Genomic DNA, 56,928 nt, shown 5'->3' on the forward strand with positions numbered 1-56,928 from the left:
ATCGCCGAGGAGGTGCGCGAGTACCTCGCCGAGCTCGGATTCCGCACCCTCGACGAGGCGATCGGCCACTCCGAGTGCCTCGACAAGTCGCGGGCGTTCGCCCATAACAAGCGCGTCGCCAAGCTCGACCTGGAACCGATCTTCGCCCAGGCGGAGTCCCCGTTCATGCACCAGGACCTGCGGAACACCAAGTCGCAGGACCACAAGCTCGAGGGTGTCGTGGACCGCAGGCTCATCGAGGACTGCCGCAGTGTGATCGACGACGCCTCGTCGGGGTCGTACACGGGCAGTTACCCGATCAGCAACGTCAACCGCTCGGTGGGCACCATGCTCAGCCACGAGATCTCCAAGGCCCATGGTGGTGCCGGCCTCCCGGACGGGTCGATCGACCTGAGCTTCACCGGATCCGCCGGCAACTCTCTCGGGGCGTTCCTCGCCTCGGGTGTGACGGTGCGCGTGTTCGGTGACGCCAACGACTACGTGGGCAAGGGCCTGTCGGGGGGCCGCATCGTGGTTCGACCCGCAGAGGACGCCGCGCCCGACTTCGTGGCCGAGAACAACATCATCGCCGGCAACGTGATCTGCTACGGAGCCACCGCCGGCGAGGTCTTCCTCCGCGGCATCGTGGGTGAGCGCTTCTGCGTGCGCAACTCGGGCGTCACCGCGGTCGTGGAGGGCGTGGGCGACCACGCCTGCGAGTACATGACGGGCGGACGCGTCGTCGTACTGGGGGAGACGGGCCGGAACGTCGCGGCAGGTATGTCCGGAGGCGTCGCGTACTTCTACGACCCGCAGGGCGTCCTGCCGGAGAACCTCAACGTCGAACTCGTCGACACCGATGAGCTGACGAGCGAGGACGTGGAGTTCCTCCACGGCATCGTGGAGCGCCACGTGGAGGAGACCGATTCGGCCCGGGGCCGGGAGATCCTCGGCGGCTGGGCCCAGAACGTGAACCATTTCGCCAAGGTCATGCCGCGCGACTACAAGCGTGTGCTGCTGGCCATCGAGCAGGCGGAGAAGGACGGACGCAACGTGGACGAGGCGATCATGGAGGCCGCAAATGGCTGACCCGAAGGGCTTTCTCAAGCACACCGAGCGGGAGCTGCCCGAGCGCCGCCCCGTCGATCTGCGAATCATGGACTGGAAGGAAGTCTACGAGTCGACGACCCTCCCGGAAGACGACCTGAAGACCCAGGCCAGCCGCTGCATGAGCTGCGGTATCCCGTTCTGTCACCAGGGGTGTCCGCTGGGCAACATCATCCCGGAGTGGAACGACCTCGTGCACCGCGGGAAGTGGGACGCCGCGGTCGACCGGTTGCACGCGACCAACAACTTCCCGGAGTTCACCGGCCGTCTCTGCCCCGCACCCTGTGAGGGCTCGTGCGTCCTGGGCATCAACCAGCCGCCGGTGACGATCAAGCAGATCGAGGTCGAGATCGCCGAGGCGGCGTGGGCCGACGGCGGCATGGAGCCGGTCATCCCGTCATTCCGCACGGGCCAGACCGTCGCGGTCGTGGGTTCGGGACCGGCGGGCCTGGCGGCCGCTCAGCAGCTCACGCGCGCCGGTCACTCGGTCACGGTGTTCGAGCGGGACGACCGCATCGGTGGGCTCATGCGATACGGGATCCCCGAGTTCAAGATGGAGAAGGCGATCCTCGACCGCCGCCTGGCACAGATGGAGGCGGAGGGAACGGTCTTCCGTCCCGGTGTCAACGTCGGCAAGGACATCACGGCGTCGCAGCTGCGCGAGCAGTTCGACGCGGTGGTGCTGAGCGGTGGCGCCACCATGAGGCGGGATCTGCCCGTGCCGGGCCGGGAGCTGGACGGCATCCATCAGGCCATGGACTACCTGCCCCTGGCCAACAAGGCAGCGGTCGGCGACCCGGTGGTGGATGCCGACGGGCTGCCCGCGATTCACGCGCGTGACAAGCACGTCATCATCATCGGTGGCGGCGACACCGGAGCGGACTGCCTCGGTACGGCGACCCGTCAGGGCGCCAAGTCGGTCAAGAGCTTCGAGATCATGCCCCGCCCGCCGGCCACCCGCGCGGCCTCGACGCCGTGGCCGGTGTACCCGCTGATGTTCCGCACGGCCTCGGCGCACGAGGAGAACGGTGAGCGCGTCTACGGAGTGTCCACCGCGGAGTTCGTCGGTGAGAACGGACATGTGACCGCACTCAAGGGCTCCGAGGTGAGGATGGTGGACGGGCGCTTCGAGCCCGTTCCCGGTACGGACTTCGAGTACCCGGCGGACCTGGTCCTGCTGGCGATGGGGTTCACCGGTGCGCAGAAGGCCGGGCTGTGTTCGGACCTCGGGGTGGACTTCACCGACCGCGGCAACGTCGATCGTGACGGCACCTACGCCACCAACGTCGACGGCGTGTTCGTCGCCGGTGACATGGGCCGCGGTCAGTCGCTGATCGTGTGGGCGATCGCGGAGGGCCGTGCCGCGGCCGCATCGGTGGACCGTTTCCTGATGGGCGAGACGGCGCTGCCCGCGCCGGTTCGCCCGACGGACGTCGCGCAGCGCTGAGATCCGACGTGGCGCCTGACCTTAATGGAACATAAGATCAGGGTTACTCTGACATCAGGCCGTCCGGCCTCCGTCACGGAAGGCATCCATGGTCCGCCGCCGCCCCGCCAGCATGTTCGTCGCGCTCTGCGCAACGTTCGTCCTGGTCGGGGCGCCGGTCGCGTCGGCGCAGTTCCCGGACCCCGGTGTCCGCGCGGAGGTGACGGATCTGCCCGTACTCAGCGAGTTGCCACCACTGCCGTCGAAGGGCGAGTCCCCGCACGTGGACGAGCAGGAGGACACCGGCTCCTCGGGCATGTCGGGAGTGCAGATCACCGCCCTGGCGCTCGCCGCCGCGGTACTCGTGGCCGGCGGGGCCGGCTTGGCTCTGGTGACGCGGCGCGGGCGCGGGGTGCTTCCGGACGAGCCGCCGCGGAGGACGGGTCACTCCGTCTGATGAGGCGCCCGATAGGCTCGAACCCATGAGCCGCCACATCGCAGGACGAGGACGGGCCGGGCGGGCGACGACCCCGCCGGCCCGCCCGCCGGTCGACGACGTCGAATGCGACCTGGGGACCAAGCTCACACTGGGCCAGTTCCTCAAGTTGGCGTCGCTGATCGATTCGGGCGCCGAGGCCAAGGACGCGGTCGCCTCCGGTGCCGTGAGCGTCAACGGCGAGGTCGACGCGCGGCGGGGACGTGGGCTGGTCGACGGTGACGTGGTGGAGTTCGGGGGCCGTTCGGCCCGCGTGGTCGCGGGTGATCGACGGGGAGAGGCCTGATGGCTGACGAGACGCAGGGCAGGGTCCAGGCTCCGGTGGTGCTGCACGACGATGACCCCGGCGCCAGACGGTACGCCGCCTGGCTCGCCGAGGAGTTCGACACCGGCTCCACCCATCACGACGACGCCGACCCGGCCGAACTCGTCGTCGCCGGGACGGTCGTTCTCATCACCGGTATGCGGTCCGGCGGTGGGCTGGGCGGTTCGGCGTTCATCCGGGACAACTGGGAGGCGCTCGTCGAGGCCGGACGTCGGGTCGCGGTGGTCATGGTGGGCCCGACCCCGGTCACCGATGACGCCAGGATCGAACTCATGTCGAGCGAGTTCTCGGGGGACCAACTGCGCGACCTCAAGCTCTTCCAGCTGCGCGGCGTGATAACCCCGGACCAGCTGGGATTCCGTCAGCGGCTGGGAATCAAGACCGCTCTCGCGGCGCTGCGGCGCAAGCCCGAGCGAACGCCGGAGGAGGACGCCATGCTCGAGCTGGGTGGGCTGGACCTGACCGACCGGGCCTCGCTGGGGCCCCTGCTGCGCTGGATCCGCCGCGAGGCCTGACCGTTCGGACGGGCAGAAGACCCCGTGTCACGTGCCGCCGGGGTGTGACCACCGATACGATCACCTGCGGACGACCTCGCCGCGGGGCGGGTCGCTGACCCGGAGGATCTCGATGCGCACGACCACCCTTGCCGCGGCCGCCTCGGCGCTCGCCGCCGCCGCCTTGCTGACCGGAGCCGGAACGGCGGCGGCAGACGAGCCGGACGAGCCCGCGGAGATGGGAACGATTCGCAGCCTGCTCCTCGCTCCGAACGTGGGGGAGGCGCTCGGCAGCATCGGCTACGGGTCGCTCGGGACCGCCTCGCTGATGGACCTGCTCGGCCAGCTGATCAACACCGGATCGGTGGTCCTGTCCGTCGATCTGCCCAACTCGACGGGCTCGTATGCGCCCGGTTCGCTGGGCAGCTACGGGCCCGAGGCATCGATCGGTGACGTGCTCACCATCCCGGTCGCCAGCCTCGGGGGAGCCTCCTGACCACGTCCGGGATCATCCCACCCGGCCCGCACCGAACCGTTCCGCGCCGCCCTCGCGCCCACGTCGGAGGCGCGACGGCGTCGGCGAGGAGTCAGCGCAGCACGATCCCGTCGGAATCGGCGTAGAGGGTGTCGCCGGGGACGAACTCGACCCCGCCGAAGCTCACGGTGACGTCGCGCTCGCCCGCGCCGGTCTTGGTGGACTTGCGGGGGTTGGTCCCCAGGGCCTTACAGCCGAAGTCCATGCCGCCCACGACCGCCGAGTCGCGGATGGCGCCGTTGACCACGACGCCCGCCCACCCGTTGGAACGACCGAGTTCGGCGATCAGGTCGCCCACCAGGGCGGTGTGGAGGCTGCCGCCGCCGTCGATCACCAGGACACGGCCCTCGCCGGGCTCCCCGAGCACGCTCTTGAGCAGCGCGTTGTCCTGGAAGCACCGGACGGTGGAGACGGGACCGAAGAACTCGGTCCGTCCGCCGAGGTCGCGGAACTGGGTGTCGCAGCTTCGGACGTCCTCGCCGATCTCGTCGACGAGGTCCGCGGTGGGGACGAATCCGGCGGGGGTGTCGGTCATGCGGGGCCTCCTGGGACGTGGACTGTTCATGGCAACGCTATCCGGGCGCGCTCCCGCGGGGGAGCCCGCCCGTGGGGGACAATAACCGGTGAAGGGTGCGCCGCCATCGTCCGAGAACCCGGAAGGAGCCCTCCGTGGCCCAGTACGAACTCCTGATCCACGCCCGACGCGCGGTGGTCGACGGTCGGATCCAGCAGGCGGCGGTCACGGTGGACGGTGGTGTGATCTCGTCGGTGCGGACGGGGTCCGACGCGCGGGACATCGGCCTGGCGGGCGATCACACGATCGCGCTCGGTGACGATGTGGTCCTCATGCCCGGGCTCGTCGACCCCCACGTCAGTACCGAGGACGTCGCGGTGGGGACGCGCTCGGCGGCCCAGGGCGGGATCACCACGGTGGTGGACTACGGCACCGACGGGGACCCGGTCGCCGTCCAGCCGGAGGACGTGGACCGGTGGCGGGAGAAGGTCACGGGCGAGTCCACGGTCGACGTGGGGCTCTGGGGCGCGGCGGTGCCGGGGAATCTCGGCAGGCTCGGGGCCCTCCTGGACCGTGGCGTGTTCGGGGTGTCCGCCGTGGCCACAGGAAAGGGCGTCGACGGCGCACCGACACTGGACTCCGCGCAACTCGTGGCGGCCGCCGAGGAGGTCGCCGCGGCCGGCGGCGTGTTCGCCGTGGACGCCGGGATGGACGACCTGCCCGGTCTATTGAAGGTCTGCCGACGTACGGGCGGTCGGCTGCACGTGCGGGCGGTGTCCGACCATGAGGAACTGCCACTGCTACGCGAGGCCCGGGCGGACGGGGTGGCGGTGACCGCCTCGACCAGCCCGCACATGCTGGCCCTGGTCTCCGAGGTCACCCACGGCGGCCCCGCGGTCGCGCGACTCGACCCGCCGATCCGGGACGCCGCCAACCGCGAACTGTTGTGGGATGCGCTGCGTGACGGCACGATCGACGCCGTGGCCTCGGCCCGGTTGGGACTGTCGGTGGTGTGGACCGAGGCCCGCCGCCGCGGGTTCGATCTCTCCGACGTGGCGAACTGGATGGCCGTGCGCACGGCCGGGGTCGTGGGCCTGAGCGACCGCGGTGAGATCCGGGTCGGTCTGCGCGCGGACTTCGCCGCGGTCGGGGACGACGAGGCCTTCGTCGTCCTGCCGGGGACTCGCGAGCTGGGTTCGGCGGACTCGGTGTACGCCCAACGCGCCCTGGCGGGCGTGGTGCGGTGGACGATGCGGGGCGGAACGGTGATCGACCCCCGGGCGCTTGCCCTCGGGACGGTCCTGACCCGCACGACCGCGTGAACCCCACGACGATCGGTCTCGACCTCCCGTTCCCGGAGGGCGTCACCTCGGCGCTGCTCATCACCGAGTACGTCATCAAGATTCTCGCGCTGGGGATGGTGCCGGAGAACCGGCAACCCTCGTCCTCGCAGGCGTGGCTGTTGGCGATCCTCTTCATCCCGGTGGTGGGGGTGCCGCTGTTCCTGCTGCTGGGCAACCCCTACATCACCGGTAGGCGCCACATCATCCAGGCCGAGGCGAACCTGTTGTACGCGAACGCGCTCGAGCAGCGGCCCACGGTGCCCGACGGTGTGCAGGTGGGCCCCGGGGTGCGGACGATCCTGGAGATGAACCGCACCCTCACGGCGATCCCCGCCATGTCCGGCGACTTCGTCGCACTGCACTCGGACTACAGACGATCGCTGGCGGCGATGACACAGGCGGTGCGGACCGCTCGGGACCACGTGCACATCGAGTTCTACGCGCAGTCGTGGGACTCCGAGACCGATGAGTTCTTCATCGCCGCGGTGGAGGCCGCCGAGCGGGGGGTCGCGGTCCGGGTGCTGGTCGACCACCTCGGTTCCCTGCGCTACCGGGGATTCAAGAAGCTGCGCAAGCGGCTGCGGCGTACCCCGGTCGAGTTCCACCTGATGCTGCCGGTCAACCCGTTCCGGGGCCGTTTCCGCCGCCCTGACCTGCGTAACCACCGGAAGATGCTCATCGTGGACGGGCTCCACGGCTTCATCGGGTCGCAGAACCTCATCGAGCGCCACTACGGCAGTTCCCGCAACGCCCGGCTCGGCCGTGAGTGGGTGGACCTCATGATGGAGGTCCGCGGGGAGATCGTCCAGGCGATGGACAGCGTGTTCGCGGTGGACTGGTACTCCGAGTCCGGCGAGGTGATCGGCACGTTGGAGGACGTCGCGCAGGGGGCGCCGCTGGCCCCCGGGCGCAAGGGTGGGGACCCGACGGCGGGGGACCCGGTCAGCGCGTTCCAGTTGGTCCCGTCCGGCCCGGGGTACCGGACTCAACCCGGACTGCGGATGTTCACCCAGCTCATCGGACAGGCACGCGAGCGGGTCCGGATCGTCAGCCCGTACTTCGTCCCGGACGACGCCCTCCTGCACGCCATCACGTCGGCGTCGTTCCGCGGGGTGGGGGTGGAGCTGTTCGTCCCCGAGAACGCCGACCAGTTCCTCGTCCATCACGCCCAGCGGTCGTACTACCGCGCGTTGCTCGAGGCTGGTGTGGTGATCCACCGCTTCCGCTCCCCGGCGGTCCTGCACACCAAGACGGTGTTGATCGACGACTACGCCGGGGTCGTGGGATCGAGCAACATGGATCAGCGCTCGTTCAACCTCAACTTCGAGATCAGTCTGCTGGTCCTGGGTGGCGAGGCGGTCGCGGAGCTGGGCGACGTGGTGGACGCCTACCTGCAGGACTGCACGACCCTGGGGCTCGAGGCGTGGATGAGCCGGCCATGGCCGGGGCGGTACGTCGACAACGTCGCGCGCCTCACCTCGGCTCTGCAGTAGGGCGGGCTCTGCAGTAGATCGCACGCTACAGTCGGGCGATACCGCAGTAGTACGCTCATCGGAGCGCGGGTCGCACAGGCCCGCCCATGCGACGAGAGGCTGTACCCGATGCCCCAGACCCGTTCCGGAGTCCGGACCAGGCGCCTCGGCGCCGCTGTCACCGCCACCGTGTTGGCTGCCGTCGCGGCTCCTGCGCCGGGGTACGCCCAGGAGGAATCCGGGTCGGGTTCGACGTTGCCCGCGGAGACGGGCAACAGCAGTGTCGACCAGCTGATCGGCCAGCTGCCCGAGGAGATCGTCATCGGCGGCGGGGCACTCGGGTCCGAGGGACTGCGCGACACCGGCAGCGCGCCGGTGGCCGACGCCGGTCTGTCACTGGGCCAGGCGGTCGGGTCGGTGGCGCCGCTCGAGGCGCTGGGATCGGCGGGCGGGTCCGCCGCGGCGTCGGTGGCGTCCTCCGGGAGCCTGCCGGGGTCCGTCTACGCCAATGCGACCGGATCGATCGGGTCGGGCACCATCGGGCTGGGGTCGATCAAGATCCCCGAGTACATTTTCCCGGTTCTGAGCGTGCAACTCGCGGGTGGATTCTTCACCGCGCTGGGGGAGCGGCAGGAGGCCGGCGAGCTCTACCCGCACGAGTTGGACTTCTGGCACGGGATCGTCGAGGGCTCAGCCGAGGGCGGTGCCCTGCTCACCGACGCCGCGGACGCCGCGGGCACCGAGCTGCCCGGCGGGCTGGCGGGGAGCATCGAGGCGGTCCAGATCGCCGCGCTGGCGGACCCCCACGAGGAGAACGAACGTCGTCGCGCCGAGGCGGAGGCGGAGGAGGGGGCCGCTGAGGCCGCCGGGGACTCCGAGCCCGACACCGCCGGTGCCGCCGACGGCGAATCGGGCGCGACGGGCGAGGGAGACGACGACGAGACCGGCGACTCCCCGGCCGGCGCGAACGGTCCCGCCCGCGAGGGGCAGAGCGGAACCGACGGCGTGGGCGCCACCCTCGGCGCCGCGGCCACTCCGGTTGCCGCCACGCCTGCGGGTCAGGCCCCCGCCGCGGCGGCGCCGTCGGACCCCGCCGCGCTGGCCGTCACCGGCGTGGAGACCACCACGCTGGTGGGCGTGGCCGCCGTGACGGTTCTGCTGGGCGGGCTGCTGCTGGCCTTCGCCCGCCGGCGCGCGTAGGGCCCGGGCCTCGTCGTCGTCCCTCCGGACGCCCCTGGGCGATCACCCCTGCGCGGTCATCTCCCGGCACCGGTCCCACAGCGCGCCGGCGACGTCGCGGTCGTGGGACGCCTTGGTGGAGTGCACGGTGGTGGGGTACCCGGTGAGTTCCCCGGGGCCGTCGGGGCCGATGTACGCGCCGCCCGGAACGGACCCCACGGTCGCCGCGTAGAGCTGCGGTAGGGCACCTCGCTCGGCCGGCTGCACCAGGAACGGGATCTTCTCGACGCCCTTCATGAGCAGATCCTGCACGCGGCTGCCGCTGCGGTACTGCAGATTGGTCGCCGAGTACCCCGGGTGCGCGGCCACCGCCTTGAGCGACGACCCCGCGGCGTCCAGGCGACGCTGCTGCTCGTAGGCGAGCATCACGCACGCCAGCTTGGACGCGGCGTAGACCGGCATCGGCGAGTAGCGGCGGCGGGTCCAGTCCAGATCGTCCGGGTCCACCGAGCCGAAGCGGTGCATCATCGAGCCCAACCACACCACCCTGTCGGTGAGCGCCGGCGCGACGTGCTCGGTGAGGGCGAAGTGGCCGAGCACGTTGACGCCGAACTGCATCTCGTGGCCCTGCGCCGTGCTCGACCGCGGGATGTTCATCAGTCCCGCGTTGTTGATGAGCACGTCGGGTGCACGACCCGCGAGGAGCTCACCCGCCGCGTGTACGGAGTCGAGGTCGGCCAGATCCAGCTCCACGACCTCGGCGCGCTCCGGGTGCGCGAGTGTCGCGCGGGCGGTCTCGGCGCGGCCGGTGTCACGGCAGGCCATGATCACGCGTGCGCCCGCGTCGGTCAGCGCGCGGGTGGACTGCAGGCCCAGCCCGGAGTTGGCTCCGGTGACCACGAAGGTCCGGCCGGTCTGGTCGGGGATGTCGGCTGTGGTCCATCGGCTCATGCGGGCCAGCGTACGGCCGCGTACCGACATCGCCCACCGGCTCATGCGGACCGGCTCACTCCCAGGTGGCGGTGTCCGGGTCGACGCCGTGCGCCCGGGCGTTGGCCTCGACGGCGGCGACCAGCCACTGCGTCAGACCCGGCTCGTGCGCGTCGTAGGTCGCGGCGAACCGTTGGTCCTCGACGTACATCCGCGCCAGGCAGACCTGCATCGAGTGCGTGCAGTCGTAGAACCGGGCGATCGAGGACCGGTGCCGCTCGGCCAGCGCGGCTGCCTCGGGCGAGGCCGGGTCGACGTCGGCGCGCTTGGCGGCGGCGAGGTCGGCGTTCAGCGCGTCACCCTCGGCCTTGACCCGCCTCCATTCCTCCTTGGACATGCGCGCCGTGCGTTCCTGCGACTGCGCCCACTGCGGGGAGTCGCCCCAGCGCTGCTCGGCCTCCTCCCGGTACTCCTCCTTCCAGTCCGTGCCGAAGATCTCGGCCCGGTCCTCCGGGGTCAGTGGTGCGTTCATATCGATCGCCTCCTTCATGCGGTCGACTGCGGAGACCATCTCCTGCAGGTGCGAGATGCGTCCGACCAGCAGCTCCCGCTGGCGGGTCAGGTGAGCCAGCGCGTCGGCCTCCTGGTCGTCGAGCAGGCCCCCGATCTGCGCCAGTGGGAAGCCCAGCTCGCGGTAGACCAGGATCCGGTGGATGCGGGCGACGTCGTCGTCGTCATATACCCGGTAGTCCGACCACGTCCTGCCGCTCGCCGGCGCCAGCCCGATCCGGTCCCAGTGGTGCAGGGTCCGGACGCTCACGCCGACGAGCGCGGCGACCGCACCTACGGTGAGCCCGTCTCTCGTCGTCATCCCTCCAGCATCTCTCACATCCACGAGCGTGGTGCCTGACGCGACGTCAGGGTCAAGCCCGGGATCCGGCGACCGGCGGGCGGGGAACCGCGGCAGGCGGTACCGCTCGTCCTTACCCGCCGGTAACATCTGGGCCATGACCCGACCCGCGCCCCGTGTGTACGACCGTCTCCGCGACCTCGTCGCGATCCCCGAGTTCCGGGCCGACCCCTCGAGCCGCCCGTCGGCGGTGATCAACGAGGTCTTCACCGGCGAACCGCTGGCGGAGATCCCCGTGGGCACCGCCGACGACGTGACCGCCGCCGTCGACCGGGCCCGGGCCGCGCAGGTCGCGTGGGCCGAACGCGACATCTCCGACCGCGTCGCCGTGATCACCCGGTTCGCCAGGCAGGTCATGCGCAATCGCGGCGAGCTCATGGACATCGTGCAGGCCGAGACCGGAAAGAGCCGCGCCTCCGCGCAGGAGGAGGTGCTGGACTGCCTCATCACCGCGCGCCACTACGCCCGGACCGCACCCGGCCTGCTCGCCCCCAAGCGGGTCCAGGGCATGCTGCCGGGTCTGACCAAGGCCGTGGTGCGCCGCCAGCCCAAGGGCGTCGTGGGCGTGATCGCCCCGTGGAACTACCCGCTCAACCTCGCCGCCACCGACGCGCTCGCCGCCCTGCTCGCGGGCAACGCCGTGGTGATCAAGCCCGCGTCCATCACCCCGTTCTGCGCCCTCGCCGCCGCAGACATGCTCTACCAGGCGGGCCTGCCGCGCGACCTGTTCCAGGTGGTGCCCGGTTCGGGTGGGACCGTCGGCGGCGCGATCGTCGAGAACGTGGACTACCTCATGTTCACCGGATCCACCGCCACCGGCCGCACGCTGGGCCGCCAGTGCGGCGAACGCCTGATCGGATTCTCCGCGGAACTCGGCGGGAAGAACGCCATGATCGTCACCGCCGGCGCCGACCTCGACGAGGTGGCCGAGGTCGCCACCCGCGCGTTCTTCTCCAACTCCGGTCAGCTGTGCATCTCCGTGGAGCGGGTCTACGTGGAGCGGTCCGTGGCGCCGGAGCTCATCGAGAAGCTCTCCGCACGCGTGCAGGCCATGAGCGTCGGACCCGGCTACGACTTCGAGGCCGAGATGGGCAGCCTCATCTCCCGCGACCAGTTGGACACCGTCTCCGCGCACGTCGACGACGCCGTCGCCAAGGGCGCCCGGGTCCTCGCCGGCGGACGCGCCCGGCCCGACCTCGGACCACTGTTCTACGAGCCCACGCTGCTCACCGACGTGCCCTCCGACGCGACCTGCTACGACGAGGAGACCTTCGGCCCCGTCGTGTCGATCTACCCCGTCGACTCGGTCGAGGAGGCGATCGCCGAGGCGAACGACACCGAGTACGGGCTCAACTCGTCGGTGTTCGCCGGATCCGACGCCGAGGGCGAGCAGATCGCCGCGCGTCTGCGGACCGGCACCGTCAACGTCGGCGAGGGCTACGTCGCCGGCTGGGGCTCGGTGGCGGGTCCGATGGGCGGCATGGGCGCCTCCGGGGTGGGGCGGCGCCACGGTGACGAGGGACTGCTCAAGTACACCGAATCGCAGACGATCGCCACGCAGCGGGTCATGCACATGGGCGGGCCGTCGTTCCTGCCCCGCAAGCGGTGGCAGCAGTTGCTCGCGCCCGCCACCGACGCGATGCGCTTCCTGCCGGGGCGGTAGGCGGGCGGCGGGCGCCCGCGCGGGCGGCCGCTGCGGGCGGTGTCCGGCCGCCTCGGCCCGCCTCGTGATGCTGCCGCTCGACCTCGTGATACAGCCGCGTCCGGGCATGGCGTCTCGCGCGCCCCGGGGGGCAGGCCAGACGCCATGCCCGGACGCGGCTGTGGCTGACGTGTACAGGCGCGGGAGCAAGACGCCGGGCGGGGGAGCGGCTGCACCGCTGTGGCGGGCCCGCCCGTCAGTTACCGCGGCGCAACAGCACGAACGCGCCGCCGATGAGCAGGATCGCCAGACCGCCGACGACCCAGATCGCCGGGTTGACGCCGGTGTCCTCGCCCGAGGTCTCGTCGGCGACGTCCGCCTCGTCGCCGGCCCCGGCATCGGACCCGTCCGCCGGGGAGGCGTCTCCACCGGCCGTGGGCTCCGCGCCGGACTCTGCGCCTGCCTCCGCGCCGTCGGCCCCGCCCGCCACGGTGAAGACCGTCGATCCGCTGACCACGTGCCCGTCGGACGAGGTCACCCGGTATCCGACGGTGTAGGCGCCGGGCTCGAGATCGTCGAGTTCGACCGTGACGGTCTCGCCCGCGACGGAGGGGTCGCCGACCACCCGGTTGCTCCGGTCGTCCCCGGCGGTCACGGCGACCGAGGCGAAGTTCTGGTTGATCTCCTCGTTGAAGGTCAGGACGATCTCGCCGGGTGGGGCGTCGAGCTCCGAACCGTCCTGCGGGACGACGGAGGTCAACACGGAGTGCGCGGCGGCGACCGGCGCGAGCACCACTGCGGGGGCGGCCGCCCCGCCGATGAGGGCGGCCGCCACCGCGATGGAGGCCATCCGCCCCCGGAGCTCCGTCACGCCTTGACGCCCAGGCGGGCGAAGATGTCCTTGTTGATGCGGTCGAGCTCGCCGGAGATAGACGAGTGGATCTCGCGCCGCTGTGCGGTGGGCGTGGTCTCGGCGGTCTCGACCGCCGTGCGCAGGTCCGTGAGTCGGGTCCGGCTGGAGGTGATGAAGTCCTTGACCTCCCGCTCGCTGCCGCGGCTCACCTCGAGCTGGTCGAGGGTCTGCTCGAGGCGGACGATGCGCACGCCGAGTGCGGCACCGGGGCCGGTGGCGTTGATGCCGGCGGCCTCGAGGTCCACCCCACCTGGCCCGGTGGGCTTGCCCGGCGACCCCTGGGCGTTGGAGACGGCCTTGTAGACCATCGGCAGCAGCACCGGGGTGGCGACCTTGGCCATGTTCAGCCACCGCTGCAGGTCGTCCTTGTTGAGCTTGGTGCCCTCGAGCTTCTTCAGCTCCATCTCGGCGAGCTGGTACTCGTGCTTGCGGCCGGCGGAGTCGATCTTCTCGGCCAGCTTGCGGTCCTTGGCCAGTAGCTTGGCCTCGCGCTTGATGGTGGCGCGCTCCTGCTTGGCGTGGACCTTCTCGTTCTTGCGGTTCCGCTTGGCGGATCTGCGGTCGAGCTTGTCCCGCTTCTCGGCGCGCTTCTCCGCGCGGCGGGCCTTGCGGTCGGCGTTCTTGCGCTCGAGCTTGGCGCGCTCCTTGGCCTCGGCCAGCTCCACGCGGTGGGCCTCCTTGGCCTTCTTGCGCGTCTCCTTGGCCGCGAGCTTGGCCTCGGTCATGGCCGTGGACTTGAGCGCCGAAGCATGGGCGCGGAGTTCGGCACGCTTGTCGCGGTAGGTCGTCAGCTTGCCCATGGGCGTCGATCCTTCTCTCGTCGCGGACATCAGGACTCCAGCCTAGGCGAATCGGGTCGCAACGAGGACCGGACCGTCGCGCGGGGCGCGGCTGGTCCATGATGGATGGCGATGGAGGACGCCGGGAACACCACGTACCGGGCCCCCGACGTGACGGTGGTGGGGCCGGCCTCGGGGGCCAGATGTCTGCACCGTGTGGCCCGCGAGCGTGACGCCCGACCGGGGTGGTGGCGGACGGCGCCGCTCGACGAGGGCGTGCGGCTGCGGGCCATGGCGGCGGCGGATCGTCGCGCGGGTCTCCGGGAACGGGCGCTGCGGGGCGCGCGCCCCGATTCCACGGTGGTGGACGTCGTGGGGGATCACTGGACGGATCTGCCGGGGGACGTCCCGGGTGACGACGACGAGAGGGCGACACTCCGGGCCCTGGCAGACGGGGCGACCCTGGTGTGGGGCGCGGCTCTTCCCGCCGATCCGCCGAGTGGCCGGGCGGGCCTCAGGTGCACCCTGGCGGCCGTGCCCGGCGGCGGGTACGCGCCGGTCCTGGTGGTCAACCACAAGGTGGTCGACCCGCGGCGTGGCAGGGGGTCCGCGACGGCGACGGTCACCCGGTTGCTCGACTGGGCGCCCGCGCCGGATCCCACGCTGCGGGTGCGGCGTCACCCCGCGGACCTGGATCGGCTCGTCCACGCGTGGCGGTTGCTCGAGTCCGTGGGCCACGCGGCGGGGTCCCCGGTCGGTGCGGTGCTGGGGTTGGGGTCGGCGCGCGCGGTGGTGCACGACCTGGGGCCGGTGCTCGACCCGGCCGACCGCACCCACGCCACGCGGCTGGCGGTGGTGCGGGGGGAGCTGGACACCGCGCCCAGCCGGATCGGCGAGTGCCGCACCTGCCCCTGGTGGGAGGGCTGGGACGACCGGGACGGGCCCGTCGAGGGGTGTCGCGACCGGCTCGTCGCGGACGATGACGTCAGCCTCGTCGTCGGCGGGGGGCATGTGGGACCCCTCCGGGCGCGGGGGATCCGGACCGTGGCGGACCTGGCGGAGGCCGGACCGGAACGGCCCACGGACTGGAACGGCGAGCCGTTCGCGGACGCGGTCCGGCGCGCGCGGGCGCACCGGGACGGCGAGGTCGTGGTGCCGAAGGTGGCCCGGCCGAGCATCCCCCGCGCGGACATCGAGGTGGACGTCGACCTCGAGAGTCACCTCGACGACGGCGCCTACCTGTGGGGGACCCTGCTCACGCTGAGGGACGGGCGCCCCCTGGAGGCCGAGGAGTACAGGCCGTTCGCCACCTGGGCCCGGTTGCCGGATCCGGACGAGGGGCGCTCGTTCGCGGAGTTCTGGCGCTGGCTCACCGGGATCCGCGACCGGGCCGCAGGGCAGGGGCGCACGTTCCGGGCGTACTGCTATTCCCGGTCGGCGGAGAACGGGTGGATGCTCTCGTCGGCGAGCAGGTTCGGCCCGGAGGGCACGGTCGTCGTCGTCAAGGGGGTCCCCTCCGTCGCCGAGGTGCGGCGCTTCATCTCCTCCCCGCTGTGGGTGGACGTCCACGAGGCTGTCTCCACCCAGTTCGTCTCGACCTCCGGCCTGGGACTCAAGGTGGTCGCCCCGGCCGCCGGGTTCACATGGCGTGATCCCGAGGCCGGGGGCGAGGCCTCGCTCGGGTGGTATCGCGACGCGCAGGCGGCGAGGGGTGTCGAGCGAGATGCCGGCCGGAATCGCATCCTCACCTACAACGAGGACGACGTCCGGGCGACGCGCGCTGTACGCGAATGGATCTCCCACTTCGTGTGATCGCCGTGCTCCGATCGACGGCCGACCGGGCCCGTCGATCCTGTGCCGGGCGGGCGGTCGGTGATATGCGCAGTGGGTGAGCGGATTTCGGCACCCTTCCCTAACTAAGATTTAACTGAGATCTCGCCGTTCATCTCCTGAATACACGGATAGGGTGAGGTTCGGGCCGATGAACCCCGTTCTCGTAACACCGTTCTCGAGTCCCATGAACCCCGCCCGGGGTGGGTCGGCCACGAGCCCCCGCGCCTGGGAACCCCTTTCCACACGAGGAGACGCAATGACGTTCACCACCCGCAAGGCCGCTGCCGTCGCAGCCGCGGCTGCCCTGGCACTCTCGGGCGCCACCGGCGTCGCCGCCGCGCAGGACGAGGCGACGGGCAGTCTCGACCTCGGAAGCCTCGTCGGCGGCTCGGCGGAGGGCAGCACCGAGTCGGCGGGTAGCGGGGAGTCGGCCGGTAACGGGTCCGTTCCCCAGGACCTGGGTTCGCTCATCCTGGATGCCAACGCCACCGGTGAGGGCTCCCTCGACACCTCGGGTTCGGCGCTGCTCGGTGAGCCCTCCACCGGCTCGCTCGCGCCGCTCGCGGGTTCGGTCGCCCCGCTCGCGACCGGCTCGGTCGACATCCTCACCCCGGCAGACGGCACGGGTTCGGTGGACACCTCGGGTTCGGCGCTCCTCGGTGAGCCGACCACCGGCTCGCTGGCCCCGATCTACGCGCCGATCGCCGGCTCGCTCGGAATCGGCGAGGGTGCCACCCTCGTCCTCGGCTCCGACGCCGGATCGCTGCCGGGCACGGGCTCGCTCGTGCCCGCGACCCTGGGCCTCGGCTCCGTGGCCGCGATCGGCGCCGGCGTCTACTTCCTGCCGGAGATCCACGCGGCGCTCACCGCTGCCGGCATCGCCCTCCCGCCGCTGCCGCCGCTGCCGTGGGCCCCGGCCCCCGGTGCCGCACCGGCGCCCGCACCGGCGCCCGCGCCGGCTCCCGGCCCGGTCGGTGACCAGGCGGACAACGGTCGCGGCTGACCCCGGGTCACATCGACTGACGCAGGCGCAGCACTGAGGCCCGCCCCCTGCGAAGGGGGCGGGCCTCGGTCGTTGCCGGCTCGGACCCGTACCCGGGCCCGGTCGGGCTGTTAGCGCGGCGCCATGCGCAGGGCGCCGTCCATGCGGAAGCTCTCGCCGTTGAGGTAATCCTGCTCGACGATCGCGTTGGCCAGCTGCGCGTAGTCGGACGGGCGGCCGAGGCGCGACGGGAACGGGATCGCGGCCTCGAGGGACTTCTGGAACTCCTCGGTCAGACCCTTCAGCATCGGGGTCTCGATGGTGCCCGGGGCGATGGTGTTGACGCGGATACCGAACTGCGCGAGGTCGCGCGCGGCGCAGATGCCCATCGAGTACACGCCACCCTTCGAGGCGGCGTAGGCGATCTGGCCGACCTGGCCCTCGTAGGCGGCGACGGAGGCGGTGTTGATGATGACGCCGCGCTGGCCGTCCTCGTCCACGGTGTCCTGGGTGGACATGGCCTCGGCGGCCAGGCGCAGCACGTTGAACGTGCCCACCAGGTTCACCGAGATGCAGGTCTGGAACAGGTCGAGCGCGTGCACGCCCTTCTTGGAGACGATGCGGGCGGCCGGGGCGATGCCGGCGCAGTTGACCACCACGCGCAGCGGGGCGGCCTCGGTGGCGCGGGCGATGGCGGCCTTGACGTCGTCCTCGCTGGTGACGTCGGCGGCGATGAGGGTGATGCCCTCATCGATGCCCTGCTCGACGGCCTTGTCGATGGACTGCTGGAGGTCGAGGCCGAACACGACCGCGCCCTTTTCGGCGAACGAACGCGCGGTGGCGTTGCCCAGGCCGGAGGCGGCACCGGTGACGATGACGGAAGCACCCTTGATGTCCACGGGCGATGTCCTTTCTGTTGACGACGCAAGCACTAGGAAGTGCAAGCATTAACGTCTCCAGTGTCCCAGACCGGTCGTCAGCGCACGTCGAAGGCCGGGCTCTCCCCCCTAACGGGGAACAGGCGCCCGTCGATCCCGCGGCCCGACGCCGTGTACACCACGCGGTACGCGCCGGCCGGGGTGCCCGGCGGGATGTCCCAGGTGATGAGCGCGTTCGTCACGGTGAGCAGGCCCTCGAACACGATCATCGTGGACCAGTCGCCGTCGTCGTGGACCCGTACCCACCGGTCGCCCTCCCGGCGCTCGACCGCGAGGTAGGTGTCTCCGCGGCGCAGGTCGGAGTTCGGGTGGGTCCCGCAGAACCGGACCAGCACACGCTGGCCCACGCGGTACTCCGCGAGCGGCGGGTCCAGGACGTCGCCGAAGTTCTTGAGCGGCGCCGGGGTGTCGACGAGCGGGTTGCCCAGTGGCGAGACCGGGATCTGTCCGGTGAGGTCGCGTTCGGAGGTGCCCGGGTCGAGCGGGGTGCCCGCGCGCATCGAGCGGGCGAGCTCCGCGGCCGTCTGCTGGATCGCGGGCAGGGTCCACGGCCCGAAGATCGTCGCGCCGCCCTCGTAGTTCTGGGCCGAGTACTCCTCGGGCGTGGTCACGTAGTGGCCGTAGGCGTTGGAATACCCCTGGACGGTGACGTGGTCCTCGGGCACCCCGAGCTCGGAGGCCAGAGTGCGGCGCAGGCGCAGCCCCGCGACCACGGTCGGCTCGAACCCCAGGGTGAACAGGTAGTGCCCGCCCAGGCGTACGAGGTGGAACGGGTACACGCGCTGGACGGCCTGCGGTACCAGGCCCACCGGAAGCAGCACGTCTTTGGCGCCGTGGGCCTCGCGGAGCCAGGCGGGGATCACCACGTCGGTGATCGCCGCGATGACCGGGTTACCACCGCGGTCGCCCTCGGCGAACGGCAGTTCGTCCCCGCCGCCACCGTCCTCCTGGCTCCCGGAGGCGAATGACGCCCCGAGCGCGGCCACCGCCGTCCGGTGGGTGCGCCCGTCGCCGGTGAACTCGGGCCGCACCTCGACCGCCGACATGTCCACCCAGCGGTGCCTCACGTCGATTCCGCTGCCGAGCGGCCGGATTCCCTTGCCCACCTGGTCGCGCGCGGCCGCGAACTGCCGCTCGCCGATGATCCGGGTGTTGAGCCACTCGTCGGGCGTCGGGCCCAGGCCGGGGGCGAGGTGGAGGTTGGGGCTCACGTCCCCGGGGTTGGTCTGGGCGAACGCGGTGACCAGCTCCGGCGTGCGGCCGTCGAGGTAGTCCTGCCCGGCCACCTCCCGCTCCCAGTGCCATGCGGCGAAGCCCTTGTTGTCCGAGGACGCGATCGTGTTGTGGGAGGTCATCGAGGTGGCGTGGACGCCGAACCAGTTGAGCACGCCCACGAGCCGGCCGTCGCGGGTGATCTGCAGCGACTGCGACCGCGGATCGATCCCCTCGGGGAAGTGCGCGCGCTCCTCGGGGGCGTCGCGGTCGAAGGAGCCGCGGGAGCGTTGGACCCCGGCGTCGTGGAGGGTGCCGGTGGTGACACCGACGCTCGACGGCGCGAGGTCGTGGTGGGCCATCCGTGCGGCGTCGACGATCCCGGAGACATTGGCCTCGAACGTGACCGGCCGGAAGCCCAGCATCGACAGGTCGACCATGGGGTGGCCGGACGTCCCACCGGGCGCCACGTGGGTGTGAGTGGCGGTGATGACCACGTTGCCCTCGTGGTAGGTGTCGCCGAACTCGGCGGCCAGCCGGCGCAACACCTCCTGCTGGATCGATTGGAAGACGAGGCCGATCTCGGCGGTGACGTGGAGGAGCCGGGGCGACGACGGCGAGTCGGCAAAGACGAAGGCGCGGGCCCGCTGACGCAGGTGCAGCCCGACGGAGAGCTGCTCGGTGTCCGCGTACCCGTTCATGCCCGCGCCCAGCGGCTCTCCGGTCATGTCCCCGATCCCGCGGCCGACGTACATGTCCGTGGACTGGCCCGCGGCGACGGCCGGCAGGAGCGACTGCAGCGCGGCGACCCCGCCGAGTGCGGCGGCCCCGCCCAGGACGGCGCGGCGGTTGACGGCCATCCGGCTGGCGGACGTTCGGCTGGCGGTCATTCGGTTGGCGGACATCGACTCTCCCCGGGTGCGCGTATCGGGGTGACTCACATCCCCGCATCGGGAAGTGACGCTACCCAAGTGGACGCTCGTCCGGGGAACCCTCTGTGGGCCGGGCGGACGAGCCGGGCGACAGACGAGCAGCGGCCCGGGTGGGGAGGTCCCCACCCGGGCCGCTGCGAGCTCTGCTGAGCCGTGAGGCGCTAGGCCGGTGTTCAGCCCTTGGCGGCCGCGTAGCGCTCGGCCACGTCCGCCCAGTTGATGACGTTCCACCAGGCCTTGACATAGTCCGGCTTGACGTTCTTGTACTGCAGGTAGAAGGCGTGCTCCCACATGTCCAGCATGAGCAGCGGGGTGATGTTGATCGAGATGTTGCCCTGCTGGTCCGTGAGCTGCTGGATGATCAGGCGCTGCCCGATGTGGTCCCACCCCAGGACGGCCCAGCCCGAACCCTGCAGGGTCGTGGCGGCGGCGTTGAAGTGGGCCTGGAACTTGTCGAAGGAACCGAACTCGGCGTCGATCGCGGAGGCCAGCTCGCCCTCGGGCTTGTCGCCACCGTTCGGCGACATGTTCTTCCAGAACACGGAGTGGTTGGTGTGGCCACCGAGGTGGAAGGCCAGGTTCTTGCTCAGCAGCGGGGCCTTGGCGGCGATGCTGCCGTCCTCGCGGGCCGCGGCGAGCTGCTCGATGGCGTCGTTCGCGCCCTTGACGTAGGTCGCGTGGTGCTTGGAGTGGTGCAGCTCCATGATCTCGCCGGAGATGTGCGGCTCGAGAGCGCCGTAGTCGTAGTCGAGATCGGGAAGAACGTACTCGGCCATAGTGGAGTGTCCTTTCAGTTGGGTGGCGGGCTGCGCGCGGGATTCCCCCGTAACGCCCGTCACGACGTCCACCTCCACCATAGTGATCCGGCCACCGGCGCGTCGGGCCGCGCGAGCGCCCGTCCACACCGGATCTCGTGGCCTGCCATGATCGGGATCGTGGATCACTCCGATACGTCCGCCGCCCCCGGCATCATCTCGGTCTCGGCGGTGGTGCTCACCCGCCCCGACGGAGCGGTGGCGACCGTCCGCAAGACGGGCACTCGTCGCTTCATGCTTCCCGGCGGGAAGTGGGAGGCAGGGGAGTCCCCCCTGGAGTGCGCCGTCCGCGAGATCGGCGAGGAACTGGGGGTGTCCGTCGCCCCCGGCGAACTCACCTTCCTGGGCCGGTTCGACACCGCCACGGCCAATGAGCCCGGCTTCTCACTGGTGTCCGAGGTCTTCGCCGCGGAGGTGGACGGTAGTCAGCGCCCCTGCGCTGAGATCGCGGAACTCCGGTGGGTCTCCGCCGCGGCGATGGCCGACGTGGCGACGCTGCCGGAGGACGACTGTGCGCCGTGGGCCCCGCTGCTGGTGCGGGTCGCCCGCGACTGCCTCGCGCGATGAACGTCCCTGGTCAGACCACGAGCAGCGCGATGAGGACGATCAGCAGGGTCAGGGCGACGACGACGCTCGCGCGGACGTTGCGGCGACGGACGTGGTCGCTGCAGCCGGAGCCCTCGAAGGGCTGACGCGGGTCACCGTCGAAGATGGCGCGCAGACGCTGTGCGGCGGGCTGTCCAGAAGTCACGTCGAGCTCCCCCTCGGTCGTACTGGCCACCACCCTAACCGTGTGTATGGGATAGGTCACAACACGTTCCGATCACGACCGGGATAGAGGGTTACCCTGGCGGCATGGGCTGGCTACAGGACGCGATCAGACAATCCGCAATGGGTACGGCGAGCACCGTCGTCGACGCCGAGGCGGCTCTCCCCGGCCGGGCCGACCCGGTCGCGGTGGCACCGGCGAACATCGTCACCGGGAATCCGATGGTCCCGCCGTTCCCGGAGGGTCACGAATCGATAGTGCTCGGTATGGGCTGCTTCTGGGGCGCGGAGAAGGTGCTCTGGCAGCTCGACGGAGTCTGGACCACCGCTGCCGGCTATGCCGGCGGTTGGACTCCGAACCCCACCTACGAGGAGACCTGCACGGGCGCGAGCGGACACACCGAGGCCGTCCTGGTGGTCTTCGACCCCGAGGTGCTGCCGGTGGAGAAGCTGCTGGCCACGTTCTTCGAGTGGCACGATCCCACGCAGGGGATGCGCCAGGGCAATGACATGGGCACCCAGTACCGCTCGGCCGTCTTCACCACCACGCCGCAGCAGCTGGAGGCGGCCCGCCGGATCGCACAGGGCTACCAGAAGGAGCTCGACGCCGCCGGCCACGGACCGCTGACCACCGAGATCGGCGCGCTGGAGGAGGTCCGGTCCGGCACTTTCTACCACGCCGAGGACTACCACCAGCAGTACCTGGTCAAGAATCCGGGCGGCTACGACTGCCATGTCCGCAGCGGCGTCGCCTGCCCCATCTGACCGGGCGCTCCCGCGTCTGACCGGGCGCGGGAGCGGATTCCCGCACCGCCGAATCGGGCGGAACGGAAATACGAGAGGGCCCGGCAGGATCTCTCCTGCCGGGCCCTCTTGCTAATTCCGAAGGACGTCAGATCGCTCTGACGTCAGATCACATCGGGGTGATGTTCTCCGCCTGCAGGCCCTTGGCGCCCTGCGCGACGTCGAAGGAGACCTGCTGGTTCTCCTCGAGCGAGCGGTAGCCCGAGCCCTGGATGGCGGAGAAGTGGGCGAAGACGTCGGCCGAGCCGTCGTCGGGGGCGATGAAGCCGAAGCCCTTGTCAGCGTTGAACCACTTAACGGTGCCGGTAGCCATATTGGCGTCCTTTCGAGAGTCGGTACCCCGCTTGTCGGGATACCAGGTGCTGCAGCAGAGAGCGTGCTGTGTGTTTCCCTGCGGTGCCGCACTGCCCTCTCTCAAGGACGGTGGATCTACAGAAATACAACGAACGATTTCAACTACTGAGAACGACCATACACACGCAGTCGCGTTCCGTCACCCCTGATGTGACGACGGCTACATGTGCTGCCTGATCTCGTCCGCCAGAACGAGGGCGTGGTTGTGCCCGGTGTCCCTCGCCGCATAGGCCAGCACCAGGTCGCCGCGGGCCGCAAGCGTCGCCAGGCGGTCCACCTCCCCGGCGGCGGGCTCGCGTGACAACTCCTCCCGATACCTCTCCGCGAAGTGCTCGAAGTCCAGTTCACCGCGGTGGAACTCGCGGCGCAGGTCGGCGGACGGAGCCACGTCCCTGCACCATTCGTCGTGATCGAGGGAGTCCTTGCGCACGCCCCGTGGCCACAAGCGGTCCACGAGGACGACGTGGCCACCCGCCGGATCGGCCTCTCCCGAGACGAGGTCGTGGACACGCAGGCAGCTCACCGACATGACCCCAGGCTCCGGCACACCGCCGTCCGACGCCACCCGGCTGTGCCAGCATGGTCGCCATGACCACACCGAGGCGGCAGGGACAGTGGCGTTGGGTCGCCCACCCGCCGTGGCGCCCCCCGACACCCGTGGCGCGGCCGCCCGTCCCGCGGCACCGCACCGGGCCGGCGTGGGGAGACCGCACCCCGGCCTATTCCGCCACCCCGCGGTGGGGACTGCCGCCGGTCGCGGTCCCGCGCCGGCTCACGCAGCCGGCCGGCCCGGCGCCCGCGCGGCTGGCCACCGCCGCCCCCGGCATCATGCGGGCGGCCGGCGCCTGGTTCCTCGCCACCGCCGTGGCCCACGGACTGAGATACCTCGCTCTGGCCTGGTACGCCGACCGGCTCGCACCGTGGTGGCTCGAGGCCCTCACTACCGCTCTGGTCTGGGTGACCGGGATCGTGGCGATCGCCGTGGGGGTCGCGGCGGCGGTCACCGCGACGGCCTGGCTCGTGGAGACACGGCGGCGGGCGTACGCACCGGTTCGGGACCCCCGGTCACGGGCGGGCCTGTGGGTGGGCGGTCTCCTCGTCGTCGTCAACTTCTTCCGCCTGCCCGTCTACCTGGAGGAACTGCGCCGGGTGTCGACCCGCGCCCCGTCCCGGTCCGATCTGAGGCGCTGGTGGGTGGCCTGGGCGGTCAACGCGCTGGCGGTCGCGGCCGCCCTGTGGCGCGGTGGCGGCGAGGGCGCCCAGGCCGCCGCCGACACCGTCCTGCTCACGGCCCTGGCCGCGCTCGCCGCGGTGTGGGCGGCGCGCGAGACCCGGGGTGTCATGAGGAGTTTCAGTGCCCCTTCCCCGCGGTTCACGCGCAGGTTCATCGCGGCGGGGATCGTGGAGGCGTCCGCAACCCGGAAGGATTGAGACGTGACGGTCCACGCGACCACCCACCTGCCCTCGCCCGTCTCCACGCGCAGCGGGATCGTCGCCCACCGCGGCGCCTCCGCGGAATACCCCGAACTCACCCAGGTCGCCTTCCGGCAGGCCCTCGAGCAGGGTGCCGAGGCGCTCGAGGTGGACGTCCGGCTCACCGCCGACGGCGTCCCCGTCCTGCTCCACGATCCGCGCACGTCCCGCGTCGCGGACGAAGACCTCTGGGTCCACGCCAGCACCCTCGAACAGATCTCCGCCCTCGATGTGGGGTCGTGGCACCCCGTGCACCGCGCCCCCGAGCCGGTGCTCACGTTGCGCAGCTTCCTCGTCATGGCCGAGGCGTACCCGGACGTCCGCCTGTTCCTCGAGACGAAGCACCCGGTGCCGTCCGGCGGCCGGGTCGAGACCGCGCTGTACGACGAGTTGAGGTACTTCGGCCTCGACCGGGCCGCGTCGTTCGCCGACTCGCGCGCGGTGATGATGAGCTTCTCGGTCACGGCCGTGCGGCGCTTCCGCCGGCTCGCCCCGGACGTGCCCACCGTGCAACTGCGCGAGCGCCGGAACGTCCTTAAGTCGTGGCCCGCCGAGGGGTTCGGAGCCCAGTTGATGGGCCCGAGCATCGGGGCGCTGCGGGCGCGGCCGTGGCTGGTCGAATACTGGCGGTCGCGGGGGATGGGCACCTACTGCTGGACGGTCGACGATCCCGCCGACCTGCTGCTGTGCCGCGACCTCGGGGTGGACTGGGTGGGCACAAACGTCCCGTCGCGTGCGCTGACCGTCCTCGACGGGGGCGCGCCCCGGCTCGAGGGACCCGCGCGCGGCTGACGGGCGGGTCCCGTGTGGTGCGTCTCCGCCGCCTGTGCGGGCGGTCGTCGGAGGCGCACCGTATCGTGGTGATCGTGGGTAGACGCAATCGGAACAACGAGCCCAAGTCCGGCGGCAACCGCCAGGCCAAGATCGCCGCACGCGCGGCCGAGCGTGAGGAACTGAGCGTCGAGCCACGGCCGTTCGCCGGGTTCGCCGGGGAGTGCGACATGGTGGCGATGCGCGAGTTCGTGCCGTCGGCCACCGCGCGGCTCACCACGGTCGACGGAGGTCGGGACGTCACACTGGCGACCGTCCTGCCCGGCGCCATCGCGGGCCTGGTCCGCGACGAGCAGCTCGGCGGTGAGGCCATGGTCGGGCTGCAGGTGCAGGTCCACGGGCCGGACCCGGCCGTCGACTTGGCGTACGCGGTGGACTGGGCGTCCCGCGCCGGTGGCGGGGAGACGCTCACCTCGTCGCACCCGACCGACTCCACCCCGGCCCTGGCCGACGTGATCGTCGCCGATGCGCCGCTGGAGATCGTCGTGCACGACGACTTCTCGTGGTGGGTGGCCGAGGGCGTGGAGGTCGCCCCGGAGATCGCGCAGGCGGTCCGCAACGCCAACGAGGTCATGATGCCCTCGGCGCGCGTCACCGCCGACGGCATCGAGGCCGCCTGGTGGGTCGACGCCGGTGAGAAGGCACACATCCGCTGGGTGCGCCCGGAGGACGAGGACGAGCTGTTCGAGGCCCTCGCCCGCGTGCACGCCGCCGGTGGGCTCCATCTCGGTGAGGGATCCCGTTTCGCCGGGTCGTTCCGCACCCACGGGGTGCTCGTGCCGGTGTTCGACCTGGACCGCGAGATGCACCACCAGGAGTGGGCGCCGGGGCTGCAGGTGCTCGACGCCGCGCTCCGTGAGGCGCTCGCCGACGACACCCCGCTCACCTCGGACGAGCGCTCCTCCCGCGACGGGCTACGCGCCCGCCAGGTGACCCTGCGCTGACCGGGCGCCCGGCGCCCGCCACTGCCGAGCCGCCGCGCTCCGCGCGGTATCACTCCCCGGTCCGGCGCGCTGGCCTCTAGGATCCTCTCCGATACGACCGCGGTCGCGCATGACGCGATGAGTCGACCCGGAGCGGGGTTAAGGGGGTGGGGCGGCGTGGCGGACGGGCCGAGGGCGGGCGACGACGACGAGGCGCCCCGTCTCCCGGAGGTGACGGTTCCGCCGTGGCTGCGGACCGGGCCGACCCCCGACCAGTCGATCCCCGGCGGACCCGCGGCGGGCCGGTCGGCCGGCGCAGCCACCGGTCCGGATTCCGCGCGGGCCGGGTCGGGCGAGCAGGGGTCCCAGCGGGATGACCCGCCGCCCACCCGGATCACCCTGGGTGCAGCCGGCGGTTCCGACCCCGGCCGGCCGACTCCCGCCGCGACCGGTGGGACCCGGTCGCCGGGGCCCGTCGGCACCCGCCCCCCGGTCGGGGACGACCCGACACCCCTGGCAGTGCCGGTCGGTTCCGCTGATGGTCGACGCGAGGCCGACGACCTGTCCACCCTCACGCTCGGCACCCCGGCCGGGGTCCCGGGTCGGGCGGACGACGAGGTTCAGCCCGTACCTGCGGTAGTCGACCGTCGTCCGATGAGGATCGTCCTGCTCGCCGCCGCCGGCGTCGCGGTGCTGGGCGGATCGGCGGTACTGGGGTACATCGTGGCCCGCGGGGCCGTCGGCCCGGCGACCGGGGAGGTCGCCGGCTGCCCGGAGGTGTCCGAGCCCGGCCGGGTGGTGGGTTCCGGACCGGGCTCGCTCGAGACGCCGGCCGGAGCGGTGCTGGCCTTCGACCACTCGTACTACGTGGAGCGTTCCGCGGAGAAGGCCTTCGCCGTGGTCGCTCCGTCCAGTCGAATGACCGTGGAGCAGTTGCGCGTCGACGGGGTGGAACAGGTCCCCGAGGGCACCGGCCACTGTGTGGAGGTGCGCGAACTGTCACCCACCCTGCTGGAGGTCGACCTCACGGAGTACCCGCCGGGGGCGGACCCGGTGCTCATCAGGCAGCGTGTGCGGGTGGCCGAGAACCCGGACGGCACGTGGGGGATCGTCTCCATCACCCCGGCCGGCTGACCGTCGTCGCTCACGGTCCGGCGTCGAGGTACTCCGGTCCCGGGGTCCGCCCGGAGGCGACCGCGTCGAAGAATCCGGTGGTCGTGGGGCCCCACACGAGGTAGGACCCCACGGACCCGGAGGACATCCCGTCGTGTGGCGCGGTCACGGTGAGCGGGTCCCCGCTGAGCCTGCGCATCACCATGGCGAGGTTCCAGATGTGGTCGCCGGTGTCCACGGTGACGGCCTCCGCCGCCGAGTCCAGCAGCGGCACCGCGGTGAACGGGTTGAGCAGGTTCCCGGGCGAGAGCGTCTTGCGCATGAGCGCGCCGAGGAACTGTCGCTGGTTGCGGACGCGCTGGAGGTCCTGCTCGGCGAAACCGTAGCGGGTGCGTACGAAGCCCAGGGCCTGCGGGCCGGCGAGGGTCTGACATCCGGCGGCCAGGTCGAGGCCCGCGAGCGGATCGCTGATGGGCTCGTCGATGCAGATGTCCACCCCGCCCACGGCGTCGACGATCCCGGCGAACCCGCCGAACCCGATCTCCGCGTAGTGGTCGATCCGGACGCCGGTCTGCTGCTCCAACGTCTGGGCGAGCAGGGGCGGTCCGCCGAAGGTGTAGGCGGCGTTGAGTTTGTTCTCGCCGTACCCGGGGACGTCGACCAGCAGGTCGCGGGGTAGCGAGATGAGCATCGTCCGGTCCCCGCCGCGGGGGGTGTAGACGAGCATCATCGTGTCGGTGCGCTTGCCGCCGGCATCGGACTCCGAGCCGGTCGACAGCTGGGCCTGTTGCTCGGCGGTCAACCCCTCCCTCGAGTCGGTGCCCACGAGCAGGGTGACGGTGCCGGGCGTGTTGCCGCCGCGCCCCGGGTAATCGGTCAGTGCGTCGATCCGCTGCAGTTTCGAGTCCGCCCACAGGACGCTGACCACTCCCAGCGTGAGTACGAGGACCAGCACCAGGCCGAGGATCCGCAGCGGTCCGATCCGTCGCCGTGGCGTGCGGCGCGTGCGGCGTCCTCCCGACGGCATCCCGGAGGCCCCACGCGCAGGCCGACGGTCGGGTCGCCGGCCGCGCCGGTCGACGGGCTCGCGGTAGGGGTCGCGCGTGCCGCCCCGGGCGGCCGACGGCTGCCTCGGGTCGCGAGGGTCGCGAGCGGCACGGGGGTCGCGTGGGTCGCGTGCGGCCCGGGGGTCGCGTGCCGCCCGCGGATCGCGGGGGTCACGTGCGGCCCGGGGGTCACCGGCGGAGCGCGGATCTCGTGCGGCACGGGGGTCCGCTGGGTCGCGGCGGTCACGTGCGGCGTACCGCGCCCGTTCCTCCGGGGACAGCGGCTCGGGCTGCTGTCGCGGTTGGTAGCCGGTGCGACCCACCGGCCGCTCACGGCCCGGGGTGCGCGGGGCCCGCCGGGCGGCCGGGTCGGGCCGGCCCGACGCTTCGCGCGGAGTGCCGGGTTCGGCGTAACCGCGGCGCTCGCGCGCGCGTCGCCGGAGCTCGGCGGCCTCCTCCGGGGTGAGGTGCCGGCGCCTGGGGTCGTCGGTCATGGGATCGGACTCTACTTGGCGTGCCCCGCGGTCGGCGGGTCCCACGGTCCCGGCGGGACCAGCGTCACAGCCGCGGGGGCCGCCCCTCTGCACCGGGATGCGCTGCCTCTATGCACGCATTTCGGCCAGGTGCGCTGCCGGAATGGACCATTCGGGACGCGCAACCCGGGGCGGTGGTGGGCGCGGAGCTGTAGCTTGCGCGGAGCGACGGCTGGGCCGTCACAGCCACGACACGTGCGGGGCGAGCAGCGCGTAGCCGAGGAACGCGACCACGTCGAGCAGCGTGTGCGCCAGCACCAGGGGCCACAACCGACGGGTCCGCATCCACCAGAGGGCGAACACCACGCCCATCGCGAGATTGCCGAGCCCCCCGCCGAACCCCTGGTAGAGGTGATACGACCCGCGCAGCAGCGCGCTCGCGGCCAGGGCCAGAACGGGCGGCACCCCCAGTTGGCGCAGCCGGACGAGCAGGTAGCCCACCACGAGGATCTCCTCGGCGGCACCGTTCCCGGCAGCGGAGAGCACCAGCACGACGGGCCGCCACCACGTCTCACCCAGGCCGGACGCGGACACCTGCAGATTGACCCCTGCGGTGACCGCGCCGACGTACAGCGCCAGGCCGGGGATGCCGATGACGGCGGTCAACGCCAGCCCCCACGCCACCTGCCGCCCCGGACGCGCGCGGGTCAGCCCGATCGCCCGCGCACGGATCCCGGAGTGCGCGAGCAGCACCAGCGGGAGCAGCGCCCACGCCAGCAGCCGCAGTACCCCTAGTGCCTGGTAGGACAGGTCGAGCCAGGAGTGCTCGGAGCGCGAGACGTTGAGGGCGGCGGTCTGCTCCGCGAGGTCGGCGGGCGCGAGCAGCGCGGAGACCAGGTCGAGCACGGCGTAGGCGCCGGACAATCCGAAGGTGACGGCCAGGACGACGACGAGCTCGGCCGTCAGGAGCCGGCGGACACGGGGGTCGGTGACCGGGTCGAACCGAGCCGTGTACCGGGTGAACGCCTCGCCCGGCGAGAGAGTGCGAAGGAGTCGTCCCGCGCCGGATGCGGGCGGCGTCGACCCGCTCACCCCGACCTGCTCACCGGGCGAGCCGGACATGATCGACGATCCGGTCCATCCACCGGATGCCGGGTGCGGACTGCTGAGAGGTGGTCACGTACGCCACCCACCAGCGGCGCCCCTCGGAACCGAAGACGGCGGTGTAGACCAGCCCCCCGGAGTCCTGGTCGGCGCTCCCGTCCGGGACCACCACGTAGGAGATCGCGGCGCCCGTGCCCGCCTCGTTGTCCACGGGAACGGTCCGTTGTTCGTCACGGGTCCCGGCCACGCCCAACACGTACATCTGGATGGTCTCGGCGAGCGCGGTGGCGGCCCCCTGGTCGTCGGTGACGGCCGCGGCGGCGATCCCGGACTCCAGGGGCCCGGCGAGGATGCGGGTGTCCAGGGCCCGACCGGTGCCGACAGGTCGCATCTGCACGGTCCCGAAGTCGGGGTCGCCGCTCACGCGCCATCCGACCGGCACCTGCAGCTCGAGCCCCGAGTCCCGGTCGACGTGGTACGCACCGTGCAGGGTCGAGTCCCTGGGCAGCACCGACGCGGGGTTGGTGGCCACGGCGATCACGAGCAACCCGGCCAGCAGGGCCAGCGCCACGTGGACGGTCCGCGGTCCGCGCTTCTCCTCGGGCGTGAGGTGGGAGGCGTCCGGGGCGTCGTCCGGGGCGGGGGCGTAGTCGGCCGCGTACTCGGGCACGGGGGAGTCGTCGGTACCCATCGGGGAGAGCGTAGCAACGCGCGGGGCGTGATCCCGGGGCCCTCGCGAGGGGTGTAGACCTGAGGTCATGACGGTGTCGCTCGAACTGCTCGGTCGCGGTCCCTCCCGGCCGGATCTCCTGGACGACCTCGTGGTGGACGAGGAGTCGATGGTCCCGGCCCTGACGAGGTGGTCGGCGCCCGTCCCCGTGGCGGTGGATCCCACCTCCGACACGCGTCTGCCCGATCTCGACGCGGTCGCCGAGGTGCTCGCCGCGGGCACCCCCGCGGTCGTCGACGTCGCCCCCGGGCTGGCCGGGCCGGGCCCCGCCGCCGATCAGCTCGCGGACCTGCTGGCCGTGGCCGCGCACTCCGGGGTGGGGTTCGGTTCCGGGCTGGTGCCCCGCTGTGCCGACGCCGGCGAGGTGTGGGCGATGCTCGCCGGGGCGGTGGCGGCCATGACCGGGGCGGACGTCCGCGATGCGCTCGCCGGACCGGACCCGGCCCGGCTCCTGGGCCTGTCGAGGTCGGCCCGGGAGGCGATCCGCGACGTGATCACGTGCGTCCTCGTGCCCGACGGGCGGGTCGACGCCGTCTCGGCGGACCTCGCGTCCGTCGACGCCCCCTGACGCTGGCTAGGCTTGTCGTCGTGGTCACCGTCGCCTACCTCGGCCCGCCCGGCACGTTCACCGATGCCGCCCTGCACCGACTGCGCACCGACGTGCGCACCTCGACGCTGCTCGGCGACGCCGAGGCGGTCCCCGCCGGCACCCCCGACGAGGCGCTGGCGATGGTCCGCGCCGGCACCGCCGACTACGCGTGCGTCCCGTTCGAGAACTCGGTCGACGGCACCGTCAACCCGACCAGCGACGCACTCGCGGTGGGGGACCGGCTGCAGATCTTCGCCGAGACCGAGCTCGACGTGGAGTTCTCCATCCTGGTGCGGCCCGGCACCACCGCCGCCGACGTCCGCGTCCTGCGGACCCACCCCGTCGCCGCCGCGCAGGTCCGCCGCTGGGTGGGCGTGCACCTGCCGCAGGCGCACATCGAGACCACCTCCTCCACCGCGGCCGGTGCCGAGGAGGTCGCAGCCGGCACCGCCGACGCCACCGCGGCCCCCGCGCGGGCCGGTGAGATCAACGGACTGGTCGCGCTGGCCGAGAACGTCGCCGACGTGGGCGGTGCCCGCACCCGGTTCGTGCTGGTCGGTCGCCCCGGCCCGCCGCCGGCGCGCACCGGCAGTGACCGGACCTGCGTGATCTTCGGACTGCCCCACGAGCCCAATTCCCTGGTCCAGGCGCTCACGGAATTGTCGATCCGCGACATCGACCTCACCCGCATCGGCTCCCGACCCACCCGCGTCGAGCGGTTCACCTACCTGTTCCACGTGGACCTCGTCGGCCACATCGAGGACCCGGCGGTGGCCGAGGCGCTCGTCGCCCTGCGCCACCGGACCGCGGACCTGCGCTACCTCGGGTCGTGGCCCGTCGCGGACGGTGACGAGGCTGGCGCCCCGCCGCCGGACCGCGCCGCCGAACTCGACTGGCTGGACCGCCTGCGTCGCGGGGAGGACGCCGGGTGAGCGCCCGCCTCCACCTGGTCCGCCACGGACAGACCCCCTCGAACGTCGCCGGTGCCCTCGACACCGCCCTGCCCGGGGCGCCGCTCACCGACCTCGGCCGAGACCAGGCCCGACTGGTGGGCGAGGAGCTCGCCGGATCGGGGATCAGTCCGACCGTCGTGCTCAGCTCCGAGGCCGCGCGGGCCCGTGAGACCGCCGGGCTCATCGCCCGGGAGATGGCGCTGCCCACCCAGGCCGTGCCCGGCGTCCACGAGGTGCAGGCCGGCGACTACGAGATGCGGACCGGGACCGAGGCGCTCCTGGCCTACAACCGGATGGTGCGCGACTGGCTGGAGAACGGCGACCTCGACTCCCGGCTCCCCGGCGGCGAGAGCGCCCTGGACGTGCAGGACCGCGCCATGCCGTTGATCGCCGAGCTGCGCGAGTCGTACCTGGACAACGCGGTCGACGTGGTGCTGGTGGTGCACGGCACGCTCATGCGGATGCTCGCGGTGTTCGCCGGGGCCGTGCCGTCGCAGTGGGCGCTGGACAACCGGATCCCCAACTGCGGGGTCATCGAGCTCGCACCGGACGGCGGCGGCTGGTCGTGCGAACGGTGGGGCGACCACCCGGGGCGGCCCGGCTACTGATCGCGGCGGGTCCAGCTCTGATCGGGCTCAGCCCCGATCGGCTCAGCTCTGATCGGGCTCAGCCCCAGCCGAGCTCGTGGAGGGTCTCCTCGTCGATCCCGAAGTGGTGTGCGATCTCGTGGATCACCGTCACCGCCACCTCGTGGACCAGCTCCTCCTCGGTGGAGCAGAACGCGCACAGCGCGCCCCGGTAGATGGTGATGGTGTCCGGTAGGAAGCCCGAATAGGTGGTGTCGCGTTCGGTCAGCGCCACCCCCTCGTACAGGCCCAGCAGGTCGGGCTCGTCCGGGTGGCGGTCGGCGATGAGCACCACGACGTTGTCCATCGCCTCGAACAGCGCGTCCGGGACCGAGTCCAACGCGTCGTCCACCAGTTCCTCGAAGCGGGTCTCGTCGACCCTCAGGCTCACGGCGTCCCGCCGGGCACCGGCACCGACACCGTGCCCTGGCCCGTGTCGGTCGGGGCTCCGGGGACGCCCCCCGGCGGCTGACCCGGCGGTGGGATCTGGGTGGTGGTGGGCGCGACCGGGGTGGCCCCGTCGATCAGCACGCCCTGCCGCGCCGACCCCCGCAGTACGGCGAACGGGCCGGGCTCCGCGGCCTTCATCAACCCGCAGTTGACGGTCCGGCTACCCGTCTGCCACGAGACCTCCGAGATCGGGTTGACCAGAGTCGAGATGAGGGTCGTCCGTCGGAGCGCCTCGGAGTCACCGAGGTAGGAGACACCGGCCTCCCGACAGGCGTCCGCGGTGAGCTCGGACTGCTGGCGGGGATCCGGCGGGACCGGCCCCTCCGGGAACGTACCGGTCACGTCCACGTCGGCGACGATCTCGATCGAATGGTCCTCGGAACAGGGCGTGGTCGCGCCGGGCAGGCCCGCGTCGGTGAATCCCAGGCAGGTGCCCGGCTCCCATCGGCGGTGCTGGTCGGCCTCGGCGAACGTTCCCGTCGACAGGGCGGAGCGGCCGTCGAGTTCGGCGGCGGCGACACCGCAGAGCACGCTGCGGTCGCCCTTCTCCCAACCCTCCTCGGACGGCGGCACGACCAGCCCGGTGAAGCGTCCGCCGGGGTCGACCTCGCGCCCGCCGGCGTACCCGGAGATCAGCGGGAGGCAGCGCTCGGTCCCCACCGGCGCCAGCTCGGCACTGACCGGCAGCGGCGCGCCCTCCCCGAAGCCGGGGACCTTCGACAGGTCGATCCGGGCCGCCACCTCGAACCGGTGTGGCTCGGCGCAGTCGACCGTGTCGAACGAGGTCACGCGGTCCGCGGCGTCGAGCGACCAGGTCAGGCACGTCCCCGGCGCGGCCTCGGCGTACGCGGGCCCGGACAGGGTTCGCGGGTCGACCTGGGGCACGACCGCCGCGATGCGCTCGGCGCGGGACGAGTTGGGATCGTTGATCGCCGACGCCATGAGTGCACCGGTGACCGCCCCGCCGGACAGGACGGCGAGGAGGGAGGCCATGACCGCGCCCCGTGTGCGGAGCAGCGATCGACCACGGCGCGACGATCGGGTGGGAGTGGTCATCGCCTTCCATGATGCCGCAATCGCGCGGTCCCGATAGGATCCTCGGCATGAGCGGACAGAACCACGACGAGCCGGCCGGTGCGGACGGCGAGGTGCGCTCGCCGCGGGACGGGGTGGACCCGGAGGTCCTCGAGTTCGCGCAGATGCTGTTCCAGCTGGCGCGCGACGGCGAGACGGAGCGGCTCGCGGCGTATGTCGACGCCGGGGTGAGCCCGGACCTGACCAACGAGCGGGGCGACGCCCTGCTCATGCTCGCCGCCTACAACGGTCACCCGGACACCGTTCGCGCGTTGCTCGCACGCGGCGCCCAGGTGGACCGCGCCAACGACCGGGGCCAGACCCCGCTGGCGGGCGCGGTGTTCAAGGGATACGGCGAGGTCGTCCGCGCGCTCTTCGAGGCGGGTGCGGATCCCTACGGCGGGACGCCCACCGCGGTCGACACGGCGCGCATGTTCGAGAAGGACGCCTTCCTCGAACTGTTCGGCGTCTGACCACCCCGCGGTCGCGGTCGCGGATCGGGGCGCGCGGGCGGGGCCGCTAGGCTGGGACGCGTGATCGATCTCAAGCTGCTCCGCGAGAACCCCGACGTCGTCCGCGACTCCCAGCGCACCCGTGGTGAGGACCCGTCGCTGGTCGACCAGCTGCTCGCGGCGGACGAGGCCCGCCGGTCCTCGATCGCGGCCGCGGACGGCGCCCGCGCCGAGCAGAAGGCCCACGGCAAGAAGGTGGGCCGGGCCACGCCCGACGAACGCCCCGCGCTGCTTGAGGCCGCGGGCGCGTTGAAGCAGGCGGTCAAGGACGCGGAGGAAGCCGAGAAGACCGCCGCCGCGGAGGTCGACCGGCTCCAGCGGATGCTGTCCAACATCGTCGAGGAGGGCACGCCCGCCGGCGGCGAGGACGACTTCGTGGAGATCGAGCGCGTCGGCGAGATCCCGAGCTTCGACTTCGAGCCGAAGGACCACCTCGAGCTCGGCGAGAGCCTGGGGCTGCTCGACATGGAGCGCGGTGCCAAGGTCTCCGGCGCGCGCTTCTACTTCCTCACCGGCTACGGCGCCCTTCTACAGCTGGGCATGCTGCAGCTGGCCGCGCAGAAGGCCACCGCGAACGGCTTCACGATGATGATCCCGCCCGTTCTGGTGCGGCCCGAGATCATGCAGGGCACCGGGTTCCTGGGTGCGCACGCCGATGAGGTCTACAAGCTCGAGGCCGACGACCTCTACCTGGTCGGCACCTCCGAGGTCGCGCTCGCCGGCTACCACCAGGGCGAGATCCTCGACCTGTCGGACGGGCCCAGGCGCTATTGCGGCTGGTCCTCCTGCTTCCGCCGCGAGGCCGGCAGTCACGGCAAGGACACCCGCGGCATCATCCGCGTCCACCAGTTCGACAAGGTCGAGATGTTCTCCTGGTGCAAGCCCGAGGAGGCCCACGCCGAGCACAAGCGGCTGCTGGGGTTCGAGAAGGAGATGCTCGAGGCGATGGGCCTGCCCTTCCGGGTGATCGACATCGCCGGCGGCGACCTCGGCTCCTCGGCGGCCCGGAAGTACGACTGCGAGGCGTGGGTCCCCACCCAGGGCACCTACCGGGAGCTCACCTCGACCTCCAACTGCACGACCTTCCAGGCTCGCCGGTTGGGCGTGCGCTACCGCGACGACGAGGGTCGTACCCAGACCGCCGCGACACTCAACGGCACGCTGGCCACCACGCGGTGGCTGGTCGCGATCCTGGAGAACCACCAGCAGGCCGACGGGTCCGTGGTGGTCCCTGAGGCGCTTCGGCCGTTCGTGGGCAAGGACGTGCTCGAGCCGATCCGCTGACCCCGAACCGCGGGTGGTCGCCGGGGTCTCCGGGGACGACGACGAGGTCTTCGGACGCCTCGCGGGCCGCCGCCGGGGTCAGGGCCGGAAGAGCATCATCACGCCACTCGCGCTGGCGCAGGTCCGACCATCGGTGTCGGTGACCCGGACCTGCACCACGCACGTCGACCGGCCCGCGTGCTCGACCTCCGCGCGGATCGTGGCGGGGGTCTTGTCCAGCCGTAGTGCCCGGAGGTAGCGGACGGTGAGGTCCAGGGTGCTGTAGCCGACACCCTCCTCCACGACCGTCGCCGTGGCGTATCCGAGCGCCGAGTCCACCCACCCGGAGACGATCCCGCCGTGGACCGTCCCGCCGTTGTTGAGCGCCCACTCCGCCGGTTCGGCCGTCATGGTGACCGCACCCTCCTCCGCGGCGGCCAGGCGGAGGCCCAGCGTGTGCGCGCCGGGGGAGAGGTGGCGCTCGCCGTCGATGATCAGGCGCAGCGCGTCGAGGCCCGCATGGGGGGAGCGGTCGCCCGCGGCCGGCTGGGCGGGCCAGGAGTAGTGGCGGCTGCGCGCCTCCGGGTCGACGGAATCGAAGGGGGCACTCAGGTCGCGGGGGGCGTCGTCCACGTCGTCGAACCTACCGGCGGGGACAGCCGCCCGTCGGGGCGGCCCGCTAGGCTGGGGGACGTGGAGCTGCTCTATACGGGGATCATCGGGTTCGCCCGGACAATGTTCAGGGTCCAGGGCCTGGACCTCACGATTCGCGGGGAGCGCAACTTCCCCGAGGTCGGCGGGGCGGTGGTGGTGATGAACCACACCGGGTACCTCGACTTCGTCTACGGCGGCATCCCGGCCCGCGTGCACAAGCGGTTCATCCGCTACATGGCCAAGGTCGAGGTGTTCGAGCACAAGGTGTCCGGGCCGATCATGCGCGAGCTGAAGCACATCCCCGTCGACCGGACGGCCGGTAAGGCGTCCTTCGACGAGGCCGTCGCCCGGCTGAGGGCCGGGGAGTTGGTCGGTGTGTTCCCGGAGGCCACCATCAGCCGCAGCTTCGAGGTCAAGGGTTTCAAGTCGGGCGCGGTCCGGATGGCGTTGGCGGCCGACGTTCCCATCATCACCGTGACCCTGTGGGGATCGCAGCGGGTGTGGACCAAGGGCCTGCCCAAGAAGCTGCTGCGTCCCCGGGTGCCGATCATGATGGAGGTCGGCGAGCCGATGGCCGCGTACGAGCCGGTCGAGGAGTGCACGCAGGAGTTGCGCTCACGGATGCAGGCCACGCTCGAGCGACTCCAGCAGGAGTACGCGGAGCGCTACGGCGCCTACCCGGCCGGCGCCAACTGGGTGCCCGCCCGTCTCGGCGGTTCCGCCCCCACCCTGGAGGAGGCCACGGCCCTGGACGAGGCCGAGCACGCCGAGCGCCTCCGTCGCCGCGCGCAGAAGGCGGTCGACCCGGAGGCCGACGCCCGTGACGAACCGACGGGACCGGCGGGCCCGGACGCTCCGTGACCCGTTCCCGGCCGCTTTTCGTCGCCTCCGACGTCGACGGGACCCTGATCGACAACGACCACCTCGTCCCGGCCGCGAACAGGGCCGTGGTGGAGGACCTCGTCGCGGACGGCGCCACGTTCGTCCTGGCCACCGGGCGCCCGCCGCGCTGGCTACCCCAGGTGGTCGACCAACTGCCCGTCGCGCCACTGGCGGTCTGCGCGAACGGTGCCGTCATCATGGACACCGACACCGGCGAGTTCCTGGCCACCAGCCTGCTCGACCCCGAGACGCTGGCGGCGATCGACGCGGTGTTGCGCCGTCTGCTGCCCGGCAGCGGGATCGCGGCCGAGCGCCTCGGTGCCGATGCCGCGGACGCCGACTTCGTGGCCAGCCCCGACTACGAGCACGCCTGGATCCACCCGGCGCACCTCGAGGTGGGCCACGACGAGGTCCTCTCCGAGCCGGTGCTCAAACTGTTGGCCCGAGTGCCGGGGATGCCCAGTGGCGAGATGGTGGCCGCCCTGCACGGCGAGGTGGACCACCTGGCCGACGTCACCTACTCCACCACCGACGGACTGATCGAGTTCGCGGCGCGCGGTGTGACCAAGGCGAGCGGGCTCTCTCAGATCGCCTCGCGCACGGCGGCCGGCGCGGCCGTGCCGTCCTCCGCGGTGCCGGTCACCGTCGCGTTCGGCGACATGCCCAACGACCTGGAGATGCTGCGCTGGGCCGATCACGGAGTCGCGATGGGCAATGCCCTCCCCTCCGTGCACGCCGCCGCCGACGAGGTCACGCTCACCAACGATGAGGCCGGTATCGCCCACGTCCTGCGGCGTTGGTGGAGCTGAGGGCTCCGGGGAAATAGGTTGCGGACCGGTCCCCACCACTTCCCCGGTGTGCCCGCCGCCCCTGGCGGGGGAGGCGGGCACACCTGGTGGGACCCGGTCCGCAAGTCTGGTCGGCCGGGCGCCGCTCCTCGCGGGAGCGGCGCCCGGCCGGAGATCAGGGGTTCGGCTCGACGGTGAGCTCCCTGGTGGCCGGGTCGTAGACCAGCGTGCCTCCGAGGAACCGCTGTGCGACCGTCCCGTCGGCGCGCTCGGCCTCCGCGGCGACCGGCAGGCCGAGCGGACCGTGCTCGTAGCCCTGGGCGGCCCACGCGTCACCGATCACGCCCCACACCGGGTGCGTGCCCGTCTCGGGGGAGGAGTACAGCGCACCGTTCTCGTGTTTGACGAGGGAGACGTTGCCGAAGCGCTGGATCCCGGACAGGGCCTTGCCGAGCGGGCCCGCGAGCCGCTGGGCGAGCGCGGAGAAGTCGCCGCCGATCGCGTTCTGCACCGACCCCGCGTCGAGCGGGATGTCCGCCAGCGTCTTGCCGCCGGTGAGGATCCGGGTCAGGGTCGCGGGGTCGAGCCTGCCGCCGGTGAGGACGGTCCGCAGGGCCGTGGTGACGGCGTCCTGGACGCTGCCCTGGGTGATGGTCGACGGGAGGTCGGCGCTCCCGGCGCCGGCGCCACCGCCGGTGCCCCCACCGCCACCGCCACCGGTACCCGGGCCGGGGCTCGGGTTGGACGGGGCCGCGCCGCCGCCTCCGCCGCTCTTGGCGTACGACGCCGCGATGTCGCGGATCTGACCCATCTTGGCGTAGCCCGCGTTGCCCGGGCAGGACGTGAGGCCGACGTCGCGGTGGGCGAAGATGTTCGGCAGCCGGACGGCGGTGCCGTACGAGTACTTGGTGTACGAGGTGCCCTCGGAGTAGTGGGTGTCCGAGCCCTTGGGGTCGATCCCCGCGACCGAGAGGCGCCACCCGACGATCTCGCCGACCTTGCGGACGGTCGCGTCGGACGGGGCGACGGTGGAGTAGTCGCCCATCATCGAGATGCCCCAGGTGTTGCCGTTAAAGCCGCCGGCGTGGGCGCCCTGGACGTTGCGGCTGAGCCCGCCGTAGCGACCCTCGAAAGCCTGGCCGTACTTGTCGACCAGCACGTTGTAGCCGACGTCGCACCAGCCGAGGGTGCGTGCGTGGTAGGTGTAGATGCCGCGCATGACGCCGGCGGAACCCTCGCGGGTGTAGTTGTTGCTGCCCGCCGTGTGGTGGACGACGGCCGCGGCGAGTGACGGGTCGTACGTGGCGTTGCGGCAACGGATGGACTCGTCGGCGCCCCAGCCCGAGCGGCTGATGATCGACGGCTGCTTGGCGGCGATGTCGCCGTGGGTGCCGGTCCCGCCGGAGGCCGTGATGTCGGAGAACGCCTCGGGATCGGGCGTCGGCGTGTCGTCGGGGGAGAGCAGGACGGCCTTGACGGAGTCGGCTGTGTTCGAGTCGGTGCTGTTCGAGTCGGTGCTGCTCGAGTCGGCGCTGTTCGAGACGGACCCGAGGTCTGAGGTCTCGGCGACGGGCCTGATGTCCGCGTAGCGGGTGGGCACGGGCGGGGTGCGGTCGGCGGCGGGTTCGGCCGCGCGCGTGGCGGCGGCGTCTGCGTCCGCGGCGTCTGCGCCCGCGGTGTCTGAGTCCGCGGTGGCCGCGTCATCGGCGTCCGCGTCATCGGCGGGCTCCGCCGAAGCCGGGGCCGAGGCCGTGGCGGGCTCCGTGGCGGGCCCCGCGGCGGCGTCGGGCGCGTCTTCGGGGCCGGTGACCTCGGGCGCGTCGGCCAGCGAGGTGTCGGCGGGGTCGACACCGGAGAGCTTGATCTGGACGGCGGTGGTGTCCGTGCCCAGGTAGACGGGCTCGGTGCCGCCGGTCCCGTTGACGCTCTCACCCTTGCCGTCGACCGATTCCGCCTCGTACCAGGGCCCCCAGGAGCCGTCCGGGTTCTTCGCACGAACGGCGGCCAGGGCGGCGGGGTTGTGCCCCTTCCACGTGACGCCGACCATCGAGAACGGGGTCTCGGAGGTGACCTCCCGGACGGGGCCGCCGCCGGAGGCGATGTCCGTGTCCACGCCGACGGCGGGCGGTGCCCCGGCGAGGGGGACCTCGGTCTCGGCGGTGGGGAGGGCGCTGCCCGCGGTGGTGGCGATCTCGTCGCCGGACTGGACGACCTGGTCCGCCCCGTATACGGCGAGGGGCGTGACGACGGATGCCGCGACCGCCACCGCCAGGGCGAGGGTCCGGCGTCGACCACTGACGTACAGGGGGCGGCGTCGTGTTCTCAAGGGCTTCTCCAGATCAGATGTCTGTGTCACGCGGGTGCTCACCCGCGGGGCACAACTGCCCGGGGGCCACGCCGGGGCGTGACCACTGGGACGAATGTGACGAACGGGGTCAATGTTATCCAAGAAACGTGTGAAACCAAGTGATAAAGACGTGAATATTGGGACTACAGGGATGTAGTTTCGAACCGGCGTACGACGACGGGAACGCCCCACCTGCACCGTGGGCCACCGCGGTCGGTTCGAGAAGTCGTCCACCTCGTCGTCGTCGGCGTGCCCTGAACCCACCCCCGACCCGCCGGATACCCTGGGACCCGTACCCGCGCCGACCGGCGCGTGGTCAGGCGAGCGGTCGGCGGGCGCACTACTCCCGGACGCACCGCGGCGACGTACTACGGAAAGGCCCGACGGTTATGGCAGGCGAGCGGCAGTGGGACACCTATGACCTCATCGTGGTGGGGTCGGGCTTCTACGGCCTGACGGTCGCGGAGCGGGCGGCGACCGAACTCGGCAAGCGCGTACTGGTGCTCGATCGGCGCCACCACATCGGCGGCAACGCCTACTCCGAGGCCGAGCCCGAGACCGGCATCGAGATTCACAAGTACGGTGCGCACCTCTTCCACACCTCCAACGAGCGCGTGTGGGGGTACGTCAACCGCTTCACCGACTTCACCGGCTACCAGCACCGCGTGTTCGCCATGCACAAGGGCACGGCGTACCAGTTCCCCATGGGGCTGGGCCTGATCAACCAGTTCTTCGGCCGCTACTACTCGCCCGACGAGGCGCGCGCGCTCATCGCCGAGCAGGCCTCCGAGTTCTCCGCCGAGGACGCGGCGAACTTCGAGGAGAAGGCCATCTCCCTGATCGGCCGCCCGCTGTACGAGGCGTTCATCAAGGACTACACCGCCAAGCAGTGGCAGACCGACCCCAAGAACCTGCCCGCCGGCAACATCACGCGCCTGCCCGTGCGGTACACGTTCGACAACCGCTACTTCAACGACACCCACGAGGGGCTGCCCGTCGAGGGCTACACCGCGTGGCTGGAGAACATGGCCGCCGACGAGCGGATCGACGTCGTCCTGGACACCGACTGGTTCGACGTCCGCGAGGCCGTCCGCGCCGCGAGCCCCGACGCGCCGGTCGTCTACACCGGCCCGCTGGACCGCTACTTCGACTACGCCGACGGCGAGCTGGGCTGGCGCACCCTGGACTTCGAGACCGAGGTCCTGCCGACCGGCGACTTCCAGGGCACCCCGGTGATGAACTACAACGACGCGGAGTACGACTACACCCGCATCCACGAGTTCCGTCACTTCCACCCGGAGCGCAAGAACTACCCCACCGACAAGACGGTGATCATGCGCGAGTACAGCCGCTTCGCCGAGCGCGACGACGAGCCGTACTACCCGATCAACGAGTCCACCGACCGGGAGCGGCTGGCCGCCTACCGCGAGCGGGCCAAGGCCGAGACCGCGGCCAACAAGGTGTTGTTCGGCGGGCGCCTGGGCACCTACCAGTACCTGGACATGCACATGGCGATCGCCTCGGCGCTGACGATGTTCGACAACACCCTGGCGCCGCACCTGCGGGACGGCGCCGCGCTCGAGGGCTGAGCCTGCTCGCCTCGGCCTGACGGAACGACCGCCGCCCGCCGCCGCCCCGCAGCCGAACCGCCGCCCCGCCGCGTGCCGGCAGGGGTCAGTCGGCGGTGGTGCTGCCGGCCGGGGCGGCGAGCTCGCGGACGGCGGTGTCGAGCTGGGCCGCGTGCACGAGCGTGGGCTTGGCCTCGCCGAGGTGCTCGAGGACCGGGGTGACCGAGGTCCAGAAGCGGCTCAGCGAGCTCAGCCCCTCGTTCTCCGCCCGGGCCTGGGCGCGCTCGGCGCGGGTGTCGTCGGCGCGGGTGGGGTGCAGGGCCGCGCGCTTGCCCTCGATCCGGTCGTCCTTGCGCTGCGAGATCACGTAGCCCAGCGCGAACGCCACACTCCGCGGCATCCGCCCGGTCAGCAGGACCTGCGCCTCCGGGTACTCGTCGAGGACCTGTTCGACCGCGCCGGACAGCTCCTCGACGAGCCGTGCGAAGGCCCGCCGGTCGATCTGCCGCCCGCTCGCGCCCGGGTACCAGCGCCCCGAGGGCAGCGTCCATGGGACGAGGGTCTGGGCTGCGCCCGGGCCGGCGTCGCCCGTGCGGTCACCGTTCGTGTCGGTGACGGGTCCGCCGTCGGTGGGGGCGACGACGACGACGAGGTCCGCCGCCTCCCTCAGTGGATGCCCCGCGTCCACCTCGGACACCGGACCGCCCCCGTCCAGCTGGAGGGAGAGCCAGACCCGCTGCACGGAGGTCCGGTCGGCCCGCGCCGCGGTCGCCGACCCGGCGGGGAGGGTGATCATCGACAGTTCGGCTCCCGGTTGGCCTCGGCGGGACCGCCACCGGCGCTCGGCCCACATGTCGTCGCCGTCGTCGAAGTACACCGTCCGCACGCCCGTGTCGCCGCCGGGCAGCCGGCGCCTGCGGGCCTCGGTCGGCAACTCGGCCAGGTGGGTGCGCTCGCGCAGGAGGACGTCGTATCCGACCGCCAGCGCCGCCGGGAACGCGAGGTTCGGGGCCAGGACGAAGCCGGTCGCGTCGTCGTCGTCGTTCATCGCGCGCTCCAGCTCGTCGGAGACGTGGTCGACCTCCCGGCGCAGGTCCACCACGTCGTTCGCGGTGCCGAACCAGCCGGTGGCGGAGCGGAAGCCCAGGCTGCGGGCGTTGGCCACATCCACCGCGGCGCGCATCCGGTCCGCGCTATCGGCCGGCAGCAGTCGCAGGTAGTAGAGGGTGCCGTTGTGGGCGAGGAGCCACGCGCGCAGGGCCATCGCCACCACGAGCACGACCAGGGTGCCGATGAACCACCCCAGCCGTGACGGCGACGTGCAGGCCTCCGACCACAGGTCCGGTACGGACGAGATCGAGCACGAGGCGTCCCGGGTGATGAGGTCCTCGGCGACGAGGCCACCGAACGCGGTGGTCAGTGCGACGGTCAGGGCGATGAGCGTTTCCAGGACGAACACCCGATCGAGACTATCGCCGACGATCGCGGGCGCCACCGACCACCCGCGGCACTAGGCTCGGGTCATGACACGGACGACCACCGCCCCGACCCTGCGCCTGCTCGTGGTGGTCGCCGGTGTCGTGGGACTGCTGCTGCTCCTGTTCCCGCTCGCGTCGGCGCGTGCGCAGGCCCCCGCCCCCGCGGAGGCGCCAGCCCGGGCGGTCGAGGTCGGTATCACCGACCGCGCGGGCGTGCTCTCACCCGGAGACCAGGACCTGCTCCGCACCGAGACCGGCCGCATCGCGTTCCCGCCGCAGGTCGCGCGCGTCGAGTACCTGGTCTTCGATGACGACGGCGACAACCTCAACGACACCACCGAGCGCTTCGCCCAGGACGAGCGACCGGACCTGGTGGCGGAGGACCGGGAGAAATGGGCGCCCGGGACGCTCATCGTGGCCAACGACACGGAGGCGCGTGACGTCGGCATCTACTGCGGAGACGACGTGTGCGCCGCGCTCGACCTGTTCGAGGGCGGTCACCTCGACGGTTCACTCGAGGCGATGAAGGACCCGATGCGGCGCGAGAACCACGCGGTCGGGCTGCTGTCGGGGGCGCGGGCTGCCGCCGATCCCACCGTGCAGGCGCCGGAGCCCGAGCCCGCGCCGGCGTGGCTGCCGTGGGCCTTCGCCGGAGCGGGGGTGATCGTCGCGGGCGCGGTCGGCGCCGGGGTCGCGGCGAGTCGTAAGAAGAAGGCGACGACGGCGAGGGAGCGCTACGACCGGGTCTCCCGCGAGTACGGGCGGGTGGCGGGGGAGCTCAGCGGGCTGGACATCCGCGCCAATTCGCTCACCTCCCCGTTGGCCGACGACGAGCTGCGGTCCCAGTGGCAGGACGTGCGCGGCCGGTTCCTCGCGCTGGATGAGGTCATGGGCCGGATCGGAGACCTGCGGCCCGACTCGACGGACGCCGAGTTCCGTGCCAAGGCCGGCGACATCGACACCGCCCACACCACTGTGGACCAGATGCTCACGGCGGAACAGAACATCGACCAGCTCTTCCGCATGGAGCAGGGGGACGCCGACGTGCGCCGCCGCCAGCTCGGCGAGCTGCACGAGGACATGCTCGCCGCCGCGCTGGGGACGAAGGACGAGCGGCTGGCCGCCGAGGCCCGGGCCCTGGACGCCCGCGCCGACGAGCTGGCCCGGGATACGCAGGCTCCCGACTTCATGGGCCGCTACGCCCGGCTCGTCGTGGACTACCGGCTCGTCGTGGAGGCGATCCGGGCCCGCGAGATGGCGGACGTCGAGGTGGCGAAGGACGCGGGCGACCGCCACGCGCCGAGGCTGTACGACCGCGACTGGCGGGCCGGGTACGGCTACAACGGTTTCGTGCCGTACTACGTGGTGTCCGGCTGGCACACCCACGACGTTCAGGCGGCGCAGTCGGCCAGCTCCACCAACACCGGCTACTCGAACGCGTCGTTCTCCGGCGGCGGCGGCTCGAGCGGGTACTAGAGTCGCCCGGCCCGGGTCGGCTCAGCCCTCGACGATCTCCACGGACTCGATCGTGTGCAGCGTCTGCGGCCGGCCCTGCGGGCTCCCGTCGTCCTCGATCGCCGTGACGGCGTCCATCCCGTCGGTGACGGTGCCGAAGAGGCTGTAGTCCGGCGGCAGGGAGACGCCGGAGTCGCCGGTGACGATGAAGAACTGGGAACCGTTGGTGTCCGGTCCGGCATTGGCCATGGCCATCGACCCGATCTCGTACTCGCCGGCTTCGGGGAGCTCGTCGGCGAAGTCGTACCCCGGGCCGCCGCTGCCGGTGCCCTGCGGGTCGCCGCCCTGGATCATGAAACCGGGGATGACGCGGTGGAACGTGATGCCCTCGTAGAACTTGTTGCGGGCCAGGAACACGAAGTTGTTGACCGTCTCCGGGGCCTTCTCCTCGAGCAGGTCCACGGTGACGACGCCGGCGTCGGTGGTGATGACGGCGGAGTAGTCGACGCCCTCGTCCAGACACATCGGCGGGGCCGAGTCGAACTCGGTGGCGCGCTCCGCTGTGCCCTCGGCGGGCGGGCACTCGGCTGCGCCCCCGGCGGACCCACCGGACTCGCGGCCCTCGGACTGCGATGCCGCGGTGGCTCCGGTGGTCGCCGCGTCGTCGGACGGGGCGTCATCGGAACCACACCCGGCGAGGGCGAGGGGAGTGGCGAGTGCGAGCACCCCCAGGGCGGTGCGGACGGTCGGGCGGCGACGGGCGGATCCGGTGAGGCGCATGTACCGAACCTACTTCTTCTGTCCTCCCGGGTGGGGCCCCGGCGCGTGCTGGACGGGCCGTGTCGCCCCCGCCGGGTACGATCGACCCGGCTTTCCTGCCCGCGGGTGCGGGTAGGGCGAGGCGCAGCAAGGCTGATGAGGGCGGCCCCCGGCCGTCGGGACGGGGACTGGCATATATGGAACACCACGGCCACCACGAACTGATCGACGAGATCGAGCGGTCGGTCGTCGCGCTCTCCACTCCACGTGGCCGGGAATGCCTCCAGCGCATCATCCTCCCGCGGGCCGGTGAGCCGCTCGACGTGCGCTCGCTCTACCTCGCGGAGGCGTCCACCAACGTCCGACGGGCGCACTCCTCCTCGCGGACCTCGCTGAGCATCGGCGCGGACTCCGAGGTCTCGTTCGCCACGTACTTCAACGCGTTCGCCGCGGCGTACTGGCGGCGGTGGTCAGTTCTCGGCGAGGTCGTCCTGAGGCTGACTGTGCGCGGGTCCGGACGGGTGGACCTGTACCGCTCCAAGATCGACGGGTCGCGCATCGCGATCACCGGTGACGTCGTCGGCGAGCGGGGTCGGGCCGACCAGGTGACGACGGTCGAGTTCACCTGCGACCTGGGGCCGTTCGAGGACGGCGGGTGGATCTGGTTCGACCTCACCTCCGACACGGACGTCGAGTTGCTCGCGGGCGGGTGGTACTCGTCTGTCGACGCCCCGGCCACGCGCCCCGACGCCCACCCCGACGGCACGCGCGACCCGGCGGTGCAGGTGCCCAACGACCGCCGGGTCACCGTCGGCATTCCCACGTTCAACCGGCCCGGCGACGCGGTGGCCGCGCTGCGGGCACTGACCTCCGATCCCGAGGTCGACGCCGTGATCGACGCCGTCCTCATGCCCGACCAGGGCGATCGCAAGGTCCGCGACGAGCCCGGCTTCGCGGAGGCGGCGGAGTTCCTCGGCGACAGGCTCCACATCTTCGACCAGCCCAACCTCGGTGGTTCGGGCGGGTACAGCCGCATCATGTACGAGGCCAGGCGTCTCACCGATTCGCCGTACATCCTGTACATGGACGACGACATCGAGATCGAGCCCGACTCGATCCTGCGGGCCCTGGCCTTCGGGCGTTTCTCCACCGTCCCGATGCTGGTCGGCGGCCAGATGCTCAACCTGCAGGAACGCAGTCACCTGCACACGATGGGCGAGGTGGTGGGCGCCCACGACTTCATGTGGACCGCCGCGCCGCACGCGGACTACGACTACGACTTCTCGCGCCACCAGTTGACGGACCGGGACAACCCCAAGCCGCTGCACCGCCGTATCGACGTGGACTACAACGGGTGGTGGATGTGCCTCATCCCGCGCGTGGTCGCCGAGAAGATCGGGCAGCCGCTCCCACTGTTCATCAAATGGGATGACGCGGAGTACGGGTTGCGCGCGCGGAAGGCCGGCCACCCCACGGTCACCATGCCGGGTGTGGCGATCTGGCACATGGCGTGGTCGGACAAGGACGACGCGATCGACTGGCAGGCCTACTTCCACCTGCGGAACCGCCTCGTGGTGGCGTCGATGTACCACGAGGGCGACCACAAGGGCATCATGCAGTCCAGCCTCAAGGCGCTGGTCAAGCATCTGGTGTGCCTGGAGTACTCGACGGTGGCCATCCAGATCGAGGCCATCCGCGACTTCCTGCGCGGCCCGGAGGCCCTGTACGAACTGCTGCCCACCGCCCTGCCCAAGGTGCGGGCCATGCGAGCGGAGTTCCCCGACGCGGTGGTCATCCCGTCGGCCGTGGACCTGCCCGCCCCGTCCGGCGGCCCGGCCGGCATCCATTCCGAACCCCGCGGCCCGGTCCGCAAGGCCGTGGCACTGGCCCGCGGCCTGGCCCACACCCTGAGCAGGGACGACAAGACGCACCACGAGGTGCCGCAGGCCAACTTCCCGCCGATCGAGGCCCGTTGGTACTCGCTCAGCAGGGTCGACGGTGCGACCGTCACCACCGCCGACGGTCGCGGGGTCGTCTACCGCAAGCGCGACCGCGACCTCGCCGCCGCCCTGTTCAAGGAATCGGCAGCCGTGCACCGTGAGCTGTTCCGTCGATTCCCGGAGATGCGCCGCCGCTACCGCGACGCCCACGCCGATCTCGTGACCAAGGAGGCCTGGGGCCGTGTCTTCGAATCCTGATCCGGTGGTGTCCGATCCCGCCGTGGAGATCCCCGTACCGACCGGCGAGGTCCGGTTGCTGGCGGCGATCCAGCGTCAGCTGTTGGCCGTGCCCGGTTCGCGGGAGGCGGCCGTGACGCTGTCTCATGTCGGCGAGCACGCCCTGGGGTGGATGGCGATCTCGGCCGCCGGCATGGCGGTCGATCCGGCCCGGCGCGGCCGCTGGGCGATGGTGGGGGTCGGCAGCTTCGGTGCCCACGCCACCTCTGTTGTCGTCAAGCGCGTCATCCGCCGCCGGCGCCCGGACCACCCCACGGTGACCGTCGGCGTCGGTACCCCCTCCAAGCTCAGCTTCCCGTCCTCCCATGCCACCTCGACCACCGCGTTCGCCCTGCTCGCGGGGTCGGTGGCCGGGGTCCCGGTGGCGCCGGCGCTCGTGCCGGTGATGCTGGCGTCCAGGCTGGTGCTGGGAGTCCACTACCCTTCGGATGTGTTCGCCGGTGCCGCGGTCGGTGCGGGCTGCGCTGCGCTCACCCGTGCGGTGTGGCCCTCCGCAGCCGTCCAGAACGTGCTGCCCGAGGCGTTGCGCGACGGTGCGTCCGGCCCAGGCCTCACCCAGAATCCCGAGGAGAAGCGATGACCGATCATTCCGGAGCGCCGGCGTCCCGGGGCGTGGCAGACCACCACCTCGTCGGAGCCGAACCCCACACGGCCAACGAGATAGACGACATCGCCGAGGCGGAGGAGGATGCGAAGGGCGCGCCGCCCAAGAACCTCCTCGACGGCATGATCAAGGCCCTCCGGCCGCGCCAGTGGGTCAAGAACGTCCTCGTCATCGCCGCCCCCGCGGCGGCCGGGTCGCAGACCCTCACCGACGGCAACGTCCTGTTCTCGGTGTTCATCGCGTTCGTGGCGTTCTGCATGGCCGCCTCGAGCGTGTACCTCATCAACGACGCGATGGACGTCGAGGCCGACCGCGCCCACCCGACCAAGCGGTTCCGCCCCATCGCCGCGGGCGTGCTCCCCGTCGGGTTGGCCTACGGCATGGCGGTGGTGCTCATCATCGCCTCGCTCGCCATCTCGGTGCTGTTCACCCACCCGGCGCTGGCGATCGTCGTGGCCGTGTACATCGTGCTGCAGCTCATGTACTGCTTCGGTCTCAAGCACCAGCCGGTGCTCGACATCGCGTTCGTCTCCTCCGGCTTCCTGCTGCGCGCGGTCGCCGGTGGCGCGGCCGCCGAGGTCGAGATCTCGCAGTGGTTCCTGCTGGTCATGGCGTTCGGTTCGCTGTTCATGGCAGCCGGCAAGCGGTACGCCGAGCTGAACCTGCACCTCAAGACCGGCGCCAAGATCCGCAAGGCTCTGGAGAGCTACACCCCCACCTACCTGCGGTTCGTCTGGACGCTGTCCGCGACGGTGCTCGTGCTCTGCTATGCCCTGTGGGCGTACGACCGCGGGTCCGACCCCACGCAGCCGGCCGGCGCGGCGATCTGGCTGCAGATCTCCATCGTCCCGTTCACCATCGCGGTCCTGCGGTACGCGGTCGACGTCGACGCCGCGCAGGCCGGCGAGCCCGAGGACATCGCGCTCGGCGACCGGGTCCTGCAGGTCCTCGCGGCCCTGTGGGTCCTCACCGTGGTGATCGGCGTCTATATCGTCCCGTCGATCTCCTGAGTCCGGCGGACGGTCGATGTCGGAGGTGACGGCGGCGCGCCGGACCGGGCGCACCGCACCGGTCTTCTGGACCGGGGTCGTGGTGGTGGTGGCGATCTTCCTCGCCGGGGCCTGGCAGCGGCGGTGGATCGCCGACGACGGACTCATCGTCCTGCGCACCGTCCGCAACCTCATCGCCGGCAACGGCCCGGTGTTCAATGCGGGGGAGCGGGTCGAGTCCAACACCTCCACGCTGTGGACCTATCTCATCTACGGGGTCCATGAGCTCGTCGGGTACCGGCTCGAGCTGGTGGTCCTGGGCGTGGCGCTCACGCTGAGCATGGTCGCGGTGGTGTGCGCGATGGTCGGCACCCGCGTGATGTACCGCGGCACCCGCCGTGCGCCCGCCGGTGGCCCGGTACTGCTCCTGCCGTTCGGCGTGCTGGTCTATGTCATGCTGCCGCCGGCCCGCGACTTCGCCACCTCGGGCCTCGAGACGGGTCTGGTGATCTGCTGGATCGGCGCCATGTGGATGGGGCTGCAGCTCTGGGCCCGCGCGCCCCGCCGTGAGGGGCGGTTCGGTCTGCCCGCGCCGGGCACCGCGGCGGTCGCCTTCATCGCCGGTCTCGGCCCCCTGGTGCGCCCAGAGATGGCGTTGGCCGCGGCCGCGTTCCTCGCGCTGATGGCCGCGGCCCGCCAGTCGTGGCGTCACCTCGGCTGGCTGGTGGTCATCGCCGGCACGGTCCCCGTTCTGTACCAGCTCTGGCGGATGTCGTACTACGCCCTGCCGTACCCGCTCACGGCGGTGGCCAAGGACGCCGGCGGGGCGAAGTGGGACAAGGGCGCCGAGTATGCGTGGAACCTGGTGGCGCCGTACGCGTTGCTGCTGCCGTTGGCCGCCGTCCTGATCGCGGGACTGGTCGCACTCTGGGCCCGCCTGGCCCTCCGCCGCGGAAATTCGCTACTCCCGCTCCGGATCCGCTACCCGCATTCGGGTAGCGGATCCGGAGGGACGGTAGCGGATCCGCGTGGCAGCGCCGACGACCACGCCGACGGCCACGACGACGGCCACGACGACGCCGACGACCACGACGGCGCCGACGCCGACAACAACGACCACGACGACGACGAGGCCGGCCGCCTGCTCCGGCTGCGCCAGCGGGTCCGCTCCACCCCGGTCGTCACGGCGGTCTTCCTCGGGGTGGCGCTGGTGATGCTGCTCTACGTGGTCCGCGTGGGCGGCGACTTCATGCACGGCCGCGTGCTGCTGCCGTCCCTGTTCCTGTTCCTCCTGCCGGTCTCGGTGGTGCCCCTTCCCGTCGGTCCCGCCCGCGGGTCCGCGGACGCCTCGGTGCGCCGGGTGACCGTCCCACTCACCGCGGTCGCATGGCTCGTCGTCGTCGGCTGGGCGGTGACCGTCCAGGTCACCGAGGACCCCTTCCGCGAGGAACCGGAGTCGATCACGGCGGCGGGGATCGTGGACGAGCGCCAGTTCTACATCCAGCGCACGGGCCACAAGCATCCGTTGCTCGCCGAGGACTACCTGGACTTCCCCCGGATGCGGGCGCTGGTGCGGGACGTCACCGCGAACCGGACGGGTGCGGTCTTCCTGCCCGTGCCGGGATTCCAGGACCGGTGGGACGTGGTCTCCTACGACCGCCCCATGCCCGGGCTGGCGCCGTTCGAACTGCCCGAGGAGCCGGTCAAGACCGTCGTGTTCCTCAACCTCGGCATGACGAGCATGAACCTGCCGCTCGACGTGGACGTCTACGACACCGTGGGGCTCGCGTCGCCGCTGGCCGCGCATACAGACCGGATGGAGGACGGTCGGATCGGGCACGACAAGTTCCTGCCGTACGACTGGGTGCTCGCCCGCACCGGCGTGGTCGAGGATCCGGTCAACTTCCCGCGGTGGATCGACGTGAACTGGGTGAACCAGGCGCAGGTCGCGCTGCAGTGCCCGGCCACCCAGGCGTTGATCGAGTCGTACTCGGGTCCGTTGACCCTGGAGAAGCGCTGGTCGAACGTGATGAACGCATTTTCATACGCCGAGTACCGGATCAACAGAATCCCTGCGTACGAGGTGCAGAGGTGCGGGTTACCGATGCCTGAGAAAGTGGAGAAGTACCAGGGCACTCGGTAGTGTGGCCCAAGCTGTTATCTCGAAACGGTAACAGTCGGGGGTCGAATTGGTCCCTGACCTGTAACACCTGTCCCAAAGTGCGCGACAGTATCGATGAACTCGATGTCGCAGTTCCGGTCCTCCCCTGGTGGGGCCGGTCCGATGAACGTCACCGATGCCCTCCCGGGCACCAGGAACGAACAAAGGAACCAACGAATGTCCCAATCCACCCTCCGGCGCAGGTTCGCCGCCGGGCTCACCGCTCTGGCGACGGCCGCAGGGCTCATCGTCGGGGCCCCGGCACTGGCCGGCGCGCAGGCGACCGAGCAGGGCTCGTCGGCCAGCCTCGGGTCCGCTGGCTCGGCTGCCCCGCCGCCCGCCGCCCCCGCGTTCCGGCCGGCCGGAGGTAACGAGAACCCGGTTGGTTTCCGCAACTGGCTGCGTCCCGGCTGTGAGTGGGACCCGGTCGCCTCCTGGGTCCAGCTCTGCACGGTCCACTCGCCGTCGATGAACCGGCCCATCAAGGTCCAGGTGCAGCCGGCCCGCTTCGGCGGCAACGCCGGCCTGTACCTGCTCGACGGCCTGCGTGCCCGTGACGACTGGAACGCGTGGACCCACGACGCCCAGGCGCAGCGCATCTTCCTGCAGGACAACATCACCCTGGTCATGCCCGTCGGCGGTCAGGTGTCCTTCTACTCCGACTGGGAGCGGCCCATCAACCTGGGCGGCACCCTGCTCCAGTACAAGTACGAGACGTTCCTGACCAAGGAGCTGCCGGACTACCTCGCGGCCCACTTCGGCGTCCGGCGCGACAACAACGCCATCGCCGGACTGTCGATGGGCGGCTCGGCGGCCGCGACGCTCGCCGCCAAGCACCCGAACCAGTTCAAGCAGGTCTCGGTGTTCTCCGGCTACATGAACCCGACCGCGCCGGGCATGTACACCATGATCCCGCTGGCGATGTTCGACCAGTGCAAGTGCGACCCGTTCGCGATGTGGGGCCTGCCCGGCTCGCCGCGCTGGGGCGAGAACGACCCGCTGCTCAACGCCGCGAAGCTGCGCAACATCCCGATGTACGTGACCGCCGGGTCGGCGATCCCGGGCCGGTACGACCAGCCCTCCAGTCTGCAGGCCGTGTTCAACACGTTCAACGGCATCATCCTCGAGGGCCTGTCCCGCGGCTCGACGCTGGCGTTCCAGAACACCATGAACGCCGCGCCGAACAAGGCGACGTTCGAGTACCGCACCACCGGCATCCACGGCTGGGGTTATTGGAACGACGACCTCATCGCGGCCCGCTCGGCGCAGATCCTTGACGTGATGAACGCCCACGCGTGGTGATCACACCGAGTTAGCCGACGAATCGGACTCTCATCAGCGAGTCCTCACCCGTCACACCGGGGCCCCGCGCGTAGATTCTCGTGCGGGGCCCCGGTCGTTGTGTGACCACCGGGTTCGGCCGCGGGAGGGGAACCCGCGGGCGCACCGGGACCCGGGCTCCGGATACAGGTGACGCGGGTCGGTGAGACGCGCGCCCACTAACTATTCGGCGACACGACGCGGCAAGGAAGAGAACAACACATGGCGACCCCCAGCGCACACGCGAGCCCCCGTTCCCGGTGGACGTCCCTCCTCGCGGCTCCCCTCGTGGCGTCCGTGGTGGGATCCGGCCTCGTCCTCCCGCCCGTCGCCGCGGCGCAGGAGACGCCCGTCCGGCCGACCCAGGGGCAGACCAGCCCGGCGGAGAGCCCGGCCCGGTCGACCCCCGCGGAGAGCCCGGCCAACGCACCCGAGGCGCCCAGCCTGCGCGTGCCCTCGGCACCACCGTCGGGCGTCCGTCTCGACAAGGTCGAGTGGAAGTCCGCCAACCGGGTCGCGCTCTGGGTCCAGTCGCCGGCCATGAAACAGGCCATCCAGGTGCAGCTCATGCTCCCGGCCCAGTGGAACGCGGACCCCGAGCGCACCTACCCGTCCCTGCTGCTGCTCGACGGGCTGCGGGCCCGCGACGACGCCAGCGGCTGGACGCTCGAGACCAAGATCTCGCAGTTCTTCGACGCCAAGAACGCGGTCATCGTGCTGCCCGTCGGTGGCGAGTCGAGCTTCTACACGGACTGGGTCGCAGACGCCAAGGGCTCGGCCTACCAGTGGGAGACGTTCCTCATGCAGGAACTGCCGCCGCTGCTGGCCCGCGACTGGCGGGTGGGTGACAAGCACGGCGTCGCCGGACTGTCCATGGGCGGCACGGCCGCCATGATGCTGTCGCAGCGCTACCCGGATCACTTCGACTTCGCCGCCAGCTACTCGGGGTTCCTCGACACCACCAGCTTCGGTATGCCCGAGGCCGTGAAGGTGGCCATGCAGGACGCCGGCGGCTACCCGGCCGAGAACATGTGGGGCCCGCTCGGGTCGCGGCGCTGGCAGGAGCAGGACCCGAAGCTGCACACCGAGAGGATGCGCGGGCAGAGCGTCTACGTCTCCGCCGGCAGCGGCAACACCGGGCCCTGGGACCAGCCGTCCGGACTGCCGGACATCCCCACCAACTTCCCCGGTTACGGCCTGGAACTGCTCTCCCGGATGACCACGCAGACCTTCGTCAACAGGGCCCGCGCCGCCGGGGTCGAGGTCACCGCCAACTTCCGCCCGTCCGGCACGCACACCTGGCCCTACTGGCAGTTCGAGATGACCCAGGCGTGGCCGCAGTTCGCGACCGCGGTGGGGATCGAGAACGTGGAGAAGCCGTGCGCGGCGAGTGGCGACATCGCCCGCCTGGCCGAGCGCCAGCCCGGTCTCGGTCCGTGCCTGACCGGCGAGTACGACGTCCGCGGCGGCAAGGCGACCGACTTCCGCTTCGGTCGCGTGTTCTGGTCTCAGCAGACCGGCGCCCATTCGGTCCTCGGCGCGATCGGTGCCGCCTACCAGGCCGAGGGCGGCCCCGACGGGGTGCTCGGTCTGCCGACCTCCGGTGAGACCGCCACCCCGGACGGCCGCGGCCGGTTCTCCACCTTCCAGAACGGTGTCATCTACTGGTCGCCCACCACGGGCGCGCACGCCGTCCGCGGCGGCATCCGGGCGATGTGGCAGGAGCGCGGCTCCGAGCGCGGCGAGCTCGGCTACCCGACCACCGACGAGATCACGAACCCCAACAAGCCGGGCGTCGTCCAGGGCTTCCAGGGCGGAACGGTCTACTGGTCCGAGGAGACGGGTCCGAAGGTCGTCGAGGGTGCGATCCTCCAGACCTACCGTGAGGCCGGGGCCGAGAACTCCGAGCTGGGGTACCCGACCACCGACGAGATCGCCCTGAGCACCCGTCGAGGGGCGTTCAACAGGTTCCAGGGCGGTGCGATCTACTGGTCCCCGCGTACCGGGGCGCACGTGGTCCCGCGCGGGCCGGTGTTCGATGCCTGGGGCACCGTCGACTACGAGCGCGGCCGGCTCGGGTACCCGACCGGCCCGCTGCGCAACACCAGGGACGGCCAGGTGATGGAGTTCGAGGGCGGCAGCATCACCGTGAGCGGCGGCCGGGCGGAGATCTCGTCGTGAGATCCCGGCTGGCGACCCTGACCGCCGCGCTGCTCGTCGCGGGCGGGATGCTCACCGCCTGCGGTGGAGGGGACTCGACGGTCTCCGGCGTGCCCGACTCCGAGACGCTGGCCCCGCCGCCGGGTGGCGGCGGGACCCCCGGTGTCTCGCGTGTACCCGCGACGGAGGACTCCGGCCGCTACACCGAGGCGCCCGCACCGGTCGACCCGGACGCCTCCGGGTACACCGCGCCGGCCGTCGGTGCGCGGGAGCGCGGGTACCTCGCGGCGCTCGAGAACGAGGGCATCGAGACCGCGGAGCTGTCCGATTCGCTCGTCGCCGCGGGTAACACCATCTGCCGGATCCGGACGACCGGGGGAGCCGCCGACGAGACCACGACGATCGCGGACGCGGTGGCGGGTCAGATCTCGGCGGGTGGGTACTCGGACCGTGAGGTCGACGAGCTCTCGCGCATCGTGGTGGACGCCTCGGCGGGCCAGCTCTGCCCGTAGCTCCCCGGCGGCCCCCACTCGCCCCGGGGCCAGGGGCCCAGGGGCCGGCTACCCCGGGCCCGGCACGCGCCGCCGAGCGGTGAGCCCCGACACCCTCAGGGGTCTCACGGAACCCCGACCGTCCTCGGGACGTTGACCGATCGTCGGCCGCCCGCCACAGTCGCGTGGGCAGGCCGGGAAGGAGTTCGTATCGTGGCTCGTGGATCCCGTCGTGGCGGAGGCCGTCGTCTCGGTTGCTCGCTGGGGGCGCTCGTGTTGGTGGTCCTGCTCGTCGTGGGCGTCGGGTGGTGGATCGGGAACCGCGGACTCCCCACGGGCCCCGACGGACCGCTGCCGACCCCGGGGGAGCCGGAGTTGACCCAGCCGGCGGACTGCCCGGACGTGGAGATGATCGCCGTACCGGGGACGTGGGAGAGCAGCCCGACGGACGACCCGTACAACCCGGGCTTCCTGCCCAACGCCCTGCTGCGGACCATCACCGACCCGCTGAGCCAGCAGTACCCGGACGACCGGCTCGAGGTGTTCACCGTCCCCTACGTGGCGCAGTTCAGGAATCCGCAGGCGCCCAACGAGATCCCCTACGACCAGAGTCGGGCGGAGGGCACCGAGCGTGCCCGTGCCGAGCTCGCCGCGACCCACGAGCGGTGCCCGTACACCTCGTTCGTGCTGCTGGGCTTCTCCCAGGGCGCGGTGATCGCCGGCGACCTCACGAGCGAGATCGGCACCGGCAACGGTCCGGTGCCCGCCGACCTGGTCCGCGGATCGGTCCTCATCGCCGACGGCCGCCGACTGCCGGGCGAGGGGCGGTCACCGGGTCTGTCCCCCGGGAACGGCCAGGGCATGGAGATCTCCCTGCAGCCGGCCACCGGCCTCACCCAGCTCATCGCCGGCGCCACCATGACCGGACCGCGCCCGGGCGGATTCGGCGAACTCGCCGAGAGGACGGCCCAGATCTGCGACTCCCGCGACCTGATCTGCAACGCCCCGCTCAACGTCGTGGACGGAGCGGCCCGGTTCCAGGAGTTCGTCGCCAACAACGCCATCCACGCGATGTACGCCACCAACCCGGACGTCATCGAGGGCACCACGGTCCCCGAGTGGACGATCGGGCACGTTCGCGAGCTCGTCGACGGCGCCCCGGAGATCGCCCACGGGTGAGCGGTGGGCCCCGC

The 56,928-nt window shown here is 71.7% G+C and carries 55 protein-coding genes (1 of these 55 cut by a window edge); 35 read left to right on the forward strand and 20 right to left on the reverse strand.

What is annotated here, in order from left to right:
* From gltB to L8M95_RS11945, 6 genes are all read left to right on the forward strand, one after another.
* Positions 1-1,068: the 3' end of a glutamate synthase large subunit gene (gene gltB, locus L8M95_RS11920; protein WP_260486352.1), read on the forward strand. 3,534 nt of this gene lie to the left of the window's left edge; only the last 1,068 of its 4,602 coding nucleotides appear in the window; its start codon lies off the left edge, out of view; its stop codon occupies positions 1,066-1,068.
* A complete protein-coding gene (locus L8M95_RS11925) occupies positions 1,061-2,533 on the forward strand; it encodes a glutamate synthase subunit beta (protein ID WP_260486353.1) in 1,473 nt (490 codons plus the stop codon). Before gltB ends, L8M95_RS11925 begins: the two co-directional genes overlap by 8 nt.
* An 88-nt stretch (positions 2,534-2,621) precedes the next feature.
* The gene (locus L8M95_RS11930; RefSeq protein WP_260486355.1) at positions 2,622-2,969 is read left to right on the forward strand and encodes a hypothetical protein; all 348 of its coding nucleotides are present in this window, start codon (positions 2,622-2,624) and stop codon (positions 2,967-2,969) included.
* A gap of 112 nt (positions 2,970-3,081) precedes the next feature.
* A complete protein-coding gene (locus L8M95_RS11935; protein ID WP_260489242.1) occupies positions 3,082-3,294 on the forward strand; it encodes an RNA-binding S4 domain-containing protein in 213 nt (70 codons plus the stop codon).
* A complete protein-coding gene (locus tag L8M95_RS11940; RefSeq protein ID WP_260486356.1) occupies positions 3,294-3,848 on the forward strand; it encodes a hypothetical protein in 555 nt (184 codons plus the stop codon). The genes L8M95_RS11935 and L8M95_RS11940 overlap by 1 nt, the downstream gene beginning before the upstream one ends.
* Positions 3,849-3,960: 112 nt before the next feature.
* Entirely contained in the window at positions 3,961-4,323 is a 363-nt protein-coding gene (locus tag L8M95_RS11945; protein ID WP_260486357.1) for a hypothetical protein, read from the forward strand.
* A 91-nt stretch (positions 4,324-4,414) separates the two neighbouring features.
* Here L8M95_RS11945 and rraA read toward each other — a convergent pair whose 3' ends face one another.
* Positions 4,415-4,897, reverse strand: coding sequence for a ribonuclease E activity regulator RraA (rraA, locus tag L8M95_RS11950; RefSeq protein ID WP_260486358.1), 483 nt, complete (start codon positions 4,895-4,897; stop codon positions 4,415-4,417).
* Positions 4,898-5,031: 134 nt separating this feature from the next.
* Here rraA and L8M95_RS11955 point away from each other — a divergent pair, with 134 nt between their 5' ends.
* From L8M95_RS11955 to L8M95_RS11965, 3 genes are all read left to right on the forward strand, one after another.
* Complete coding sequence (locus tag L8M95_RS11955; protein ID WP_260486359.1) at positions 5,032-6,198, forward strand: amidohydrolase family protein; 1,167 nt, start codon at positions 5,032-5,034, stop codon at positions 6,196-6,198.
* On the forward strand, positions 6,195-7,712 hold the full coding sequence (locus L8M95_RS11960; protein ID WP_260486360.1) for a phospholipase D-like domain-containing protein: 1,518 nt from the start codon (positions 6,195-6,197) through the stop codon (positions 7,710-7,712). The genes L8M95_RS11955 and L8M95_RS11960 overlap by 4 nt, the downstream gene beginning before the upstream one ends.
* Before the next feature lie 108 nt (positions 7,713-7,820).
* The gene (locus tag L8M95_RS11965; protein WP_260486361.1) at positions 7,821-8,891 is read left to right on the forward strand and encodes a hypothetical protein; all 1,071 of its coding nucleotides are present in this window, start codon (positions 7,821-7,823) and stop codon (positions 8,889-8,891) included.
* 42 nt (positions 8,892-8,933) lie between these two features.
* Here the strand turns inward: L8M95_RS11965 and L8M95_RS11970 are convergent, their stop codons facing one another.
* Positions 8,934-9,821 carry an oxidoreductase gene (locus tag L8M95_RS11970; protein ID WP_260486362.1) on the reverse strand — a complete coding sequence of 296 codons (888 nt, stop codon included), beginning with the start codon at positions 9,819-9,821 and terminating at the stop codon, positions 8,934-8,936.
* A 55-nt stretch (positions 9,822-9,876) separates the two neighbouring features.
* Positions 9,877-10,671 (reverse strand): MerR family transcriptional regulator, encoded by a 795-nt coding sequence (locus L8M95_RS11975; RefSeq protein WP_260486363.1) that lies wholly within the window; start codon positions 10,669-10,671, stop codon positions 9,877-9,879.
* Positions 10,672-10,807: 136 nt separating this feature from the next.
* Here L8M95_RS11975 and L8M95_RS11980 point away from each other — a divergent pair, with 136 nt between their 5' ends.
* On the forward strand, positions 10,808-12,373 hold the full coding sequence (locus tag L8M95_RS11980) for a succinic semialdehyde dehydrogenase (protein ID WP_260486364.1): 1,566 nt from the start codon (positions 10,808-10,810) through the stop codon (positions 12,371-12,373).
* A 235-nt stretch (positions 12,374-12,608) separates the two neighbouring features.
* Here L8M95_RS11980 and L8M95_RS11985 read toward each other — a convergent pair whose 3' ends face one another.
* Positions 12,609-13,223, reverse strand: a complete 615-nt coding sequence (locus L8M95_RS11985; RefSeq protein ID WP_260486365.1) for a copper resistance CopC family protein — start codon at positions 13,221-13,223, stop codon at positions 12,609-12,611.
* On the reverse strand, positions 13,220-14,095 hold the full coding sequence (locus L8M95_RS11990) for a DUF6474 family protein (RefSeq protein ID WP_260486366.1): 876 nt from the start codon (positions 14,093-14,095) through the stop codon (positions 13,220-13,222). The genes L8M95_RS11985 and L8M95_RS11990 overlap by 4 nt, the downstream gene beginning before the upstream one ends.
* An 81-nt stretch (positions 14,096-14,176) precedes the next feature.
* Here L8M95_RS11990 and L8M95_RS11995 point away from each other — a divergent pair, with 81 nt between their 5' ends.
* Together L8M95_RS11995 and L8M95_RS12000 are read left to right on the forward strand one after the other, a co-directional pair.
* A complete protein-coding gene (locus L8M95_RS11995; RefSeq protein WP_260486367.1) occupies positions 14,177-15,856 on the forward strand; it encodes a TM0106 family RecB-like putative nuclease in 1,680 nt (559 codons plus the stop codon).
* Positions 15,857-16,133: 277 nt separating this feature from the next.
* Positions 16,134-16,880 carry a hypothetical protein gene (locus L8M95_RS12000; RefSeq protein ID WP_260486368.1) on the forward strand — a complete coding sequence of 249 codons (747 nt, stop codon included), beginning with the start codon at positions 16,134-16,136 and terminating at the stop codon, positions 16,878-16,880.
* Between the two features lie 110 nt (positions 16,881-16,990).
* On the opposite strand, the gene L8M95_RS12005 is transcribed toward L8M95_RS12000, so the two are convergent.
* The 3 genes from L8M95_RS12005 to L8M95_RS12015 form a co-directional block, all read right to left on the reverse strand.
* On the reverse strand, positions 16,991-17,758 hold the full coding sequence (locus L8M95_RS12005) for an SDR family NAD(P)-dependent oxidoreductase (RefSeq protein ID WP_260486369.1): 768 nt from the start codon (positions 17,756-17,758) through the stop codon (positions 16,991-16,993).
* Between the two features lie 77 nt (positions 17,759-17,835).
* On the reverse strand, positions 17,836-19,914 hold the full coding sequence (locus L8M95_RS12010; RefSeq protein WP_260486370.1) for a neutral/alkaline ceramidase: 2,079 nt from the start codon (positions 19,912-19,914) through the stop codon (positions 17,836-17,838).
* 200 nt (positions 19,915-20,114) lie between these two features.
* Entirely contained in the window at positions 20,115-20,717 is a 603-nt protein-coding gene (locus tag L8M95_RS12015; RefSeq protein ID WP_260486371.1) for a superoxide dismutase, read from the reverse strand.
* A gap of 159 nt (positions 20,718-20,876) precedes the next feature.
* Here L8M95_RS12015 and L8M95_RS12020 point away from each other — a divergent pair, with 159 nt between their 5' ends.
* Complete coding sequence (locus L8M95_RS12020; protein WP_260486372.1) at positions 20,877-21,323, forward strand: NUDIX domain-containing protein; 447 nt, start codon at positions 20,877-20,879, stop codon at positions 21,321-21,323.
* Positions 21,324-21,333: 10 nt separating this feature from the next.
* Here L8M95_RS12020 and L8M95_RS12025 read toward each other — a convergent pair whose 3' ends face one another.
* The gene (locus L8M95_RS12025) at positions 21,334-21,537 is read right to left on the reverse strand and encodes a hypothetical protein (RefSeq protein WP_260486373.1); all 204 of its coding nucleotides are present in this window, start codon (positions 21,535-21,537) and stop codon (positions 21,334-21,336) included.
* Positions 21,538-21,611: 74 nt separating this feature from the next.
* Here L8M95_RS12025 and msrA point away from each other — a divergent pair, with 74 nt between their 5' ends.
* Complete coding sequence (msrA, locus tag L8M95_RS12030) at positions 21,612-22,289, forward strand: peptide-methionine (S)-S-oxide reductase MsrA (protein WP_260486374.1); 678 nt, start codon at positions 21,612-21,614, stop codon at positions 22,287-22,289.
* A gap of 148 nt (positions 22,290-22,437) precedes the next feature.
* Here msrA and L8M95_RS12035 read toward each other — a convergent pair whose 3' ends face one another.
* Both L8M95_RS12035 and L8M95_RS12040 read right to left on the reverse strand, forming a co-directional pair.
* Entirely contained in the window at positions 22,438-22,641 is a 204-nt protein-coding gene (locus L8M95_RS12035; protein ID WP_007629661.1) for a cold-shock protein, read from the reverse strand.
* 201 nt (positions 22,642-22,842) lie between these two features.
* Entirely contained in the window at positions 22,843-23,211 is a 369-nt protein-coding gene (locus L8M95_RS12040; RefSeq protein WP_260486375.1) for a DUF488 domain-containing protein, read from the reverse strand.
* 59 nt (positions 23,212-23,270) lie between these two features.
* On the opposite strand from L8M95_RS12040, the gene L8M95_RS12045 reads away from it, so the two are divergent.
* The 4 genes from L8M95_RS12045 to L8M95_RS12060 all read left to right on the forward strand — a co-directional run bounded on the left by L8M95_RS12045 (position 23,271) and on the right by L8M95_RS12060 (position 27,043).
* A complete protein-coding gene (locus L8M95_RS12045; RefSeq protein WP_260486376.1) occupies positions 23,271-24,113 on the forward strand; it encodes a DUF4328 domain-containing protein in 843 nt (280 codons plus the stop codon).
* A 3-nt stretch (positions 24,114-24,116) separates the two neighbouring features.
* Positions 24,117-24,947, forward strand: a complete 831-nt coding sequence (locus tag L8M95_RS12050; RefSeq protein ID WP_260486377.1) for a glycerophosphodiester phosphodiesterase family protein — start codon at positions 24,117-24,119, stop codon at positions 24,945-24,947.
* A 71-nt stretch (positions 24,948-25,018) separates the two neighbouring features.
* Positions 25,019-25,930 (forward strand): DUF5926 family protein, encoded by a 912-nt coding sequence (locus tag L8M95_RS12055; protein ID WP_396119793.1) that lies wholly within the window; start codon positions 25,019-25,021, stop codon positions 25,928-25,930.
* Positions 25,931-26,086: 156 nt separating this feature from the next.
* The gene (locus tag L8M95_RS12060) at positions 26,087-27,043 is read left to right on the forward strand and encodes a hypothetical protein (protein WP_260486379.1); all 957 of its coding nucleotides are present in this window, start codon (positions 26,087-26,089) and stop codon (positions 27,041-27,043) included.
* Positions 27,044-27,053: 10 nt separating this feature from the next.
* Here L8M95_RS12060 and L8M95_RS12065 read toward each other — a convergent pair whose 3' ends face one another.
* From L8M95_RS12065 to L8M95_RS12075, 3 genes are all read right to left on the reverse strand, one after another.
* The gene (locus tag L8M95_RS12065) at positions 27,054-28,562 is read right to left on the reverse strand and encodes an LCP family protein (protein WP_260486380.1); all 1,509 of its coding nucleotides are present in this window, start codon (positions 28,560-28,562) and stop codon (positions 27,054-27,056) included.
* 219 nt (positions 28,563-28,781) lie between these two features.
* Positions 28,782-29,663, reverse strand: coding sequence for a CPBP family intramembrane glutamic endopeptidase (locus L8M95_RS12070; RefSeq protein WP_260486381.1), 882 nt, complete (start codon positions 29,661-29,663; stop codon positions 28,782-28,784).
* Entirely contained in the window at positions 29,644-30,336 is a 693-nt protein-coding gene (locus tag L8M95_RS12075) for an alanine and proline-rich secreted protein Apa (protein ID WP_260486382.1), read from the reverse strand. Before L8M95_RS12075 ends, L8M95_RS12070 begins: the two co-directional genes overlap by 20 nt.
* A 67-nt stretch (positions 30,337-30,403) precedes the next feature.
* Between L8M95_RS12075 and L8M95_RS12080 the strand changes: the two genes are divergently transcribed.
* From L8M95_RS12080 to L8M95_RS12090, 3 genes are read left to right on the forward strand one after another with little or no spacing between them, the layout of a single operon-like run.
* Positions 30,404-30,943, forward strand: coding sequence for a hypothetical protein (locus L8M95_RS12080; protein WP_260486383.1), 540 nt, complete (start codon positions 30,404-30,406; stop codon positions 30,941-30,943).
* Between the two features lie 20 nt (positions 30,944-30,963).
* Complete coding sequence (gene pheA / locus L8M95_RS12085) at positions 30,964-31,896, forward strand: prephenate dehydratase (protein WP_260486384.1); 933 nt, start codon at positions 30,964-30,966, stop codon at positions 31,894-31,896.
* On the forward strand, positions 31,893-32,525 hold the full coding sequence (locus L8M95_RS12090; protein WP_260486385.1) for a histidine phosphatase family protein: 633 nt from the start codon (positions 31,893-31,895) through the stop codon (positions 32,523-32,525). The genes pheA and L8M95_RS12090 overlap by 4 nt, the downstream gene beginning before the upstream one ends.
* 58 nt (positions 32,526-32,583) lie before the next feature.
* Here the strand turns inward: L8M95_RS12090 and L8M95_RS12095 are convergent, their stop codons facing one another.
* On the reverse strand, positions 32,584-32,934 hold the full coding sequence (locus L8M95_RS12095) for a metallopeptidase family protein (RefSeq protein ID WP_260486386.1): 351 nt from the start codon (positions 32,932-32,934) through the stop codon (positions 32,584-32,586).
* Positions 32,931-34,049, reverse strand: coding sequence for a septum formation family protein (locus tag L8M95_RS12100; protein WP_260486387.1), 1,119 nt, complete (start codon positions 34,047-34,049; stop codon positions 32,931-32,933). Before L8M95_RS12100 ends, L8M95_RS12095 begins: the two co-directional genes overlap by 4 nt.
* 47 nt (positions 34,050-34,096) lie before the next feature.
* Here L8M95_RS12100 and L8M95_RS12105 point away from each other — a divergent pair, with 47 nt between their 5' ends.
* Both L8M95_RS12105 and serS read left to right on the forward strand, forming a co-directional pair.
* The gene (locus tag L8M95_RS12105; RefSeq protein ID WP_260486388.1) at positions 34,097-34,540 is read left to right on the forward strand and encodes an ankyrin repeat domain-containing protein; all 444 of its coding nucleotides are present in this window, start codon (positions 34,097-34,099) and stop codon (positions 34,538-34,540) included.
* A gap of 60 nt (positions 34,541-34,600) precedes the next feature.
* On the forward strand, positions 34,601-35,863 hold the full coding sequence (serS, locus tag L8M95_RS12110; RefSeq protein WP_260486389.1) for a serine--tRNA ligase: 1,263 nt from the start codon (positions 34,601-34,603) through the stop codon (positions 35,861-35,863).
* Between the two features lie 78 nt (positions 35,864-35,941).
* On the opposite strand, the gene L8M95_RS12115 is transcribed toward serS, so the two are convergent.
* Positions 35,942-36,475 carry a PaaI family thioesterase gene (locus tag L8M95_RS12115; RefSeq protein WP_260486390.1) on the reverse strand — a complete coding sequence of 178 codons (534 nt, stop codon included), beginning with the start codon at positions 36,473-36,475 and terminating at the stop codon, positions 35,942-35,944.
* Between the two features lie 60 nt (positions 36,476-36,535).
* Here L8M95_RS12115 and L8M95_RS12120 point away from each other — a divergent pair, with 60 nt between their 5' ends.
* Together L8M95_RS12120 and L8M95_RS12125 are read left to right on the forward strand one after the other, a co-directional pair.
* Entirely contained in the window at positions 36,536-37,357 is an 822-nt protein-coding gene (locus L8M95_RS12120) for a 1-acyl-sn-glycerol-3-phosphate acyltransferase (RefSeq protein WP_260486391.1), read from the forward strand.
* Positions 37,354-38,187: an HAD family hydrolase gene (locus L8M95_RS12125; RefSeq protein WP_260486392.1), complete on the forward strand. Its 834-nt coding sequence runs from the start codon at positions 37,354-37,356 to the stop codon at positions 38,185-38,187. Before L8M95_RS12120 ends, L8M95_RS12125 begins: the two co-directional genes overlap by 4 nt.
* Before the next feature lie 154 nt (positions 38,188-38,341).
* On the opposite strand, the gene L8M95_RS12130 is transcribed toward L8M95_RS12125, so the two are convergent.
* A complete protein-coding gene (locus L8M95_RS12130) occupies positions 38,342-40,492 on the reverse strand; it encodes an N-acetylmuramoyl-L-alanine amidase (protein WP_260486393.1) in 2,151 nt (716 codons plus the stop codon).
* A 410-nt stretch (positions 40,493-40,902) separates the two neighbouring features.
* Between L8M95_RS12130 and glf the strand changes: the two genes are divergently transcribed.
* Positions 40,903-42,102, forward strand: coding sequence for a UDP-galactopyranose mutase (gene glf / locus L8M95_RS12135; RefSeq protein ID WP_260486394.1), 1,200 nt, complete (start codon positions 40,903-40,905; stop codon positions 42,100-42,102).
* Positions 42,103-42,187: 85 nt separating this feature from the next.
* Here glf and L8M95_RS12140 read toward each other — a convergent pair whose 3' ends face one another.
* A complete protein-coding gene (locus L8M95_RS12140; RefSeq protein WP_260486395.1) occupies positions 42,188-43,540 on the reverse strand; it encodes a hypothetical protein in 1,353 nt (450 codons plus the stop codon).
* A 64-nt stretch (positions 43,541-43,604) separates the two neighbouring features.
* Between L8M95_RS12140 and L8M95_RS12145 the strand changes: the two genes are divergently transcribed.
* On the forward strand, positions 43,605-45,035 hold the full coding sequence (locus L8M95_RS12145; RefSeq protein ID WP_260486396.1) for a DUF5129 domain-containing protein: 1,431 nt from the start codon (positions 43,605-43,607) through the stop codon (positions 45,033-45,035).
* Positions 45,036-45,056: 21 nt separating this feature from the next.
* On the opposite strand, the gene L8M95_RS12150 is transcribed toward L8M95_RS12145, so the two are convergent.
* Positions 45,057-45,794 (reverse strand): peptidylprolyl isomerase, encoded by a 738-nt coding sequence (locus tag L8M95_RS12150; protein WP_260486397.1) that lies wholly within the window; start codon positions 45,792-45,794, stop codon positions 45,057-45,059.
* A gap of 176 nt (positions 45,795-45,970) precedes the next feature.
* Between L8M95_RS12150 and L8M95_RS12155 the strand changes: the two genes are divergently transcribed.
* The 8 genes from L8M95_RS12155 to L8M95_RS12190 all read left to right on the forward strand — a co-directional run bounded on the left by L8M95_RS12155 (position 45,971) and on the right by L8M95_RS12190 (position 56,914).
* On the forward strand, positions 45,971-47,971 hold the full coding sequence (locus tag L8M95_RS12155; protein ID WP_260486398.1) for a glycosyltransferase: 2,001 nt from the start codon (positions 45,971-45,973) through the stop codon (positions 47,969-47,971).
* Positions 47,955-48,590, forward strand: coding sequence for a phosphatase PAP2 family protein (locus tag L8M95_RS12160; RefSeq protein WP_260486399.1), 636 nt, complete (start codon positions 47,955-47,957; stop codon positions 48,588-48,590). Before L8M95_RS12155 ends, L8M95_RS12160 begins: the two co-directional genes overlap by 17 nt.
* The gene (locus L8M95_RS12165; protein ID WP_260486400.1) at positions 48,587-49,624 is read left to right on the forward strand and encodes a decaprenyl-phosphate phosphoribosyltransferase; all 1,038 of its coding nucleotides are present in this window, start codon (positions 48,587-48,589) and stop codon (positions 49,622-49,624) included. Before L8M95_RS12160 ends, L8M95_RS12165 begins: the two co-directional genes overlap by 4 nt.
* Positions 49,625-49,640: 16 nt before the next feature.
* The gene (locus L8M95_RS12170; RefSeq protein ID WP_260486401.1) at positions 49,641-51,746 is read left to right on the forward strand and encodes an arabinosyltransferase; all 2,106 of its coding nucleotides are present in this window, start codon (positions 49,641-49,643) and stop codon (positions 51,744-51,746) included.
* A 195-nt stretch (positions 51,747-51,941) separates the two neighbouring features.
* Positions 51,942-53,066 (forward strand): alpha/beta hydrolase family protein, encoded by a 1,125-nt coding sequence (locus L8M95_RS12175; RefSeq protein WP_260486402.1) that lies wholly within the window; start codon positions 51,942-51,944, stop codon positions 53,064-53,066.
* A gap of 240 nt (positions 53,067-53,306) precedes the next feature.
* Positions 53,307-55,265 (forward strand): alpha/beta hydrolase-fold protein, encoded by a 1,959-nt coding sequence (locus L8M95_RS12180; RefSeq protein ID WP_260486403.1) that lies wholly within the window; start codon positions 53,307-53,309, stop codon positions 55,263-55,265.
* A complete protein-coding gene (locus L8M95_RS12185; protein WP_260486404.1) occupies positions 55,262-55,756 on the forward strand; it encodes a DUF732 domain-containing protein in 495 nt (164 codons plus the stop codon). The genes L8M95_RS12180 and L8M95_RS12185 overlap by 4 nt, the downstream gene beginning before the upstream one ends.
* A gap of 192 nt (positions 55,757-55,948) precedes the next feature.
* Positions 55,949-56,914: a cutinase family protein gene (locus L8M95_RS12190; protein ID WP_260486405.1), complete on the forward strand. Its 966-nt coding sequence runs from the start codon at positions 55,949-55,951 to the stop codon at positions 56,912-56,914.
* The last annotated feature ends 14 nt before the right edge of the window (positions 56,915-56,928 follow it).

This window comes from Dietzia sp. B32 (genome assembly GCF_024732245.1).
Lineage (GTDB): Bacteria > Actinomycetota > Actinomycetes > Mycobacteriales > Mycobacteriaceae > Dietzia.

Coding starts and splice junctions, on each gene's coding strand:
- L8M95_RS12165 (WP_260486400.1), top strand. CDS start 48,587: ATGACCGATCATTCCGGAGCGCCGGCGTCCCGGGGCGTGGCAGACCAC.
- L8M95_RS11945 (WP_260486357.1), top strand. CDS start 3,961: ATGCGCACGACCACCCTTGCCGCGGCCGCCTCGGCGCTCGCCGCCGCC.
- L8M95_RS12150 (WP_260486397.1), bottom strand. CDS start 45,794: ATGCGCCTCACCGGATCCGCCCGTCGCCGCCCGACCGTCCGCACCGCC.
- L8M95_RS12040 (WP_260486375.1), bottom strand. CDS start 23,211: ATGTCGGTGAGCTGCCTGCGTGTCCACGACCTCGTCTCGGGAGAGGCC.
- L8M95_RS12170 (WP_260486401.1), top strand. CDS start 49,641: ATGTCGGAGGTGACGGCGGCGCGCCGGACCGGGCGCACCGCACCGGTC.
- L8M95_RS12175 (WP_260486402.1), top strand. CDS start 51,942: ATGTCCCAATCCACCCTCCGGCGCAGGTTCGCCGCCGGGCTCACCGCT.
- L8M95_RS12035 (WP_007629661.1), bottom strand. CDS start 22,641: ATGGCTACCGGCACCGTTAAGTGGTTCAACGCTGACAAGGGCTTCGGC.
- rraA (WP_260486358.1), bottom strand. CDS start 4,897: ATGACCGACACCCCCGCCGGATTCGTCCCCACCGCGGACCTCGTCGAC.
- glf (WP_260486394.1), top strand. CDS start 40,903: ATGGCAGGCGAGCGGCAGTGGGACACCTATGACCTCATCGTGGTGGGG.
- L8M95_RS12105 (WP_260486388.1), top strand. CDS start 34,097: ATGAGCGGACAGAACCACGACGAGCCGGCCGGTGCGGACGGCGAGGTG.
- L8M95_RS12045 (WP_260486376.1), top strand. CDS start 23,271: ATGACCACACCGAGGCGGCAGGGACAGTGGCGTTGGGTCGCCCACCCG.
- L8M95_RS12145 (WP_260486396.1), top strand. CDS start 43,605: ATGACACGGACGACCACCGCCCCGACCCTGCGCCTGCTCGTGGTGGTC.
- L8M95_RS11940 (WP_260486356.1), top strand. CDS start 3,294: ATGGCTGACGAGACGCAGGGCAGGGTCCAGGCTCCGGTGGTGCTGCAC.
- L8M95_RS11990 (WP_260486366.1), bottom strand. CDS start 14,095: ATGTCCGCGACGAGAGAAGGATCGACGCCCATGGGCAAGCTGACGACC.
- L8M95_RS12070 (WP_260486381.1), bottom strand. CDS start 29,663: ATGTCCGGCTCGCCCGGTGAGCAGGTCGGGGTGAGCGGGTCGACGCCG.
- L8M95_RS12100 (WP_260486387.1), bottom strand. CDS start 34,049: ATGACCACTCCCACCCGATCGTCGCGCCGTGGTCGATCGCTGCTCCGC.
- L8M95_RS12010 (WP_260486370.1), bottom strand. CDS start 19,914: ATGTCCGCCAACCGAATGACCGCCAGCCGAACGTCCGCCAGCCGGATG.
- L8M95_RS12065 (WP_260486380.1), bottom strand. CDS start 28,562: ATGACCGACGACCCCAGGCGCCGGCACCTCACCCCGGAGGAGGCCGCC.
- L8M95_RS12075 (WP_260486382.1), bottom strand. CDS start 30,336: ATGGGTACCGACGACTCCCCCGTGCCCGAGTACGCGGCCGACTACGCC.
- L8M95_RS12000 (WP_260486368.1), top strand. CDS start 16,134: ATGACGTTCACCACCCGCAAGGCCGCTGCCGTCGCAGCCGCGGCTGCC.
- L8M95_RS12180 (WP_260486403.1), top strand. CDS start 53,307: ATGGCGACCCCCAGCGCACACGCGAGCCCCCGTTCCCGGTGGACGTCC.
- L8M95_RS12155 (WP_260486398.1), top strand. CDS start 45,971: ATGGAACACCACGGCCACCACGAACTGATCGACGAGATCGAGCGGTCG.
- L8M95_RS11930 (WP_260486355.1), top strand. CDS start 2,622: ATGGTCCGCCGCCGCCCCGCCAGCATGTTCGTCGCGCTCTGCGCAACG.
- L8M95_RS11995 (WP_260486367.1), top strand. CDS start 14,177: ATGGAGGACGCCGGGAACACCACGTACCGGGCCCCCGACGTGACGGTG.
- msrA (WP_260486374.1), top strand. CDS start 21,612: ATGGGCTGGCTACAGGACGCGATCAGACAATCCGCAATGGGTACGGCG.
- L8M95_RS12080 (WP_260486383.1), top strand. CDS start 30,404: ATGACGGTGTCGCTCGAACTGCTCGGTCGCGGTCCCTCCCGGCCGGAT.
- L8M95_RS11965 (WP_260486361.1), top strand. CDS start 7,821: ATGCCCCAGACCCGTTCCGGAGTCCGGACCAGGCGCCTCGGCGCCGCT.
- L8M95_RS11980 (WP_260486364.1), top strand. CDS start 10,808: ATGACCCGACCCGCGCCCCGTGTGTACGACCGTCTCCGCGACCTCGTC.
- L8M95_RS11975 (WP_260486363.1), bottom strand. CDS start 10,671: ATGACGACGAGAGACGGGCTCACCGTAGGTGCGGTCGCCGCGCTCGTC.
- L8M95_RS11925 (WP_260486353.1), top strand. CDS start 1,061: ATGGCTGACCCGAAGGGCTTTCTCAAGCACACCGAGCGGGAGCTGCCC.
- L8M95_RS11970 (WP_260486362.1), bottom strand. CDS start 9,821: ATGAGCCGATGGACCACAGCCGACATCCCCGACCAGACCGGCCGGACC.
- L8M95_RS12015 (WP_260486371.1), bottom strand. CDS start 20,717: ATGGCCGAGTACGTTCTTCCCGATCTCGACTACGACTACGGCGCTCTC.